General features: G+C 59.3%; 53 protein-coding genes (1 of these 53 cut by a window edge). 3 read left to right on the forward strand and 50 right to left on the reverse strand.

What is annotated here, in order from left to right:
• Nucleotides 1-127: 127 nt before the first annotated feature.
• The 16 genes from ftsY to GXN74_RS03855 all read right to left on the reverse strand — a co-directional run bounded on the left by ftsY (nt 128) and on the right by GXN74_RS03855 (nt 17226).
• Nucleotides 128-1057, reverse strand: coding sequence for a signal recognition particle-docking protein FtsY (gene ftsY, locus GXN74_RS03780; RefSeq protein WP_212505696.1), 930 nt, complete (start codon nt 1055-1057; stop codon nt 128-130).
• 1 nt (nt 1058) lies between these two features.
• A complete protein-coding gene (gene smc / locus GXN74_RS03785) occupies nt 1059-4670 on the reverse strand; it encodes a chromosome segregation protein SMC (RefSeq protein ID WP_162369596.1) in 3612 nt (1203 codons plus the stop codon).
• The gene (gene rnc / locus GXN74_RS03790) at nt 4661-5371 is read right to left on the reverse strand and encodes a ribonuclease III (RefSeq protein ID WP_162369597.1); all 711 of its coding nucleotides are present in this window, start codon (nt 5369-5371) and stop codon (nt 4661-4663) included. The genes smc and rnc overlap by 10 nt, the downstream gene beginning before the upstream one ends.
• Nucleotides 5372-5428: 57 nt before the next feature.
• On the reverse strand, nt 5429-5677 hold the full coding sequence (locus GXN74_RS03795; protein ID WP_162369598.1) for an acyl carrier protein: 249 nt from the start codon (nt 5675-5677) through the stop codon (nt 5429-5431).
• Between the two features lie 4 nt (nt 5678-5681).
• On the reverse strand, nt 5682-6695 hold the full coding sequence (gene plsX, locus GXN74_RS03800) for a phosphate acyltransferase PlsX (RefSeq protein WP_162369599.1): 1014 nt from the start codon (nt 6693-6695) through the stop codon (nt 5682-5684).
• Between the two features lie 133 nt (nt 6696-6828).
• On the reverse strand, nt 6829-7005 hold the full coding sequence (gene rpmF, locus GXN74_RS03805) for a 50S ribosomal protein L32 (protein ID WP_162369600.1): 177 nt from the start codon (nt 7003-7005) through the stop codon (nt 6829-6831).
• A 3-nt stretch (nt 7006-7008) separates the two neighbouring features.
• Nucleotides 7009-7536 (reverse strand): YceD family protein, encoded by a 528-nt coding sequence (locus GXN74_RS03810; RefSeq protein WP_162369601.1) that lies wholly within the window; start codon nt 7534-7536, stop codon nt 7009-7011.
• Between the two features lie 106 nt (nt 7537-7642).
• Nucleotides 7643-8842 carry an acetate/propionate family kinase gene (locus GXN74_RS03815; RefSeq protein ID WP_162369602.1) on the reverse strand — a complete coding sequence of 400 codons (1200 nt, stop codon included), beginning with the start codon at nt 8840-8842 and terminating at the stop codon, nt 7643-7645.
• An 11-nt stretch (nt 8843-8853) separates the two neighbouring features.
• Nucleotides 8854-9852 carry a phosphate acetyltransferase gene (gene pta / locus GXN74_RS03820; protein WP_162369603.1) on the reverse strand — a complete coding sequence of 333 codons (999 nt, stop codon included), beginning with the start codon at nt 9850-9852 and terminating at the stop codon, nt 8854-8856.
• A gap of 244 nt (nt 9853-10096) precedes the next feature.
• Nucleotides 10097-11341 (reverse strand): nucleotidyltransferase, encoded by a 1245-nt coding sequence (locus tag GXN74_RS03825; RefSeq protein WP_162369604.1) that lies wholly within the window; start codon nt 11339-11341, stop codon nt 10097-10099.
• A 49-nt stretch (nt 11342-11390) separates the two neighbouring features.
• Nucleotides 11391-11894 carry an ATP synthase subunit B family protein gene (locus GXN74_RS03830; protein ID WP_162369605.1) on the reverse strand — a complete coding sequence of 168 codons (504 nt, stop codon included), beginning with the start codon at nt 11892-11894 and terminating at the stop codon, nt 11391-11393.
• Entirely contained in the window at nt 11891-12391 is a 501-nt protein-coding gene (gene coaD, locus GXN74_RS03835) for a pantetheine-phosphate adenylyltransferase (RefSeq protein ID WP_162369606.1), read from the reverse strand. Before coaD ends, GXN74_RS03830 begins: the two co-directional genes overlap by 4 nt.
• Entirely contained in the window at nt 12388-12957 is a 570-nt protein-coding gene (gene rsmD, locus GXN74_RS03840; RefSeq protein ID WP_162369607.1) for a 16S rRNA (guanine(966)-N(2))-methyltransferase RsmD, read from the reverse strand. Before rsmD ends, coaD begins: the two co-directional genes overlap by 4 nt.
• Nucleotides 12958-13055: 98 nt before the next feature.
• The gene (recG, locus tag GXN74_RS03845) at nt 13056-15128 is read right to left on the reverse strand and encodes an ATP-dependent DNA helicase RecG (RefSeq protein WP_162369608.1); all 2073 of its coding nucleotides are present in this window, start codon (nt 15126-15128) and stop codon (nt 13056-13058) included.
• A gap of 66 nt (nt 15129-15194) precedes the next feature.
• On the reverse strand, nt 15195-16877 hold the full coding sequence (locus tag GXN74_RS03850; protein WP_246208580.1) for a DAK2 domain-containing protein: 1683 nt from the start codon (nt 16875-16877) through the stop codon (nt 15195-15197).
• Nucleotides 16870-17226 carry an Asp23/Gls24 family envelope stress response protein gene (locus GXN74_RS03855; RefSeq protein ID WP_162369609.1) on the reverse strand — a complete coding sequence of 119 codons (357 nt, stop codon included), beginning with the start codon at nt 17224-17226 and terminating at the stop codon, nt 16870-16872. The genes GXN74_RS03850 and GXN74_RS03855 overlap by 8 nt, the downstream gene beginning before the upstream one ends.
• 145 nt (nt 17227-17371) lie before the next feature.
• Between GXN74_RS03855 and rpmB the strand changes: the two genes are divergently transcribed.
• A complete protein-coding gene (gene rpmB, locus GXN74_RS03860) occupies nt 17372-17557 on the forward strand; it encodes a 50S ribosomal protein L28 (RefSeq protein ID WP_162369610.1) in 186 nt (61 codons plus the stop codon).
• 80 nt (nt 17558-17637) lie between these two features.
• Here the strand turns inward: rpmB and GXN74_RS03865 are convergent, their stop codons facing one another.
• The 27 genes from GXN74_RS03865 to GXN74_RS03995 all read right to left on the reverse strand — a co-directional run bounded on the left by GXN74_RS03865 (nt 17638) and on the right by GXN74_RS03995 (nt 44664).
• On the reverse strand, nt 17638-18279 hold the full coding sequence (locus GXN74_RS03865; RefSeq protein WP_162369611.1) for a thiamine diphosphokinase: 642 nt from the start codon (nt 18277-18279) through the stop codon (nt 17638-17640).
• Nucleotides 18276-18938, reverse strand: coding sequence for a ribulose-phosphate 3-epimerase (gene rpe, locus GXN74_RS03870; RefSeq protein ID WP_162369612.1), 663 nt, complete (start codon nt 18936-18938; stop codon nt 18276-18278). Before rpe ends, GXN74_RS03865 begins: the two co-directional genes overlap by 4 nt.
• Nucleotides 18939-18942: 4 nt before the next feature.
• Nucleotides 18943-19857, reverse strand: coding sequence for a ribosome small subunit-dependent GTPase A (gene rsgA, locus GXN74_RS03875; protein ID WP_343032787.1), 915 nt, complete (start codon nt 19855-19857; stop codon nt 18943-18945).
• On the reverse strand, nt 19854-21773 hold the full coding sequence (gene pknB / locus GXN74_RS03880; protein WP_162369613.1) for a Stk1 family PASTA domain-containing Ser/Thr kinase: 1920 nt from the start codon (nt 21771-21773) through the stop codon (nt 19854-19856). The genes rsgA and pknB overlap by 4 nt, the downstream gene beginning before the upstream one ends.
• 4 nt (nt 21774-21777) lie before the next feature.
• Nucleotides 21778-22518: a Stp1/IreP family PP2C-type Ser/Thr phosphatase gene (locus GXN74_RS03885; RefSeq protein WP_162369614.1), complete on the reverse strand. Its 741-nt coding sequence runs from the start codon at nt 22516-22518 to the stop codon at nt 21778-21780.
• 16 nt (nt 22519-22534) lie between these two features.
• Nucleotides 22535-23578, reverse strand: coding sequence for a dual-specificity RNA methyltransferase RlmN (gene rlmN / locus GXN74_RS03890; protein ID WP_162369615.1), 1044 nt, complete (start codon nt 23576-23578; stop codon nt 22535-22537).
• Complete coding sequence (rsmB, locus tag GXN74_RS03895; protein ID WP_162369616.1) at nt 23571-24935, reverse strand: 16S rRNA (cytosine(967)-C(5))-methyltransferase RsmB; 1365 nt, start codon at nt 24933-24935, stop codon at nt 23571-23573. Before rsmB ends, rlmN begins: the two co-directional genes overlap by 8 nt.
• The gene (locus tag GXN74_RS03900; protein ID WP_162369617.1) at nt 24928-25641 is read right to left on the reverse strand and encodes a zinc metallopeptidase; all 714 of its coding nucleotides are present in this window, start codon (nt 25639-25641) and stop codon (nt 24928-24930) included. Before GXN74_RS03900 ends, rsmB begins: the two co-directional genes overlap by 8 nt.
• Before the next feature lie 10 nt (nt 25642-25651).
• Nucleotides 25652-26596 (reverse strand): methionyl-tRNA formyltransferase, encoded by a 945-nt coding sequence (gene fmt, locus GXN74_RS03905; RefSeq protein WP_162369618.1) that lies wholly within the window; start codon nt 26594-26596, stop codon nt 25652-25654.
• A complete protein-coding gene (gene def / locus GXN74_RS03910) occupies nt 26593-27063 on the reverse strand; it encodes a peptide deformylase (protein WP_162369619.1) in 471 nt (156 codons plus the stop codon). Before def ends, fmt begins: the two co-directional genes overlap by 4 nt.
• Before the next feature lie 28 nt (nt 27064-27091).
• Nucleotides 27092-29371, reverse strand: a complete 2280-nt coding sequence (priA, locus tag GXN74_RS03915; RefSeq protein WP_162369620.1) for a replication restart helicase PriA — start codon at nt 29369-29371, stop codon at nt 27092-27094.
• A 62-nt stretch (nt 29372-29433) separates the two neighbouring features.
• A complete protein-coding gene (gene rpoZ, locus GXN74_RS03920) occupies nt 29434-29652 on the reverse strand; it encodes a DNA-directed RNA polymerase subunit omega (RefSeq protein WP_162369621.1) in 219 nt (72 codons plus the stop codon).
• A gap of 1 nt (nt 29653) precedes the next feature.
• Nucleotides 29654-30286 carry a guanylate kinase gene (gene gmk, locus GXN74_RS03925; RefSeq protein WP_162369622.1) on the reverse strand — a complete coding sequence of 211 codons (633 nt, stop codon included), beginning with the start codon at nt 30284-30286 and terminating at the stop codon, nt 29654-29656.
• Nucleotides 30287-30301: 15 nt separating this feature from the next.
• A complete protein-coding gene (locus tag GXN74_RS03930; RefSeq protein WP_162369623.1) occupies nt 30302-30553 on the reverse strand; it encodes a DUF370 domain-containing protein in 252 nt (83 codons plus the stop codon).
• Between the two features lie 10 nt (nt 30554-30563).
• Nucleotides 30564-31442, reverse strand: a complete 879-nt coding sequence (locus GXN74_RS03935; protein ID WP_162369624.1) for a YicC/YloC family endoribonuclease — start codon at nt 31440-31442, stop codon at nt 30564-30566.
• Between the two features lie 62 nt (nt 31443-31504).
• Nucleotides 31505-33403 (reverse strand): YgiQ family radical SAM protein, encoded by a 1899-nt coding sequence (locus GXN74_RS03940; protein WP_162369625.1) that lies wholly within the window; start codon nt 33401-33403, stop codon nt 31505-31507.
• Between the two features lie 8 nt (nt 33404-33411).
• Complete coding sequence (locus GXN74_RS03945; RefSeq protein ID WP_162369626.1) at nt 33412-34134, reverse strand: pseudouridine synthase; 723 nt, start codon at nt 34132-34134, stop codon at nt 33412-33414.
• Nucleotides 34131-35531, reverse strand: coding sequence for an RsmB/NOP family class I SAM-dependent RNA methyltransferase (locus tag GXN74_RS03950; RefSeq protein WP_162369627.1), 1401 nt, complete (start codon nt 35529-35531; stop codon nt 34131-34133). The genes GXN74_RS03945 and GXN74_RS03950 overlap by 4 nt, the downstream gene beginning before the upstream one ends.
• 14 nt (nt 35532-35545) lie before the next feature.
• Nucleotides 35546-36358 carry a GTP pyrophosphokinase gene (locus GXN74_RS03955; RefSeq protein WP_162369628.1) on the reverse strand — a complete coding sequence of 271 codons (813 nt, stop codon included), beginning with the start codon at nt 36356-36358 and terminating at the stop codon, nt 35546-35548.
• Between the two features lie 158 nt (nt 36359-36516).
• Nucleotides 36517-36786, reverse strand: coding sequence for a 30S ribosomal protein S20 (gene rpsT / locus GXN74_RS03960; RefSeq protein ID WP_162369629.1), 270 nt, complete (start codon nt 36784-36786; stop codon nt 36517-36519).
• 194 nt (nt 36787-36980) lie between these two features.
• A complete protein-coding gene (holA, locus tag GXN74_RS03965) occupies nt 36981-37979 on the reverse strand; it encodes a DNA polymerase III subunit delta (protein ID WP_162369630.1) in 999 nt (332 codons plus the stop codon).
• A gap of 25 nt (nt 37980-38004) precedes the next feature.
• Nucleotides 38005-40389, reverse strand: coding sequence for a DNA internalization-related competence protein ComEC/Rec2 (locus GXN74_RS03970; RefSeq protein WP_162369631.1), 2385 nt, complete (start codon nt 40387-40389; stop codon nt 38005-38007).
• A 21-nt stretch (nt 40390-40410) separates the two neighbouring features.
• Nucleotides 40411-41361, reverse strand: a complete 951-nt coding sequence (locus GXN74_RS03975) for a GerMN domain-containing protein (protein WP_162369632.1) — start codon at nt 41359-41361, stop codon at nt 40411-40413.
• Between the two features lie 100 nt (nt 41362-41461).
• Entirely contained in the window at nt 41462-42835 is a 1374-nt protein-coding gene (locus GXN74_RS03980; RefSeq protein ID WP_162369633.1) for a sensor histidine kinase, read from the reverse strand.
• A 34-nt stretch (nt 42836-42869) separates the two neighbouring features.
• A complete protein-coding gene (locus GXN74_RS03985) occupies nt 42870-43562 on the reverse strand; it encodes a response regulator transcription factor (RefSeq protein WP_162369634.1) in 693 nt (230 codons plus the stop codon).
• A 15-nt stretch (nt 43563-43577) separates the two neighbouring features.
• Complete coding sequence (locus GXN74_RS03990; protein ID WP_162369635.1) at nt 43578-44186, reverse strand: ComEA family DNA-binding protein; 609 nt, start codon at nt 44184-44186, stop codon at nt 43578-43580.
• 19 nt (nt 44187-44205) lie between these two features.
• Nucleotides 44206-44664: a methylglyoxal synthase gene (locus GXN74_RS03995; RefSeq protein ID WP_162369636.1), complete on the reverse strand. Its 459-nt coding sequence runs from the start codon at nt 44662-44664 to the stop codon at nt 44206-44208.
• A 191-nt stretch (nt 44665-44855) separates the two neighbouring features.
• On the opposite strand from GXN74_RS03995, the gene GXN74_RS04000 reads away from it, so the two are divergent.
• Entirely contained in the window at nt 44856-46790 is a 1935-nt protein-coding gene (locus GXN74_RS04000) for an NAD(+) synthase (RefSeq protein ID WP_162369637.1), read from the forward strand.
• A gap of 75 nt (nt 46791-46865) precedes the next feature.
• Here the strand turns inward: GXN74_RS04000 and gltA are convergent, their stop codons facing one another.
• From gltA to argJ, 7 genes are all read right to left on the reverse strand, one after another.
• The gene (gene gltA, locus GXN74_RS04005; RefSeq protein WP_162369638.1) at nt 46866-48263 is read right to left on the reverse strand and encodes an NADPH-dependent glutamate synthase; all 1398 of its coding nucleotides are present in this window, start codon (nt 48261-48263) and stop codon (nt 46866-46868) included.
• A gap of 27 nt (nt 48264-48290) precedes the next feature.
• Complete coding sequence (locus tag GXN74_RS04010) at nt 48291-49121, reverse strand: sulfide/dihydroorotate dehydrogenase-like FAD/NAD-binding protein (RefSeq protein WP_162369639.1); 831 nt, start codon at nt 49119-49121, stop codon at nt 48291-48293.
• Nucleotides 49122-49245: 124 nt separating this feature from the next.
• Nucleotides 49246-52440, reverse strand: coding sequence for a carbamoyl-phosphate synthase large subunit (carB, locus tag GXN74_RS04015; protein WP_162369640.1), 3195 nt, complete (start codon nt 52438-52440; stop codon nt 49246-49248).
• A 27-nt stretch (nt 52441-52467) separates the two neighbouring features.
• The gene (gene carA / locus GXN74_RS04020) at nt 52468-53562 is read right to left on the reverse strand and encodes a glutamine-hydrolyzing carbamoyl-phosphate synthase small subunit (protein WP_162369641.1); all 1095 of its coding nucleotides are present in this window, start codon (nt 53560-53562) and stop codon (nt 52468-52470) included.
• Between the two features lie 10 nt (nt 53563-53572).
• Complete coding sequence (locus GXN74_RS04025) at nt 53573-54775, reverse strand: aspartate aminotransferase family protein (protein WP_162369642.1); 1203 nt, start codon at nt 54773-54775, stop codon at nt 53573-53575.
• Between the two features lie 3 nt (nt 54776-54778).
• A complete protein-coding gene (gene argB, locus GXN74_RS04030; protein ID WP_162369643.1) occupies nt 54779-55669 on the reverse strand; it encodes an acetylglutamate kinase in 891 nt (296 codons plus the stop codon).
• Nucleotides 55670-55701: 32 nt separating this feature from the next.
• Nucleotides 55702-56922 (reverse strand): bifunctional glutamate N-acetyltransferase/amino-acid acetyltransferase ArgJ, encoded by a 1221-nt coding sequence (argJ, locus tag GXN74_RS04035; protein WP_162369644.1) that lies wholly within the window; start codon nt 56920-56922, stop codon nt 55702-55704.
• 171 nt (nt 56923-57093) lie between these two features.
• Between argJ and cls the strand changes: the two genes are divergently transcribed.
• On the forward strand, nt 57094-57412 hold the 5' portion of the coding sequence (gene cls / locus GXN74_RS04040) for a cardiolipin synthase (RefSeq protein ID WP_162369645.1). Its footprint extends 1145 nt past the window's final position; the window shows 319 of its 1464 coding nt (coding positions 1-319); the start codon lies at nt 57094-57096; the stop codon falls past the right edge of the window.

Below are 57412 nucleotides of genomic sequence, written 5' to 3' on the forward strand. Positions count from 1 at the left end.
CGCTGTAAACAGGTCCGTGGAATAAATGCCGCTCCCTTGCATCACGCCCAAGACCAAAAAAGCACCAGCAATAGCTGGTGCCTATGTTATAAGTTTTTCGGGACATTTTCAAAAACGCTTGACAGGGCTATTTTTCAAACAGCGCCTCCACGAAGGAAACGGGGTCGAATTTCTGCAGGTCCTCCAACCCTTCCCCCACGCCGATGAATTTCACGGGGATTTCATGTTCCGCCTGGATGGCGATGGCGATGCCCCCCTTTGCCGTGCCGTCCAGCTTGGTCAGCACAATGCCGGTGATGTCTGCGATTTCCTTGAATTGCTTGGCTTGCTGCAGTGCGTTCTGCCCCGTCGTGCTGTCCAGCACCAGCAGGACCTCCTTATAGGCGTCCGGATATTCCCGCTCGATGATCCTGTTCACCTTGCGCAATTCCTCCATCAGGTTCTTCTTGTTGTGCAGCCGGCCGGCGGTGTCGCAGATCAGGATGTCCGCCTTCCGGGCCTTGGCCGCCTGGACGGCATCGTACACCACGGCTCCGGGATCCGCGTTTTCCCCCTGGGCGATGATTTCCACCGACGCCCTGTTCGCCCATTCCACCAGCTGGTCGATGGCCGCCGCACGGAAGGTGTCCGCCGCGGCAAGGACCACCTTTTTCCCTTGGGACTTGTACTGGTGTGCCAGTTTTCCTATGGTCGTGGTCTTTCCCACCCCGTTCACGCCGATGACCAGCAGGACGGAGCGCTCCCGCTCGAAGATGTAGGGGTCCTGGTCGGTGCGCATGATTTCCACCAGCTCCTCCTGCAGGAGACCCCGCACATCCTGCACATCCCGGAGCTTCCGCTCCTTGATCTTCACGCGCAGGTCCTCCATGATCCGTATGGTGGTTCCGACACCCAGGTCCGCAACGATCAGTGCCTCCTCCAATTCTTCCAGAAAATCCTCATCGATGGCCTTGAAGTTGTGGATGACCTGTTCCACTCCCCCCAGGATGTTGTTTCTTGTTTTCGACAGGCCTTCCACCAGCTTGCCGAAAAAGCCTTTTTTCTTTTCTTCCGTCATTTCAATCCCCTTCCTCTGTTCTGCGGGAGGGTTCTCCCGCATCTTCCATATCCTTCAGGAACTTCACGGACACCTGGGTAGAAATCCCCTTTTCCTGCATGGTGATGCCGTACAGGCTGTCCGCCGCCTCCATGGTGCCTTTTCTGTGTGTGATGATGATGAACTGCGTTTCCCGGGACAGCTTCTGCAGGTAGGCGGCGAAGCGGTCCACGTTGGAGTCGTCCAGCGCCGCTTCGATTTCGTCCAGCACGCAGAAGGGGGAAGGCTTCAGGCTTTGGATGGCGAAAAGCAGGGCGATGGCCGTCAGGGCCCTCTCCCCTCCCGAAAGCAGCAGCATGTTCTGGAGTTTTTTCCCCGGGGGCTGGGCGTGGATCAGAATGCCCGATTCCAGCACATCCTCCTCCCCCGCCAGCTCCAGCAGGGCTTTGCCGCCGCCGAACAGCTCCTGGAAGACCTCCTGGAACTGCCGGTTGATTTGCCGGAAGGTTTCCTTGAAGCGGTCCCGCATCTTCTGGTCCAGGTCCCGGATGATCCCCTGCAGGATTCCCACAGCCTCCACCAGGTCGTTGCGCTGGTTCTGGAGGAAGCCGAACCGTTCCTGGACGTCCTGGAACTCCTGGATGGCGTTCACGTTCACATCCCCCAGCTGTTTGATCCGGGACTTGAACCTGTCGGCCCGCCTCCTGGCCTCCTCCCTGGAAACCGGAGGCCTTCCCCCCCGCTGCTGCTTCACCTGGTGATGGACCAGGCCGTATTCCTCCCAGTAATGGCTGGCGACGTTTTCCTTTTGCATGCGCGTTCGTTCCAGGATGCCTTCCAGGCGCATGCCTTCCTTCGCCAGGTTCCCTTCCCGCTCCCGCAGGGTTTCCATCTCTTCCCGCATTCCCCTGGCTTCCAGTTCCAGCCGGGATTTCTCCTCCCCCTGTTCCAGGGTGGATTTCTGCAGCTCCCGGATGGAAACCTCCAGGCCCGCCTTTTCCTCTTCCAGCGATTTTTCGGACAGCATCCTGGACTCCCGTTGGCGGACGTTGTCCTCCAGCGCCCGGCTTTCGGCCTGGGCCCTGTCCCGGGACCGGGACAGCTCCCCTTCCAGACGTTCCAGTGTCTCTTCCAGATGCACCAGCTCCTGGCTGGCTGCGGAATTTTCCACACGCTGCAGGGTCATGGCTTCCTGGAGGTCCCCCATGTTCCTGCGGAGTTCCTCCAACTCCTGGGCAAGTTGCCGCACGGAGGATTCCGCCATCTCCTGGTCCTGGGTTCCGTCCTGTATTTGGGCCTCCAGGGCCGCGCGGGAAAGCTCGTGGGCTGCGAGCTGCTCCCGGATGGAGACCGCTTCCGCTTCCAGGTCCGCCAGTTGTTCCCTGTTCCTTTCCAGGGCGGACGAAAGCTGCTTCAGCAGCAGGGACTGGGTGTTGGTCGCAAGGTTCAGCTCCTGCTCCTCCCGCTTCAGGGACTCCAGGGCGGCCTTGTCTCCGGCTTCCTTCTCCAGCAGGTATTCTTGCTTTTCTTCCAATCCCCGGATTTCCGCCTGCAACCCCTGCATGGCCGCCGCAAGGTCCGCCAGCTCCCGCTTCCTTCCCAGGAATTGGCTCTGGTTGTTCTTGTAGGCCCCTCCCGTCATGGCACCTCCAGGATTGACGATTTCCCCGTCCAAGGTGATGATCCGCAAGGACTGGGGACAGCCGCGTCCGATCCGGACCGCGTTGTCCAAGGTGTCCACCACAAGGATCCGCCCCAGCAGGAAACGGACCACCGCCCCATAGGCCGGATCGTGGGAAACAAGGGCATCCCCGTATCCGATGAACCCCGGTTCCCTTTCCATTCCTGGGGGCCGGGGGGAATCCTTGGGACGGATGGTGGCCATGGGCAGGAAGGTCGCCCTTCCGTACTGCTGGTGCTTCAGGAATCCGATCCACGCCTTGGCCGTCTCCTCGTTGTCCGTGACGATGTTCTGGATGTTTCCTCCCAGGGCGGTTTCGATGGCCCTTTCGTGACCCGGCCGCACCTGGAGCAGGTCCGCCACAACCCCCCGGATTCCAGGCCCGTGCAACGGATCCCGGTCCTTCTGCTGCATGATCTTCTTGATGCTGAAATGGTAGCCGTCGTAGTGCTCCATCAGGTCGCCCAGGACCTTCGCCTTGGATTCCAGCCCCTGCAGTTCCCGGTTTTTTGCGTTCAGGAGTCCTCCCAGGACCTTGTTCCGGTTCTCCCATTCACTGATGGCCCTGAACAGCTTCAGCTTGCGGTTGGAGCAGTCTTTCTGCCGCTGTTCCACGGACTCCAGCAGGGCCTCCTGCCCCTTTTGCTCCTCCTCTTGGGAATGGAGGGTTTCCGCAAGGATCGTGTGTTTTTGAAGGACCAGGTCAAGATGGTCCCGGAGGTTCCCCTGTTGCATCCCGATCCGTCCGATGGCCCCTTGGACCTCCGTAAGGGCCTTCAGCCCCTCGATCAGGTCCCCCTTGATCCTTTCGGTCTCCCGTTCCTTCTCCTCCAGGGAAACGGCGGCGGCCCCGTAGGCCTGCGCCTTTTCATCCAGCAGCCCTTTTTTCTCCTGGAAATCCTTATGGGACCGGTCCCTTTTCTCCTTGGCGGCCTCCCAAGCCCCCTCCAGCTCTTCCGCTTGCCGGCGGTGTTCGGCCAGATTCCTTTCCAGATGGACCCCCTGCTGTTCCAGGGATTTGATCTGCTCCCGGACGAGCACGATGGCCCCATCCGCCTTTTCCAATCCGATGCGTGCGGCCGTCAGGGCCTCCCTGTCCCCTTCATGGGACAGGCGGACCGACGCCAGCTTTTCCTCCAGCACTTCCAGCCGCAGGGCCAGGGAAGCCTTGTCCCTGCCCACAGCATCCACGTCGGCCTGCAGGATATCCGCCTTCTCCTTGGCCTGGGACAAGGCTTCTTCCATGGCGTCCATCTCCTGAAGGAACAGCTCCGTCTCCTCTTCCTGGAGCTGCTGCCGCAGGGCCAAGAACTCCTTCGCCTTGGCGGCTTGGCCCTCCAGGGAAACCCTCTGCCCCTCCAGCGTCCGGAGGATGTCCTCCACCCGGAGCAGGTCCTGCCTTGCCGTCTCCAGCTTCTTTTCCGCCTCCAGCCTGCGTGTCTTGAACTTCACGATTCCGGCGGCCTCGTCGAAGAGTGCCCGGCGGTCGTCCGGTTTGGTGGAGAGGATCTTGTCGATCTGCCCCTGGCCGATGATGGAGTACCCCTCCTTGCCCACACCCGTATCCATGAAAAGTTCGTGCACATCCCGCAGGCGGCAGCTGCTCCCGTTGATGAAGTACTCGCCTTCCCCGGACCGGTATACACGCCTGGAGACGGTTACTTCCTTGAAATCGATGGCCATTTTCCCGTCCTGGTTGTCCAGTGTCAGGTCCACCTGGCAATAGCCCAAGGGCTTCCGGGTGTCCGTGCCGGCGAAGATCACATCCTCCATCTTGCTTCCCCTAAGTTGCTTGGCGCTCTGTTCCCCCAGCACCCACCGGACCGCATCCGCGACGTTGCTTTTGCCGCTGCCGTTGGGACCTACGATTCCCGTGATCCCCTTGTCGAATTTGAACGCCATCTTGTTGGCGAAGGATTTGAAACCGTATAGGTCGATGTTCTTCAGATACATGGGCCGTCCGCTCCGCTTTCCTGGAATTTTTCCAAGGCGTCGGCCGCCGCCTGCTGCTCCGCGCTTTTCTTGTTGCGCCCCAGGCCTGCGCCGATCACCTTGCCGCCGTGGAGCACCTCCACGGCAAAACTCTTCTCATGGTCCGGCCCCGTTTCCAGGACCACCCGGTATTCCAGGGGAACGTCGCTGCTGGCCTGCAGAAGCTCCTGCAACTGGGTCTTGCTGTCCACCAGCCTGCTCTGGCCCACCTTCTTATCCAGGAGGTGCCGGTGGACGAACCTCCGGGCCTCCTCCAATCCCCCGTCCAGATACACGGCACCGATCAGCGCCTCCATGGCGTCGGACAAGATGGAATTCCTTTCCCTGCCGCCGGATGCGTCCTCCCCCTTCCCCAGCAGAAGTGAACTTCCCAGGCCGATCTCGCGGGCGAAGGCGGCGAGGGTCGGCTCGCATACAATTCCCGCCCTGCGCTTTGTCAACTCCCCTTCAGAGAGTTCAGGATGGCTTGCGTACAGATGGTCGCTGGTCACCAGCTCCAGGACGGCGTCTCCCAGGAACTCCAGGCGTTCGTTGCTTTCCGTCTTCTTCAGCTTCTTCTCGTTGGCATAGGAGCTGTGGATCATCGCGGTGGCCATCAGCGTCCTGTCGTTGAACGCGTATCCTATTTTGTTTTCCAGCTGGGTGTTCCGTCTTTTCGTCAAAAAAACCTTCCTTTCCTATCTAAAAAAAAGGATAAGGTTTCCCTTATCCTGTGTCCGTCAGTCTTCCAGGTCCTCAACCTTTTCCTTCAGCAACGCATAGGCATCGCCCACCGTTTCGATGTTGAAATCCAAGTCCTCCCCAAGGTCCAGGTCGAACTCCGACTCGACGCTTAGGATGATCTGGGCCAAGTCCAGGGAATCGATGCCCAAGTCATCCACAAAATGCATCCGGTCCTCAATGTCCTCTGCCGGATAGGTGGTGAATTCAGCGATGATCGACAAAAACTTCCTCTTACCCTTGTCCATACTCCTACTCCTTTTCAACGATGTCCAGGTTTTCCTTGATTTGGGCGTTCACCTGTTCCTGGCTGAATTTCTTGCACTGGAGGATGGCGTTCTTGAACGCCTTGGCATCCGAACTTCCGTGGGCCTTCACCACAAGCCCTTCCAGGCCCAGCAGGGGGGCCCCGCCATATTCGGTGTAGTCGAACTTCGTCAGCATCTCCTTCATGGAGCCTTTCAGGAGAAGGGCTCCCATTTTGGACTTCATGTTGGAAAGGAAGGTTTCCTTCAGCATCCCGAACAGGGAGGTCGCAAACCCTTCCGTGTATTTGAGGATCACATTGCCCACGAAACCGTCGCATACCACCACATCCGCGGCACCTGCGGGAATCTCCCGGCCTTCGATGTTCCCGATGAAGTTGAGTCCGGTGTCGCCCGCCAACAATTTGTAGGCCTCCTTGCTCAGCTGGTTGCCCTTGCTTTCCTCTTCACCGATGTTGACCAGGCCCACGCTGGGGTTCTCCTTGTTCATGAAGGTCTTGTAATAGATCGATCCCATCTTGGCGAACTGGTACAGGTATTCCGGCTTGCTGTCCACATTGGCGCCGCAGTCCAGAAGAAGGGTGAACCCGACGCTGTTGGGTATGAAGGAACCCAACGCAGGCCTCTCGATCCCTTTGATCCGTCCAAGGATCAGTGTTCCTCCTGCAAGGATGGCTCCCGTGCTGCCGGCGGACACGAAGGCGTCCGTCCTTTTTTCCCGCACCAGGCGAATCCCCTTCACCAGGGAGGAGTCCTTCTTGGTGCGGATGGCGTTTACGGGCGGCTCGTCCACCTCGATGACTTCGGTCGTGTGGAGCACCACCACCTGCTCCTGGGGGTAGGTGTTCCTGTCCAGTGCGGCTTGGATCGATTCGGAATCTCCGCAAAGGACCACGCGGATGTCCGGATCCTCCAGGACCGCCTGCACACAGCCGTCCACTACAGCCTCCGGCGCGTTGTCTCCACCCATGGCATCCACGGATATGCTTACTTTCTTCATGATAGCCCCCCTGACTTCTTCCGTTTTTCCGCAATATATTCCTAATATACTCGATTTCCCTGGGGATTTCAATTGTTTTTTCCCCTGGAACAGGAAAAGGAACTGCTCTGCAACAGTTCCTTCCTTCTTTGGCTTACTTTACTTCTACTACCGCTTTGTTTTTATAAGTGCCACATGCCCTGCACGCTCTGTGTGGCATTGCAGGCTCGCCGCATTTGCTGCAAACGGTAAGATTGGGCGCTGTCAGCTTGTAATTGGCTTTGCGCTTGTCTCTTCTTGCCGCGGAATGTTTTCTCTTTGGTACTGCCATGGTCTACACCTCCTTAAACTTGCTATTCAATAAATCCTTCAGACCAGATAGCCTCGGATCGATGGCCTCTTGCCCGCATTGACAATCCGTCTCGTTCAGGTCTGCACCGCAATGGTTGCATATGCCCTTGCAATCTTCACCACAAAGCACCTTCATGGGAAAATTCATGAAGATTTCATGCAATGCAAAGTTCTCCAAGTTCAAATGGTGTCCCACGATATCTTCCTCGTAGTCATCCTCCACACCTTCCGCCGAAGCTTCCTCCAGATAAAGGGCTTTGGAAAAATCCGATTCCAACCGATAGGCTACCGGCTTCATGCATCTACCGCAAGGGATCTCCAGACTCGTCCGGACCTTCCCCTCGGCCAGCATCTTCTCCGGTCCGACCCGCTTCAATACGGCTTCGATTTCCACAGGCTCCAGGAATGGATAGGTGACCCCATCGACCACAACCGTACCCAGGTCGAGCTTCTCTTTCAGATGGGCTTTTCCTGTGTCCGATGCAAATATTTCTGTCAAATGGATCAACATTTCAATCTCCTTTGAACTGTCCTATGCCAAAAAATATTATACATAGGCCATCCCTGTTTGTCAACTGTTTTATGCCACATCCGGCAGGTTTTCTCGGGGAAGGGTCCTACAGGTTGTCCACCAGGTCCTTCGTGTCCCTTGCGATCATCAGTTCCTCGTTGGTGGGAATCACCAGGGATTTGCAGTGTGCCCACTCCGCGGAGAAGTCCTGTTCGATGCCTCTGCATTTGTTCTTGTCCTTGTCCACCTTGACACCCAGGAAGTTCAGGTATTTGCAGACGTCCTCACGGACCACGCCGCTGTTTTCCCCAAGGCCTGCGGTGAACACCACAGCGTCGATGCCGTTCATGGCCGCAGCGTAGGCGCCCACATACTTGGCCACCCTGTAGGCGAACAGGTCCATGGTCACCATGGCCCTTTCGTTTCCCGCATCGCAGGCGTCTTCCAGGTCGCGGAAGTCGCTGGAGATTTCGGAAACACCCAGGACACCGGACTGTTTGTTCAGCACCTCAATGACCTGCTTCAAGGTAAGGTGCTCCTTGTCCGCGATGAACTGCACGATGGCGGGATCCAGGTCCCCACTCCGGGTTCCCATGGCAAGACCTTCCAAGGGAGTGAGTCCCATGGTCGTGTCGATGGATTTCCCTCCGTCGATGGCGCAGACGGAAGCCCCGTTGCCCAGGTGGCAGATGACCAGCTTCAGGTCTTCCACTTTCTTGCCCAGGAACTCGGCGGTGCGCAGGCTCACATACTTGTGGGAGGTGCCATGGAATCCGTATTTGCGCAGCTTGTATTTTCTGTAGTATTCGTAGGGAACCGCATACAGGTACGCCTTTTCCGGCATGGTCTGGTGGAATGCGGTGTCGAAGACGGCAACCTGGGGAGTTCCCGGCATCAGCGCCTGGCAGGCTTCGATTCCCACGATGTTGGCCGGGTTGTGCAGGGGAGCCAGGTCGATGCAGTCGCGGATGGCATTCATGACGGTCGCGTCGATGATGGTGGAACTGGAGAAGTTCTCCCCCCCATGTACGACCCTGTGGCCCACGGCTGTGATTTCGTCTACGGACTTGATCACACCGGTTTCCGGGGAAACCAGGGCATCGATCACGAATTTGATGGCCGCCTTGTGGTCGGGCATGTATCCGTTGATGATGACCGCGTCCTTGTCGGCGGCGGTGTGCTTGATCCTGGAACCTTCGATTCCAATCCGTTCGCACAGTCCTTTTGCGATGACCCTTTCATCCCGCATGTCGATGAGCTGGTATTTCAAAGAAGAGCTTCCGCAATTGATTACCAATACATTCATTTTCATTCCCCCTATTTCATGTTCTGCGCTTGAACCGCAGTGATTACTGCTACCCCTACGATATCTTCCGCGGTGCATCCCCTGGACAGGTCGTTCACCGGCTTGGCGATCCCCTGGGTGATGGGACCGTAGGCTTCCGCCTTGGCAAGCCTCTGCACCAGCTTGTAGCCGATGTTGCCCGCATCCAGGTCCGGGAAGATCAGCACGTTCACGTTGCCGGCAACCGGACTCCCCGGCGCCTTGGATTGTCCGACGGAAGGAACGATGGCCGCATCCAGCTGGAACTCGCCGTCGATCTTGAACTCGGGGTACTGCTCCTGGGCCAGTTTTGTGGCCTCAACCACCTTGTCCACGTCCGGATGGGTGGCGCTTCCCTTCGTAGAATGGGAGAGCATGCCCACGATGGGCTCGTCCCCCACCAGCGCCTTGAAGGATTTGGCCGAGCTGCCTGCGATGGAGGCCAGCTCTTCCGCGGACGGATTCTGCACCAGACCCGCATCGGAAAAGATGAATGTTCCGTTGGAGCCGTAGGTGCAGTCGGGAACCACCATGACAAAGAAAGAGGACACCAGCTTCGTCCCGGGGGCGGTCTTGAGGATCTGGAGGGATGGGCGGAGCACGTTTGCTGTGGAGTTGACGGCACCGGCCACCATGCCGTCCGCATCCCCTTGTTTTACCATCATGACGCCGAAAAACAGCGGGTCTGTGGAAAGGATCTTTCTAGCGCTCTCCGGGGTCATTCCTTTCTTTTCCCTCAACTTCACAAGCTCTGCCACATACTGGTCCATTCCCTCGAATGTGGCCGGATCCACGATCTTCGCCTTGCCCAAGTCAAGCCCTTCGCCGGCTTTCAGGATCGCCTCCCGCTCGCCGACCAGTACCACATCCACCAGCTCCTCCGACAAGAGGGTGCAGGCGGCGTCCAGTGTCCGTCTTTCCAGGGACTCAGGCAATACGATGGTTTGCTTGTTCTGTTTTGCCCTTTCTTTGATTGCATCGATAAATTTCACGACAATAAGCTCCTTTCAAATACATTTTTTCTCAATCCTTGCTTTTGGTGCGCGCAGACTGCATGTCTCCATTATAAACAAACCGCCCCGTGTATACAATATAATTTATGGTATTTTAAAAAAACATTGCATATTCAATGGGACGGTTTGGTTATTTTCACCTATTATACCATAAGGCCCATCCCTTATCCAAGCCAGAATCTACTCAAAAAGTACAAAAAAACGGTTCAAATCCAGGTACTGGCTAAAGGACGACCAGGGATTGGGTAAAGTCGTTCCGTCCCCGGATCCCCAAGCGGGTGGCCAGCGCCAGATTGTACACCTCCGTGGACGCGGTCTCCTCAAGAAGCTGGGACCGTGCCGGGCCTTTCAAAGCCCCCATGGAATCGGCCACATTGGACACCAGGGGAAGGGAGGCGTTCCTCTTCATCCTGTGCAGAAGGCCTCCCGCCTCTTTCCGGAAGCCCAGGATCCGCAGATACCTGCACCCGCCTCCTTCCATCTGCTCCCGCAGCCGGTCTTCCTTCAGGTCCAGCAGGATGTGCAGCAGCGCCCTGGACAGGGCCGTGGCGGGATACCGCTTCGTCTGGAGGGCCCCCAGGAGCCCCTCCCAGCTGGTGGCTTCCCTGGCCTTCTCCTTGATCCTATGCTCCAGCCCTTCCCGGATGCCTTGGATGCCGGCCATGGTGCCCGGATCCATCTGCAGGATCCGGTATTGGAGGAAGGGGAAGAACATGTCCGGATGGACCCGGGCCCCTTTCCATGCGTCCATATGCGCCAGCATCAGCCGGTAGCTGGTGTCGGGGAGCATGGGCTCCAGGGAGTGGTCCATCCCGTGCTCCCTAAGGTGTTTCCGGATGGCCGTAGCGGACGGGAACGGAAGCCCCGGGTCCTCTGCATGGTACCCGGCTCCCTTTCGCCTGATGGTGACCGCCTCCAGGGGCAGGCGGTATTTCCGCAGGGCTTTCAGGTACTCGATTCCCAGGATGTTGTTCGGGCTATGCAGGAGGGGTTCCAGGGCTTCCCTTTGGGCCTGCAGCACCTCCCTGGCCGCCTCCGCCCTGGCCTTCGGGAAGGCCAGCCCTTCCTGGAGGTGCCGCCCCAGGGCTTCCCGGTAGGCGGGCGGCTCTTCCAGGAACAGGGCCGCCAGGTCATCCAGGGGGCCCAGCTCCCCGCCCTCGCTCCCGAAACACAGGCCGTCCACCACGCCGGTCGCCGCAAGTCCACGGACAGCTCCGGCAGCGAACCCCTCCGCGCTGGAGGTGGCTATGGCCACCGGCAATTCCAGCACAAGGTCTACCCCTGCCGCCAGGGCCATCTCCGTCCGGATCCACTTGTTGAACATGGCCGGTTCCCCCCGCTGCACATAGTTGCCGCTCATGATCGCCACCACATGCTCCGCGCCGGTGGTCTCCCGGACCATCCGGACCTGATGGGCATGGCCCTTGTGGAATGGATTGTATTCCGCTACGATCCCAATGGTCTTCATCGCTTCCCCCATACGTCGAAAAGGCGGCTGAGGGGCCGCCCTTTTCTCGTCACTTCTTGTTCTGCAGTTGTTGGCGGTTCTCTTCCAAGACACCGATCTGGTTCTTCGCATACTCCTCGAACTGCCGATAACGGCTGTTGCAGCTGTTCAGCGTTTCCGCGATGACGTCCTGGAAGTTCGCAAGGACCTCGTCCACATAACCGTAGGTGCCCTTTTGGATCTCATAGGCCGTCTGCTGCGCGTCCTCGATGATGGCGCGGGCCTGTTCCTCCGCCATTTTCTTGATTTCGTTCTCATCGATCAGTTGCCGCACCATGACCTCCGCCTCTTTGGTCATCTTTCTGGCCGCCTCCCTGGCATCTGCGAGGATCTTTTCCTCCTCGTCGAGAAGCTTGGCGGCCCTGCGGACCTCTTCCGGGAGCTTCACGCGGAAATCGGAGAGGAATTCGTAGACGATCTCCATGTTCACCATCGCCTTGCTGGAAAAGGGAATGCTTTTGCACTCTTCCAGATAAGCCTCCATGTCGTCCAAAAGTCCGTTGAGTGTGTTCATCCTTCGTTACCTCCTGCCTGTTCTTTGAACTTGTCCATCAAGATGTCCTGCACCTGCCTCGGCACCATGTTGCCTACATTCCCATGATATCTGGCCACCTCCTTGACGATGGTGGAGCTCAGATAGGAAAATTCGTTTCTGGAAACCAGGAAAATCGTCTCTGTGTTCGGACAGAGGCTGTAATTCGTCTGCGCAAGCTGCAGCTCGTACTCGAAATCGGAAATGGCGCGGAACCCCCGGATGATGATGTTCGCGTTCTTTTTGGACACGAAATCGACCAGCAACCCGGAAAAGGAGTCGACGCTCACATTCCCCAGGTCGGCCGTCAGCTCCCGGAGCAGCCCCACCCGCTCCTCCAAGTCAAGCAACGGATTCTTCTGGCTGTTGTTCAGCACCCCCACGATCAGATGGTCCACCAACTGGGCGGACCGCCGGATGATGTCCATGTGACCGTTGGTGGCCGGATCGAAACTGCCCGGATATACCCCTGTTCTCATCCCTTGTCCCTCTTTCCCTTCACCCACGTGAATTTATTTGTCTTGAACCTCTTCTCCCTCTCCACTTCCCAGGGAGGAAAGGCCTCCAGAAAGGAAAAGCCGGTGTCCTCGGCGCTTTCACAGACCAGCGTCCCCTCCGGTGCCAGCAGGCCGTTGCCCAAGATCCTTCCGATGGCCTGTTCTTCCAGTCCTTTCCCGTAGGGAGGGTCCAGGAACACCAGGTCCGCCTGGACCTGACGCCCTTTCAGAATGTCCAGGGCCCTGGCGAAATCATACGGGAGGATTTCTCCCTGGGCTTCCAGGCCGGTCCGGGAGAGGTTCTCCCGGATGCAGGCCTGGGCCTCCGGATCGTTTTCTATGAAATAGGCCTTCTTCGCCCCTCTGCTCAGGGCTTCGATCCCGATGGCCCCGCTTCCGCTGAAGACATCCAGGACGATGCTGTCCCGGAGGAGGGGAGCCAGGATGTTGAAGAGTGTTTCTTTGGTTCGGTCCGTGGTGGGACGCACCTTGTCTCCCTTTGGCGCCACCAGGGCCAGCCGTCTGGCTTTACCCGCGATTACCCGCATATCGTCAACCCTTGTAAACCTTTCTCGAATGGGATTCTACTCTTACATTGTAACGGATTCCGCCCATTTGTCAATGCTTCTCTTCCCCGTCCCAGACCCTAGAGGACGATTTGGCGCATGTTCCTTTCCATGTAGGCCAGCATTTCCCGCTTCAGTTCCTGGTGTGCGGGTGCCTCCAGAAGGGGGTCCCTCTCCAGAAGGGAACGGACCAGGCGGTTGGTCTCCCGCATCAGGGGGGCATCCGCCCACAGGTCCCCCGCACGGAATTCCAGGATTCCGTGCTGCCTGTTGCCGAACGCCTCTCCTGGCCCCCTCCTTTCCAGGTCGTACTCGGCGATCTTGAAGCCGTCGGCCGTACGGGCCAGCATGTTCAGCTTTTCCCGGACAAGGGGATTCCTCGTGTCGGAAAACAGGATGCAATAGGACTGGTGGGATCCCCGTCCCACCCGACCCCGGAGCTGGTGAAGCTGAGCCAGGCCGAAGCGTTCGGCGTTCTCCACCAGCATCAGGGTCGCGTTGGACACGTCCACACCCACTTCGATGACCGTGGTGGAAACCAGCACCTGGATTTCCCCCTTCTTGAACCGCTCCATCACGGCCTGCTTCTCCTTCGGACGCATCTTCCCGTGGAGGAGTCCCACCTGGATTCCCGGTGCCAACCTCTCCTGGAGCTCCCGGGCCCGGGTCGTGGCGTCCGTGACCTCCGGCGCCTCCCCTTCCTCCTCCCCGTCCCCTTCCACCAGGGGGCAGACCACATAGGCCTGCCGGCCTGTTTCCACTTCCTTCTCCAGGAACGCGAGGACCCGCTCCTCCATGGAGCCGTCCACCAGGAAGCTCTTGATTTCCTGTCTGCCGGGAGGCATCGTTTTGATGGCGGAGATGTCCATGTCCCCGTAGAGGATCCATGCAAGGGTCCGGGGGATGGGTGTGGCGCTCATGACCAGCATGTGGGGGCACTCCCCTTTGCCCCCCAGGACCTCCCGTTGCCGCACACCGAACCGATGCTGTTCGTCCGTCACCACCAGACCCAGGCTTGCGAATTCCACCCCATCCTGGACCAGGGCGTGGGTGCCCACCGCCGCCAGCCACTTCCCTTCTGACAGCCGGGTCCTCGCCTCCTTTTTTTCCTTGGCCGTCATGGACCCCGCAAGCAGGCCCACCTCCAGTCCGAACGGTCCGAACAGGGAGGAGAGGCTTGCATGGTGCTGCCTGGCCAGGACCTCCGTGGGAGCCATGACCACCGCCTGCCGTCCCGCCTCCATCATGGCAAGCATGGCGCAGGCGGCAACCACCGTCTTCCCCGACCCCACATCCCCCTGGACCAGCCGGTTCATGGCATGGGGGCCCTCCATATCCCCCAGGATCTCCTCCAGGACCGTCTTCTGGTCCGGAGTGAGGGGAAAGGGCAGCCCCTCCTGGAAGCGCGTCACCCAGTTTCTGGACTCCAGGGGATGCAGGTTCCTCACCTGCCGGGCCAGTCCCCGCTCGAACTGGGCACCCAGCTGGAAGAAGAAGAACTCCTCGAAGGCCAGCCTTTGCCGGGCGGCTTCCGCGGCTTCCAGGCTGTCCGGGCGGTGGATGGTCCGCAAGGCGTCGCTCCGGGACATCAGCCCCTCCTGGGCCAGCAGTTCCCGGGGGATCGTTTCCCGGGCCAATCCCTCCAGGCCTTCCAGAACCTGGGACAGGAGTCCCCGGAGGAAAGTCTGGGTGATCCCCTTCCCCAAAGGGTAGACCGGTGTCAGCCCGGGATACTCCAGTGGCTCCGAAGCGCCCAGGATCCGTGGGGCCAGAAACACCAGGCCTCCCCCCCCTTCCTCCAGCCTTCCCAGGATACGGATGGTCTGGCCCTTCCGCCACCGCTGTTTCAGGAAGGGCATGTGGAACCAGACTGCGGTGCAGCTGCCCGTGCCGTCCCCCAGACGGGCCCTTGTCCTGGGAACCCTGCCGTTTCCGTCCACCTCCATGTCCCCAAGAAGCCGCAATTCCAGAGCCAACGGTTCCTTGGGCCTCTTCCTGCGAACCTCTTCCAGGGAGAGGCCGCTTCCGATCCGCACATATTCCCTTGGCAGATGGGTAAGCAGGTCCTCCAGGGTCCGGATGCCAATGGCCTCCAGGGTCCGGGCCTTCTTGGGGCCCACTCCTTTCAGGACCTGTATGCTTGTTGCTTTCAACTCGGCCACCTCCTACGGCTTCAAAAGGCCGGCAGCCCTTCCAGTGGCTGCCGGCCTTCCTTGATTCTACTCTACGGAAAAAAGATAATAGTACAGCGGTTGGCCGCCATACTGCACATCCACCTCGCAAGCGGGACGCCTGCTTTCAAGGTAGGCGGCGATGTCCTTGGCCGCCTCCTCCTCCACGTCCTTCCCGTAGTAGATGGTGACCAGCTCGCTGTCATCGTCCACCAGCTTGTCCAGCAGGGTGCGGGCGGTTTCCTCCAGGTCCTTGGATACGGCCAGGATCTTGTCCTCACCGATTCCCAAATAGTCTCCCGCCTGGATTGCATGGTCGTCCACCATGGTGTCCCGTACGGCGAAGGTCAGCTGGCCGGTCTTCACAGCCTCCAGGGATCCGGCCATGTTCGCCGCATTCTCCCGGGCGTCCGCGGAAGGCTCGAAGGCAAGCATGGCGGTGATCCCCTGGGGGATGGAGCGGGTGCCCACCACCCGCACCTCCCTGTCCGTCACCAGTTCCCCGGCCTGCTCGGCGGCCAGTATGATGTTCTTGTTGTTGGGGAGCACGAAAACCGTATCGGCATGGACCTTTTCTATGGCGTGGACCAGGTCCTGGGTGCTGGGGTTCATGGTCTGCCCGCCTTCCACCAAGGTGTCGGCGCCCAGTCCCGTAAAGATGGCCGACAGGCCCTCTCCGATGGACACCACGACGAAGCCCTGTGCCTTCCTGGGCGTTCCCTGCAGGGAATCCTGTGGTCCGTGCAGGATGTTGGAATGCTGCACCCGCATGTTCTCCACCTTGATGTTGGTCAGCGCCCCCAGGGACAAGGCCTTCTGCATGACCTCCCCGGGGTCGTTGGTGTGCACATGGATCTTGATGATCTCCTCGTCCGCCACCGACACGATGGAGTCACCGACGGTCTCCAGATAACGCCGCAGGTCGTCAGCCTTCCCCTGTACGCCTTCCGGTTCGGACAGGTTCACGATGAACTCCGTGCAGTAACCGAAGAGGATTTCCTCGGATGACCCAGCCGCCTTGGCCTGGGGGGACATCCGGTGTCCTTCCGGACCCTCCTCCCGGGCTTCCCCGGTGCCGAAATCCAAAACCTTTCCCTCCCGCAGGGAGAGGAGCGCACCCTCCAGAATGAAAAGCAGCCCTTGTGCCCCCGCGTCCACCACGCCCGCCTGCTTCAAGACCGGCAGCATCTCGGGGGTCCTTGCCAGGACCGCCTCCCCATAGGCCAGGATTTCCTCCAGTGCGGTGACCATATCGTCCGTCTTCACCGCCATCTCCGCGGCTCTGTCCGCCAGAGCCTGCGCCACCGTGAGGATGGTCCCTTCCTTGGGGCGCATGACCGCCTTGTAGGCGGTCTCTGCCCCATGGTTCAGGGCATCCGCCAGAAGCACCACGTCCACTTCCCTTTTGCCGGAAATCTCCTTTGTGAAGCCCCGGAAGATTTGGGACAGGATCACGCCTGAATTCCCCCTGGCGCCCCGGAGGGATCCGGAAGAGATGGCTTTTGCGACCGGATCCATCCCGGCCTCCGGCCCCAGGCCTTCCAGCTCCCGTACGGCGGAAAGGATCGTCAGCGTCATGTTCGTACCCGTATCCCCGTCGGGAACGGGGAACACGTTCATGTCATCCACCAGCTGCTTTTTGGACTCCAGGAATTTTGCTCCGGATATGAACATGTCCTTCAGGATTGCGTCGTCGACCCGTCTCCTGCCTTGCTCCATCGCCCTACTCATCTACCCGCACACCTTCCACGAACACATCGACGGCGGCCACCTTCAACCCCGAAAAGGTCTCCAACTCATATCGAACGGTGCTGATCAGGTTGTCCGTCACCGCCCGGATGTTCACGCCGTATTCGACGATCACATGCAGGTCGATGGAAATCGCGTTTTCCTCCACACGGACCAGGATGCCCTTGGTCAGGCTCTCCCTCTTCAGAAGCTTGGCGATGCCGCCGGTCACGTTCACCATCGCCATGCCTACAATGCCGTAGCACTCCACGGCTTTGAGGCCCGCCACCTTCGCAAGCACCTCGTTCTCTATGGTGATTTCGCCCAATTCGTTTCCCATGATTCCAGTCATACGTCTTCCTCCTCTGCCTTTGCACATGTCCGAATGGAAAAAAGGATTATTTTGAAATAATTATAAACTAACTCTTGCAAAGTGTCCACTTTTTTGTTAAACTTGTTTTGTTGTGTAGATATGTGGATAATAAGGAGGTGTAGCAATGGCTAAATGTGTCGTATGTGAAAAAGGTGTGCACTTTGGAATTCAAGTCAGCCATTCCCATAGAAGATCCAATAAGCAATGGAAGCCCAACATCAGAAATGTGAAGGCGTTGGTCGGCGGGAATGTACAATCCATCCCCGTTTGTTCCAAATGCCTGCGTTCTGGCAAAGTGGAAAGAGCTTAATCTTCTTGGAACACCGAAACATGGGAAAAGCCTCCAGCAAATCCGGCGGAACAGCCGTTGGATTTGCTGGAGGCTTTTTTTTAATCCTTGCTGCGGAACACCAGCACCTTCCCTTCCCCCAGGCGCAGGGTCGCCTTTGTCCCCAGGACTTCGTTGCTGATTCCCAGGGAGTCCGACCTCTCCAGAAGCCGTTCGCCCAAAGGATACCGGACACCGCTGACTTCCAGCACCCTTGCCGTGTCGCTGACCGGCAGGATCGACAGATAGGGGAATTCGGATGCCTCGAATTGGAAGGTGCCGGGACCCTCCAACGGGTGCACCTCGTTCCAGGGATCCCTGAACACACAGGTGAAATCCTTCCGGTACCGAAACCCCAGGAAAAGGTTGGCGAACATATGGTCCAGCCGGTTCCCCGTTGCCCCCAGTACCAGCACCTCCGTGGCTCCCATGTCCCTGCAATGCTCCAGGGCCAGATGGGTGTCCGTGAGGTCCTTCTCCGGAGGGAACCGGAGGAATTCCAGACCCTTTTCTTCCAGCGCGCGGACGGCGGACGGCTCCGCCGAGTCCAGGTCCCCCAGCACCAGGTCCGGCCACAAGCCCAGTTCCGCCAGGAACTGGGCTCCCCGGTCCACACCCAGAATCCTGTCCCACCGGTTTTTCAGGTCCAGGGACAGCAGCAGGTCCCTGTCCAACGCCCCGCCGGTGACCACGCAGACCCTCATCGGCCGGCTTTTACGCCGCGTTCCTTGAACTGGCGGATGGCTTCGGACACATCTGGGGCGTTGAAGATCGCCGAGCCGGCAACCACCACGTCCACCCCGGCGGCAACCACTTCCTCCACATTCCCCAGGGTGATGCCTCCATCCACCTGGATCAGGAAGTCCAGACCCCTTTCCTTCCTCATCTCCGCCAGCATCCGGATCCGCTCCAGGCTGTAGGGGATGAACTTCTGGCCGCCGAAGCCCGGATTCACGGTCATCAGAAGGACCATGTCCACATCCCCCAGGACAGGTTCCACCATGCTCAGGGGCGTGCCGGGATTCAGGGAAACGGCGGGCCTTACGCCCAGGGCCCGGATCTGCTGGAGCGTGCCGTGCAGGTGCTTGGCCGCCTCCACATGAACGGTCAGGATATCCGCTCCCGCATCGGCGAACGCCTCCAGAAACCGGCTGGGTTCCTCAATCATCAGGTGCACGTCGAAAACCTTTTCCGTTTCGTTCCGGATGGCCTTGACGACCACGGGACCCAGGGTGATGTTGGGAACATACATCCCGTCCATCACGTCGATGTGGATGTAGTCGCAGCCTCCCTTGTCGATGGCCCGTATCTCTTCCCCCAATTTTGCGAAATCTGCTGATAAGATCGATGGTGCAATGAGCATGGTTTCATCTCCTGTTCTTGTCGGTTTTTCTTGGGTACTGGTTCTTCTGCAGTTCCTGCATTTCCTCATAGATGGCCTTGTAGTTCTCGTACCGGGACGGATGGATCTTCCCGTCCCTTACGGCCTCCTTCACGCCACAAACCGGTTCCTTCAGGTGCATGCAGCCTTTGAAGCGGCAGGCGTCCAGGAAAGGATGGAAATCGATGAACTGGTCCTTCAGGTCCTGGCTGGAGAAATCGTCCAGCTGGAGGGAACTGAACCCCGGCGTGTCCACCAGGTAGCTGTCCTTGTCCAGCGCGATCAGCTCCACATGCCTGGTCGTATGGCGTCCCCGGCCGATCTTCCGGCTGACGCTTCCCGTTTCAAAGCTTACGGCTTCCTGCAGCAGGTTGAGCAGGGAGCTTTTCCCCACGCCCGAAGGTCCGGCAAAAACGGTGGTCTTGTGGTGGAGCACCTTCTTCAGAGGCTCCAGCCCCCGGTCTTCCAAGGCGCTGGTCACAAGGACATGGTAGCCCACCCTGCGGTACATCTCCTCCAGCGCTTCGCCTTCGCTCCCCTGCTCCGTGTCCGCCTTGTTGAAGCAGAGCACCACATCGATCCCCGCGTTCTCCACCATGGCCAGGAAACGGTCCAGCAGCTGCAGGTTGGGTTCCGGCTGGTGCAGGGCGAACACCAGCAGCGCCTGGTCGATGTTGGCCACGCTGGGGCGCAGGAGCTCGCTCCTCCTCTCCAAGATCTTTTCGATGTTCCCCTTTTTCCTTGCCGGATCCACCACCTGGATCTCCACATCGTCCCCGATCATGGGGGTGAGCGCCTCCTTCCGGAAGATTCCACGGGCCTTGCACTCGAACACCCCGTGTTCCGGCACATGCACATAGTAGAATCCTGCGATTCCCTTGACGATTTTGCCGCGCATCATCGGCCCTCCGTGGAGAAATCGATTTCGACCTGGTATTGGGCCACGTCGTCCAGGTAGACTTCCACCGAGCCTTTTCCTGTGCCTCTTGCCTCGATGCGCAGGGGGAATTCCTCCGCCAGGACCACCCGGTTCAGGAGGATGGTCTCCTGGCCGTCGGCTTCCAGGACCACCTTTACGGTCCCCTGGGTCTGCTCCCCATCAAAAATGTCGTTGATGGTGATGGGGATGCTCAGCACCTTCACTTCCTTCCCCCTGCTTATGGTCAGGTCGATTTCGAAGCCTTCCTCCACTTCCCTCCCGGCGGAGGTGCTCATGCCGATCACCCTGCCCTCCTCCACCGTGTCATGGAAGGCATGGGATACGTTCCCAACCTTCAGGCCGCTGCCGTTTAGTGCGGAGACCGCATCGGCCTCCTTCATTCCCTGCACGTCCGGCACCTTTATCTTCTTCACTTCCCTGCCCTGGCTCACCTTCAGGACCACTTCCGTCTGGAAGGGTATGGACCTGCCGGGTCCGGGATATTGCTCGATGACGATTCCCACCGGCACCGTGTCATGATGGATGTTCTGCAGGGAGGTCCGAAGCCCCAGGTCTTCCAGCTGTTGCCGGGCATCCTGGTAGTTGACCCTCTGCACGTCCGGCACCTGGATCATCTGCTGGCCCTTGCTCAACACCAGCTGCACCTGGACCGGCTCTTCCAGGACGGTCAGCCCCTTGGGCAGCTGTGAAATGACGCTGTTGCTGGGGACCGTTCCGGAATATTCCGTGGAAGTGACCAGATAAGGAAGCCCTTGGGCCTGCAGCAGGCTCTTGGCCTCTTCCAGTTCCAACCCTTCCACCGCGGGTACGGTGATTTCCTTGGCGATCAGGTCCTGGTTCACGTAGCGCAGGACGAAGAACATGATGACCGAAACGATCAGCAGGGCGGCAACCGCACCCGCCGCCATGATGGCGGTCTCCGCTTTTTTGTTCCTGCCTTCCGCATGTTCCATGACCTCGTTCTCATCCCAGATGTGGCGCATCTGCCCTGTGGACAGCATCACCGTCTCATAGGTTTCCCCATCCGCCTTGCTGCGGATGAAGGTGTCGGGAAAATCCTTTGCCCGTTTCAGGTCCTCCAGCAGCGCGATGGCGGTGGGGTACCTGTTCATGGGCTTCTTCTCCATGGATTTTTGGATGATGGATTCCAAAGCGCAGCTGATTTCGGGGTTCAACTCCCTGGGGGACGGGGGCGTCTCGTTCAGATGCTTTATGGCCACCGTCACCGCCGTGTCGGCATCGAAGGGAGGATGGCCGACGGCCATCTCGTACAGCAGGACACCCAGGGAATAGATGTCGCTCTTCTCGTCGCAGTACCCCCCCCGGACCTGTTCGGGCGCCATGTAATGGACGCTGCCGCTGGTCACCTCGCTGACCGCGATGGTTGCGTCGCTGGAGACCCGGGCGATTCCGAAATCCGCCACTTTGGCCTTTCCGTCGTTGGTGATGATGATGTTCTGGGGTTTGATGTCCCTGTGGATGATGTGGTTGGCATGGGCGTGGCTGAGGGCCGAGGCGATGGCCGCCCCGACCCGGAGGATTTCCCCTTCCTCCAGGACCCCCTTCTCCAGGATCTTCTCCTTCAACGTCTTCCCTTCCAGATATTCCATGACGATGAAGTGGAGGCTGCCTTCGTTTCCCACATCGTAGATGTTGACTATGTTTCCGTGGGATAGGCTCGCGGCGGACTGGGCTTCCACCTTGAAGCGCTTCACGAACTCCAGGTCCTGGGCATATTCCTCGCGCAGAACCTTGACGGCCACAAAACGCTGCAGCTTGGTGCATTTTGCCTTATAGACCACCGACATTCCGCCGGATCCTATCTTTTCCATGATTTCATATCGGTTGTTGAGCATTGTGCCCGGTTGTAGCAGCATACGATCACCTCTTTTCCTGATCTGATGTGGCCATGGCAACGATGGTGACATTGTCGCATCCGCCGTTTTCCAATGCTTCCTCCAACAGGTCGCGCACCCTCTGTTCCAGGCTACCGCCGTTCCCTAGGATTTCCTGGATTCTGCCGTCGCCCACCATGTTGGTGAGTCCGTCCGTGCAGAGGAGCACCACGCTGCCCGCTGCCAGCGTCTGCACATAAAGGTCGCAGAGGACGAACGCACCCGTTCCGATGGCCCGGGTGATCTTGTTCCTGTCCGGATGGACCAGACTTTCTTCCCGGGTGATTTCGCCCGCCTGGACCATCTCCTCCACAAGGGAATGGTCCAGGGAAATCTGCCGCAGGGTTCCGTCATAGATGTAGATCCTGCTGTCCCCAACATTCACGGCGTACAGCCGGTTGCCCTCCGTCACGACGCAAGCGGCCAGGGTCGTTCCCATGCCGAACAGATAGCCCCGCTCCTTGGCCAGCCGGAACACCTGCCTGTTGGCCGCCTGGACACCTCCCCGGAGGATGTCGTCGACCCCTTCCTCCTGGCTCTGACCGCAATTTTCCACGAGGACTTCCACCGCCATCCTGGAGGCCACTTCCCCTGCCGAATGTCCGCCCATTCCGTCGGCGATGACCGCCAGATTGGGGAGCCTGCCAACCGGTTTGTCCGAATGGTAGAAATGGTCCTCGTTCATCAGACGGGTCTTTCCTTGGTCGGTTATGCCGTAAATCTCCATAGTGCCTCCATTGGTGTCAGGGCTTGTGTTTGCGCCGCAGTTGTCCGCATGCCGCATCGATGTCCTCTCCCAGGGACCTTCTGACGGTCGCCGTCATTCCAGACTGGTCCAGGACCTTCTTGAATCTTGCCGCCGCTTCGGGCTTCGATTTCCGGTAGGCCCGTTCCTCCACCGCATTCACCGGAATCAGGTTGATATGGCAATGGATGCCTTTCAGAATCCGAACAAGGGCCCGGGCATGGGCTTCCGTATCGTTGACGCCGTCCAGGAGGCTGTATTCGAAGGTGATTCTCCTGTTGGTCTTCTTCACATAATAACGGCATGCATCCAGCAGATTCTTGAGGGGGTACCGCATGTTCACCGGCATGAGCCGGGTGCGCAGTTCGTCCGAAGGGGCATGGAGGGAGACCGCCAGGTTCACCTGCATCTGGAGGTCGGCGAACTCCCGGATCTTGTCCGAGAGGCCGCAGGTGGATACGGTCACATGCCTCTGCCCCAGGTTCCTTCCCTCCGGATGGTTGAGGAGGACCAGGAAGCGGATCAGTTCCTGGAAGTTGTCGAAAGGTTCCCCCGTTCCCATAACCACCACCGAGGAAACCGGTTCTTTGGTCATCCTTTCCACCTGGTATACCTGCTCCAGCATTTCCGCCGCATCCAGGTTCCGCGCCAGGCCTCCGATGGTGGAGGCGCAGAAGGCGCATCCCATCCTGCATCCGGCTTGGGAGGAGATGCACAAGGAGTTCCCGTGCTTGTAGCGCATCCAGACGGTTTCCAGGACTTGGCCGTCTTTGCACCGGAACAGGTGCTTTACCGTTTCCCCGTCCCCGGAGGGATGGGATTCCACCAGCTCCAGGCCCAGGAAGGGATGCCTTTCCTCCAGCGAATTCCTTAGCTCCTTGGGGATGTTCCCCAGGGCGCCGTATCCCGCCGCTTTTTTCTTGTGGAACCATTGGTAGATCTGGAGCGCCCTGAACCTGGGGCTTCCCATGGCCTTCAGCTGGTCCTCCAGCTCCTCCAATGTCATGCTGTTGATCGCTCTTCCGTCCTTGATTTCACCCATTCCGTTGTCCCTTCTCCTTCTCCAGGAGGGCGATGAAGAATCCGTCCGCCCCTCCTTCTTTCGGCATCAATTTCACAAAGCCCTCTTCCAAAAAAGGGTCCAACGCCCCGAAGGGCAAGTGGATCGGACGTTGCTTGAATTCCTTGTGTTCCTCCAGGAACCGCATGACCTGGTCTTCGTTTTCCTCCCGGTTCACCGTGCAGGTGCTGTAGACCAGGAAGCCTCCCGGCTTCACCGCCGCACCGGAGGCCTCCAGGATCTCCTTCTGCAGTCTCCCCAGGCTTTCCAGGGAATCGGGGGTCAGCCGGTACTTGATGTCCGGTTTCCTCCGCAGGATCCCCAGCCCGGAGCAAGGCGCGTCCGCCAGCACCACATCCGCCGACTCCCGGTCTTCCCCGTAGGCCCTGGAGGCGTCTTTCTCCTCCATCCGGATGTTTGGATGACCCAGACGTTCCACGTTCTCACCGATCCGCTCCAGCTTCCATGGGGATATGTCCCTGGCGACCACCCGGCCTCCACTGGGTCCCAGCAGTCCGGCCACATGGGTGCTCTTCCCTCCCGGGGCGGCGCAGACGTCCAGCACCAGGGGGCTTCCACCAAGCTCCAGGGAGCGGACGACCTCCCCCACCAGCTGGGAGCTCTGGTCCTGGACCTGGAACAGGCCCTTCCGGAAGCTTTCCAGCTTGGCCAGGGCCTCCACCTTGTCCAGGAAGAGGGCGTAAGGAAGCAGCCCCCCCGGCCGGTGGGCAACCCCTTCCCTGTCCAAAGCGGCCTCCAGTTCCTTAAGGCCCACCTTGGGCAGATTGGGTCGCACGCACAGGGGGGCGCTGCCCAGGGATTGGAGGCAGAATTCCTTCAGAGGTTCAAACCCCATCTGCCCCTGGAGCTTCTCCAGCAGCCACAAGGGCATGGAAAAGGCCAGGGACAGCTCCTCCAGACTCTCCGTGCCCGGATGGACAAGGGAGTCCTTCTCCCTTGCCACGGTGCGCAGGACCGCGTTCACGTAACCCGCCAGCGCGCCCATCTTCCTTTTTTTGATGATCTTCACCGCCTCGTCGCAGACGGCCGCGTCCCGGATCCCGTCCATGAACAGGATCTGGTAGACGCCCGTGCGCAGGACCCAGCGGACGACCTTCTTCATTTTGGCAGAGGGCACTTTGGAATAACGGTCCAGCACATGGTCCAGATAGAGCATCCGCTCCACGGTTCCGTACACCAGACGGCTGACGAATTTCCGGTCCTCCCTGTCCAGGTCATGGACATGGAGATGGTCGTCCATGGCCCGGTTCACATAGAGGTCTTCCTTTTCCATCCGCTCCAGGATCCTGACCGCCGCCATGCGGCCGTTCTCAGTCATTCCGTCTTCCTCCGGAGAACAGCATCAGGAGCCGGAGCAGGTTCAGGAGCGCCACGGCCGCTGCCGCTATGTAGGTCAGGGCCGCCGCGTTCAGCACCTTGCGGGCGGGCTTGATTTCCTCCTCGTTCAGGAACCGGCTGGTTTCCAGGATGTGGATGGCCCGGTTGGAGGCGTTCAGCTCCACCGGCAGGGTCACCACCTGGAAGGCCACCACGGCCGTGAACAGGAGAATCCCCAACTGGACCATGGACTGTCCGAAGCTTCCGGGATAGGACCCCCCCAGCACCAGGCCCAGCATGACCAATGGCATGGCCATCTTGCTGCTGAAATTCACCACGGGGAACATGGCGTTGCGCAGGGAAAGGAACGCATAGCTTTGGTTGTGCTGGATGGCATGCCCGCACTCATGGGCGGCAACCCCTACGGCGGCGATGCTGCTGCTGCCGTAGACGCTGTCCGAAAGCCGGAGCACCCGGTTTCTGGGATCGTAATGGTCGGAAAGCTTTCCCCGGACATGTTCCACCCGCACGTCGTAGATGCCGGCATCCCGAAGGATCCTCTCGGCGACTTCCCTGCCGGTGTATCCCATCCGGTTCCCCTGCCGGCTGTATTTGGAAAAAGTCGATGAAACCTTAGCCTGCGCGTACAGGCTCAACAGGATTGCGGGAATCAGCAGCACCATGCTGCCGTACCAACTGTTCAACATATGCGGCCTCCTATCCTCGGGGCGGAAGCGTCATGCCTGCCGGCAGGCGCACCCCCCGTAAAAAAACATCGCAGGGCATGCGTTTCTTGCCCTGCAGTTGCACTTCCTTCACCCAAAGGGTTGTGTTGTTTCCGCAGGCGACCTGGAACCCCTTTTTGGGGTCCACCGCCACGACGGTGCCGGGATCTTGGTCAAAGCCTTCCTCCGAAACCTCCACGTCCCAAACCTTCAGGAGCTTGCCTTCCAGCCAGGTGTAGGCTCCGGGCCACGGATCCAGGCCACGCACCAGCCAATCGATCCGCTCCCCTTCCAGGGACCAGTCGATGGCCCCCATGTCTTTGGTCAGCAAGGGGGCGTAGGTGGCATCCGCCGGATTCTGGGGTGTCCCTGCAAGGGTGCCCTCCTCCAGGCGGCGGATGGTTTCCAGCAGCAGGTCTCCTCCAAGTCCGCTCAAGCGGTCGTGGAGGCTCCCTCCCGTTTCCTTCTCCCGGATGGGAACCGACACCTTCAGCAGCATGTCCCCCGTGTCCAGGCCTTCATCCATGCGCATGGTCGTCAGTCCCGTCTCCTTCTCCCCGTTGAGCAGGCACCATTGGATGGGCCCGGCCCCACGGTACTTGGGGAGGAGGGAGGCATGGACGTTGACGCATCCGTAGGGGGGCATCTCCAGGAGCTCCTTGGGCAGGATCTGCCCGAAAGCGACCACCACCACCAGGTCCGGGGCAAGCGCACGGACCTGGTCCAGCGCCTCCCGGTTCCTGATCCGCACCGGCTGGAATACAGGGATTCCGGCTTCCAGCGCGGCGGCCTTCACAGGGGTCGGCTGGAGCTTCTGGCCCCTCCCTTTCTGCTTGTCGGGCTGGGTGAACACACCCACCACCTGGTGTTCCGATCGGACCAGCGCCTCCAGCGTGGGGACGGAAAAGTCCGGTGTTCCCATGAATACGATCCTCATGCCAGCTCCTCGTCCTCGTCGGTGATCATGTCCGTGGCGATGTCCACGTACAGCTTCCCTTCCAGATGGTCCAGCTCATGGCAAAGGGCCCGGGCAAGGAAGCCTTCCCCCTCCACCTGGGTCCTGGTCCCGGTCAGGTCCAAGGATTCCACAACCACATGGTTGGGACGGACAACCGTCCCGGCCTTCCCGGGGACGCTCAGGCATCCCTCCGGACCGACCTGTTCCCCGTCCTGCCGGACGATCACCGGATTCACCAGGACCATGGGCCCGTCGCCGATGTCCACCACCACTACCCTTTTCAGGATCCCCACCTGGGGAGCCGCCAGGCCTACCCCCTGTGCATGGTACATGGTATCCAGCATGTCCTGGGCCAGGTCTTTGACCTTGTCGCTTACGGCGTCCACTTCCTTGGCCCGCTTCCGCAGGATGGGGTCGCCTTCTATCCTTATTTTCCTCAGTGCCATCGGTTCTCCTTTATGCTCCTTAGGCCCCTCATTGGGAAACCATGGGGTTGATGTCAAACGCCACCCGCAGGGGCTTGTATTTTTCGTCTGCCTGCATCCTATTATAAAATTCCTTGATCAGATAAGTCAAGAACTTATATGTCCTCGCCTTCACCATCAGCCTTTGGCGGTACATGTCACGGACCTTCGACAGGTTGGCGGGGGCTGGGCCGATCATCTGGACCTCCTGTTCCCGAAGGAGTTTAGGGTCCAGGGATTCCAGGAGGGCCTCCATCTCTCCAGCCAGGCTGCGGCTCCCCTGGACCAGCGCCTTTTCGTCGGTGGAGGAGAAGAGCAGGACCAGCAGGTTGGAAAACGGCGGGTATCCCATCATCTTCCGGTAGAGGACCTCCTGCCTGTAGAACTTTCCGTAGTCCTGTTCCCGGGCGGCCTGGATGCTGAAATGCCCGGGACTGTAGGTCTGTATGAACGCCCTCCCGCCCTTGGCCCCCCTGCCGGTCCTTCCGGTCACCTGGGTGACCAGCTGGAAGGTCCGCTCGCTGTTCCTAAAGTCGTTCATGAAAAGGGACATGTCTGCGGCCACAACCCCAACAACCGTCACGTTTTCGAAATGATGGCCTTTGGCCACCATTTGGGTGCCCACCAGGATGTCCGCCCTGCCTTGGGAGAACTCCCCCAGGATCCTCGCATGTCCGTCCTTGGTGGAGGTGGTGTCCAGGTCCATCCGGACCACACGGGCCTGGGGGAACATTTTCTGCACCTGTTTTTCCACTTTCTGCGTGCCGATCCCGAACGCCTTGATGTAGACGGAACCGCAGGAAGGGCAGCTTTCCGGGGACTTGACTGAACTTCCGCAATGGTGGCAGAGCAGCCGCCGGCCTTCCGCATGGTAGGTGTAAGGGAGGTCGCAGGACGGGCACTTCATCACATGGCCGCACTGGCGGCAGGAAACCGCTTGGGCATACCCTCTCCTGTTCAGGAAAAGGAGGACCTGTTCCTTCCGTTCCAGAGCGCCGGCCATGGCCTCCTGGAGGGGCTTGCTTAAGATCCCCTTGTTCCCCTCCAGGAGCTCCTGGCGCATGTCCACCACCTCCACCTCCAGGTCCGGTCCCGAGACCGCCTTGTCTTCCAGTGTCAGGAGGGTGTATTGCCCCTCCAGCGCCTTGTGGTAGCTTTCCACCAAGGGGGTGGCAGACCCCAGAACGACCGGGAAGCCGCCCATCAGGGACCGTTTGATGGCAACCTCCCTGGCATGGTATTTGGGGACCTGTTCGGACTTGTAGCTCATCTCGTGCTCCTCGTCCAGCACGATCATCCCCAGATGGGGAAAAGGGGTGAAGACTGCGGAACGGGGGCCCACCATCACCCTGACCTCCCCGCTCCTCGCCTTCTGCCATTGGTCCATCTTCTCCCTGGGGGAAAGGCGGCTGTGCATCACCCCCACCACGTTCCCGAAGCGCTCCACGAACCTCCCGATGGTCTGGGGGGTCAGGGCAATTTCCGGTATGAGCACGATGGCTTCCTTTCCCAGTTCCAGCACACGGCCGATGGCTTGCAGGTAGACCTCCGTCTTCCCGCTGCCGGTGATGCCGTGGAGCAGGAAGGTGTCCGGCCTTCCTGCCTCCACGGCGTCCAGGATCCTGTGCAGCCCCGCTTCCTGGGCGGGATGGAGGGGAAGCGGCCTTTCCACGGGCGCCTCCCTGGGAGGCACCGGCATTTCGCCGGTGTCCACCTGCGAGAGCGCCAGCACCCCCGCCTTCACAAGGCCCTGGAGGACCCCCTGGGTCGTCCGTGCCTGGGCAAGGAACCTGCGGGAGGGCACCCCCTCTGGCGGAATCCGCACCTCCCCTTCCAGCAGCATCTCCAAAACCCCGGCCCTTTTGGCCAGGGTGGCGTTTCCGCGGACGGAAGCCAGGGCTTCTGTAAGGGCCTCCGGATCCAGGAGAAGGCGGACCCGGCTTTCCTTCCTGGCGGAAACGTCCGTCCTGGCGGGAAGGATTGCGTTGAAGGCGGCCTGGAGGGAGCAGACGTACCGCTCCTTCATCCAGTGCCCCAACAGGATCAGCTGGGACTCCAGGTCCACTTTGTCATGGACGTCCTGGATATCCTTGACTTTCTCCAGGGGAATGTCGGCATGCTCCTCCATGGCCACCACGGTCCCGCGGATGGTCCTGTTCCCGGCGCCGAAAGGGATGGCCACCACGCTGCCGGTCCTGACCTTGTGCTCCAAGGCTCCGGGGACCCGGTAGGTGTAGGGCCTCTCCAGGGAGGCTGCTGTAAGCTCCACAATCACTTTGGCGTAGGCCATGGTCCTCCTCCTTCCCCTCCATTAGGAATGACCAGCACCTGCAAGGGGCTGGTCATGACGTTCTACACGATATCGATTTTGCCTTCGTACAGTTCGTTCACTGCGTTGGACAAGGGTTTGGGAGAAACGGTTTTCGTCAGGGTCATCTCTCCGTCGATGAGTTGCCGGGCCCTTTTTGCCGTGGCGATCACTACGGAGTAGCGGCTCCGCACCTTCACCTCGTCCTCCAGGCTTCTGTCGTTGACCACGTTTATCAAATCTGTATAAGAAGGATGCAGCATGTCAATTGTCTCCTTTCAAAATGAGCGCAAACTCGTCGATGAATTTCTGTTGCAGCCGCCGGCTCCTGAATCCCCTTTGCCGTTCCGCCTCCACGATATGGACGATGGCTTCGATGCACGGCTCCAACTGGTCGTTCACCACGATGTAATCGTACTGGTCCATGGACCTGGCCTCTTCCGAGGAACGCTTGAGGCGGCGCATGATCACGTCCATCTCCTCCGTCCCCCGGTGCATCAGCCTCTCTTTCAGGACCGTGACCGTGGGGGGCACGATGAAGATCAAGACGGCCTCGGGAAACATCTTCTTCACCTGGAGCGCGCCCTGCATCTCGATCTCCAGGATCACGTCCCTCCCCTGGGCCATCTGCTTGTCCACATACTCCCTGGGCGTGCCGTAATGGTTTCCGCAGTAGGTGGCATATTCGTACAGGGCCGCCTCCCGGATCATGGTTTCAAACTCCTGGTGGCTGATGAAGAAGTAGTCCCTTCCATCCACCTCCCCTTCCCGGGGACTCCGGGTGGTGGCGGATATGGACAGGGCGAATTGCCCCTGTTTCATCAGGCCTTTGACGACCGTGCCCTTGCCCGCGCCCGAGAATCCGGACAATATGAGCAGCATACCTCTTTTTTCCATGACCTTCTCCTAGCTCTATTCCTTGTTCTTGTCTTCAAAGCGGTTGATGATGGTCTCCACCTGGATGCCCGAGATGACGACGTGTCCGTCGTTCATCACCAGGACGGCCCTGGTCCTCCGGCCGGCGGTGGCGTCCACAAGCATCTGGGTCTCCTTGGCATGCTGCACCATCCTTTTGATGGGCGCAGCCTCCGGTTTTACGATGGATACGATCTTGTCCGTTGCCACGAAGCTTCCGAAGCCGATGTTCACAAATTGGTTCTTCATAGTCACACTCTTATTCTATGTTTTGGATTTGCTCCCTGATCTTTTCGATGAGGGTCTTCAGTTCGATTCCCAGGTTGCTGGTCTGGATGTGGTTGGCCTTGGACAGGATGGTGTTCGCCTCCCTGTGCATTTCCTGGGTCAGGAAGTCCAGCTTCCTGCCAACGGGCCCTTCCTCCTGGAACACGCCCCGCATATGGGAAAGGTGGCTTTCCAGGCGGACGATTTCCTCGTCCACACAGGACTTGTCCGCAAATACGGCCACTTCCATGGCCAACCTGGTTTCGTCCACGGGAACCTGGGCCAGAAGCTCCCGGATCCTGCTCTCCAGCTTGTCCCTGTATTCCCGGACCACCAGGGGAGCATGGGCCCTCACCTGGTCCACCAGGACCTCCATTTGCCCGACCTTCTCCAGGAGGTCTTCCTGGAGCATGGCCCCTTCGGTGCGGCGGGAGGCAAGGAGCCCCTCCACCGCCAGTTCCAGCGCTTCCGCCACCAGGCGGGAAAGAAGCCCTTCGTCTTCTTCCTGCTCCTCCAGGACCAGGACGTCGGGGCACCGGCCAAGATGGGAGACCCCCACGTCTTGCTTCAGACCGAAAAGGGCCCCCATCCGCTGGAAATGCTCCATGTATTCCCTGGCCAGGTCGGTGTTGAACACCAGCCGTTCCCGTTTTTGCCCATGGTCCTCATAGGACACGAAGGCGTCGACCTTCCCCCTGGAGAGGCGCCGCTTCAGTATCGATTTCAGGTCCCCTTCCATGTAGCCGAGGACCTTCGGCAACTTCACCCCCAACTCGCAGTAACGGTGGTTCACCGAACGGACTTCCACGACAATGGTCTTCCCTGCGGATTCGGCCTTCCCTCTGCCGAATCCTGTCATGCTGTTGATCATGGGCACCTCCCTTGATTGCCATGCTTGCTGTTTAAGTATTATACAGGAGCCGGAGCCGTTCGTCAACGATTGCCGGCCTTCTTGTGGATGTTGCGGATGGTCTTCTTCTTCGGCCTGCGCTTCTCCTTCTCCTGCGCCTGGGCGCACTTTTGCTGTCTGGCCCCCTGGCTTCCCTTCAACGGACGGAGCAGGCACTTTTCCCCGAAGCCCACCAGGTCTTCCCTTCCGGCTAGGGCAAGGGCTTCCCGGACCAGCTTTTCGTTCTGGGGATAGCGGTATTGCATCAGCGCCCTCTGCATGGCCTTTTCCTTCTGGGTCTTCGGCACATATACCGGCCGCATGGTCATGGGGTCCAGCCCCGTATGGTACATGCAGGTGGAAAGGGTGGACGGGGTGGGATAGAAATCCTGGACCTGCTGGGGGGTATGCCGGATGTCCCGCAGGTATTCCGCCAGTTCCACCGCTTCCTTCAGCCCGCAGCCGGGATGGCTGGACATCAGATAGGGCACCAGGAATTGCTTCTTGCCCAGCCGCTCGTTGACCTGCTTGTATTTTTCCACGAACCGGTCGTATACGGCATGCCTGGTCTTGCCCATCTTCTCCAGGACCTTGTCCGAAACATGCTCGGGGGCCACCTTCAGCTGCCCGCTGATGTGGTGTTCGCAAAGCTCGTTGAAGAAGCTGTCGTCCTTGTCCAGCATCAGGTAGTCGAACCGGATTCCGGAACGGATGAACACCTTCTTCACCTTGGGAATCTCCCTAAGGGCCCGCAGGATGTCCAGATACTCCTTGTGCTCCACCTGGAGCTGACTGCAAGGTTCCGGTGTCATGCACTGCTTGTCCTTGCAGACCCCGTGCTTGGCCTGCTTCTGGCAGGACATGTTCCTGAAGTTGGCCGTAGGGCCTCCCACATCGTGGATGTATCCCTTGAAGTCCGGATCGTGGGTAAAGGCTTCCGCCTCCGCCACCAGGGATTTCTTGCTTCTCTTCTGCATGATCCTTCCCTGATGGAAGGTCAGGGCGCAGAAGTGGCATCCGCCGAAGCAGCCCCGGTTGGCGATGAGGCTGAATTTCACCTCCTCGATGGCGGGGATCCCCCCTACCTCCGCATACATGGGGTGGGGGGCGCGTTCGTAAGGCAAGGAATATACCCGGTCGAATTCCCCTGTGGTCAGGGGAGGCTGGGGAGCGTTCTGGACCACATGGGAGTTGTCCCCGTAGGTCTCCGCCAGCACCCGGCCCTGGGCGAAGTCGTTGTTACGGTTCTGCAACAGGAAGCTTTCCGCATATTTCCGCTTGTCCGTGATTATCTCACTGTAGCTGGGCAGAAGGATGGGGTCCACCAGGGAATCCAGGGACTTGGCGTGGTAGACCGTGCCCCGCACGAAGGTGATCTCCCGGACCGGGATGCCGGCGTCCAAGGCCTCCGCAATCTCCACGATGCTCCTCTCCGCCATGCCGTAGGCCAGCAGGTCCGCCTGTGCGTCCAGCAGGATGGAGCGGTTCACCTTGTCCCGCCAGTAATCGTAATGGGCCATCCTGCGCAGGCTGGCCTCCACTCCGCCGATGATGATGGGGACATCCTTGTAGGCCCGCTTGACCAGCTGGGAATAGACCACCGTGGCCCGGTCGGGCCGCTTGCCCATGACCCCGCCAGGGGAATAGGCGTCCGTGGTCCGCCTCTTTTTGGCGACGGTGTAATGGTTGACCATGGAATCGATGTTCCCGCCGGTGACCAGGAACCCCAGACGGGGGCGTCCCAGCTTCTGGATGTCCACCGTGTCCTTCCAGTCCGGCTGTGCCAGGACAGCCACACGGAAGCCATGGGACTGCAGCAGCCTCCCGATGATGGCGGTACCGAAGGAAGGGTGGTCCACATAAGCGTCTCCCGAAACCAGGATGAAATCCGCCTCTTCCATCCCTTGTGCTTGCATTTCCTCACGACTTGCAGGTAAAAACATAGAATCTCCTAACTTTGCTGTTGCAATTGGATGACCTCTTCCGGGGTCAGGGGTCTGTAGCTTCCGGGTGGGAGGTTGGGATCCAGCCGCAGTCCTCCCATGGAGACCCGCTGCAGATGGAGGACCTGCATCCCCACGGCCTCGAACATCCGCTTGATCTGGTGGTATTTCCCTTCCACCACAACCACGTGGATTTCGGAGACCGGCCCGCTCGCAAGGACCGTCAATTCGGCCGGCAGGGTCTTGTAGCCGTCTTCCAGCACCACGCCGGCCTTGAATTTCTCCACGGTCTCCTGGGTGGGCTGGCCCTGGATCCTGGCCCTGTAACCCTTGGGCACATGGTGCCGGGGGGACAGGAGCGCATGGCCCAGGGGACCGTCGTTGGTCAGCACCAGCAGGCCTTCCGTATCCTTGTCCAGCCTTCCCACCGGAAAAAGGTCCTTCTTCCGGATTTCCTTGACCAGATCCAGGACCGTCTGTTCCTTGTCGTCCGCGGTGGCGCTGATCACCCCTTGGGGCTTGTTCATCATCAGATAGATGTTTTTCTCATAGGGGATGACCTCCCTTTTGTAGGCCACCTGGTCCGCATGGGGGTTCACCTTGTGCTCCGGTTGGCGGACCACTTTGCCGTTCACGGTGATCCGTCCCCAACCGATGTATTTTTTCACTTCGCTCCGTGTGCCCACACCCATGTTGCTCAAGAATTTGTCCAACCGCATGCTATCGCTCATTGCCATCTCCAACCTTTATTGTATTTGTTCTTCAGGATCCTTCCGTCGCTTTTGGCCCACCCCAGGGGGTACCCTTCCACAGCCACCAGCACATACCCCTTCTCCATCTCACGGGAAAGGGTTTCTCCTTTCAGATAGCGGACCAGGTCCGGATCCCCCCGGTCGAAATCCAAGACCCGTTTCCCCTGGCCGGGCTGCAGATGGGACGCAAGGGACTGGGAAGGCTCGAACCTTCCATAGGCCACGTCCCCCAGAAGAAGCCCTGCCCGCAGCACGCGGATGCCCTTCAGGTCGCCCAGCCGTTCCAGCTTTCCAGGCTCCAGGTAAAGCTTCTCCTGGTGCACATGGAGCCTGTCCTGGGGCAGGAAAAACCCGAGGCTCTTCCTCTCGAACTCCCTGTACGCCTCCAGGATCTTGGGCTCCACACGCCGCGGGCCTTTCGGTTTCAACGGCCCGCGGCTCTCCGGAAGGGCTTCCAGGACATCCTTGGCCAGGAGGGCAACGAAATGCCCCTCTCCCCGAAACCTGTGGGGATAGGCCCGGACCGCCCTGTCCAGCTGGAATTCCCGGGGGAACCCTTCCGTTACCCCTGGTACCAGACCCTCCCTCTTTTCCAGTTCCACCAGGGAGAACTCCGGATGCTCCCCAAGGAACGCCGCCAGGGTGGCTTCGTTCTCCCTGGTGGAAAACGTGCAGGTGGAATAGACCATCCGTCCGCCGGGTTTCAGGAGCCGGGCCGCCTGCCGCAGGATCCGGACCTGCTCCCCATGGTACTCCTCCGGAATCTCTTCCTTCCAATGTTTCGCCATCTCCGGATCCCGCCGGAGCATCCCCTCTCCGGAACAGGGTGCGTCCACCAGGATCTTGTCGAAAGCGGGACCGAAGGCCTTTGCCAGCTTCTCCGGCTTCTCGCTGGTGACCAGCATGTTGTCCACGCCGGCGGCTTCCAGGTTCTTCAGCAGCGCCTTGCAGCGGGACGGACTGATGTCGTTGCATACCAGCAGCCCCGTCCCCCCCAGCTTGGAGGCCAGCTGGGTGCTCTTGCCCCCCGGAGCCGCACACATGTCCAGCACCAGGTCTCCCGTCTCCACCGGCAGCATGGCTGCCGGCAACATGGCGGAAGGCTCCTGGATGTAATACAGCCCTGCGGCGTAGAAGGGATGCTTGGCGGGCCTGTGTCCCGGACGGTAGAAGCGCCCCTCCTCCACAACCGGCGTCCGCTCCAACCCGAAATCCAGGCCGTCCACCATCGCTTCCGCACCCCTCTTGAGGGTGTTCACCCGCAGCCCCCGCAGGGGCTGGAATTCCAGCGATGCCAGGAATTCCCCGAAGGTATCCCCCAGCAGCCTTTCCATGTTCCTAATGAATCCATCCTTCAAGTTGACCGAATTCCCCATAGCCTTCCAACCCCTCAGTTGTCTCCCAGGGATTGCACCCTGTAGTTTTCTGCGATCACATCCAGCTGCCGCCGGAACACGCCCAGTTTTTCCAGATTCCCCTCTTCCCAAAGGCGGTAGAATTCCTCCTGGATCTTCTCCACCTCCCGGTCATTCTCTGAGGCGCTGCGGATGTTCTGGATATTGTTCAGGATGTCCGCAATCACGCCGGACTTGTATTGGAAGGTGTTTTGCGCCTCCATGATCTCGCTGCGGATAGTGGAAAGCTCCTCGTCCAGCACATGGGCTGCTTCCGCCGCCTTCATAAGGCGCTCCCGTATCTCCGCCGGGATGTTGTGCTTGTACTTGTATTGGAGGGAATGCTCTATGGTGGCCCAGAAGTTCATGGCCAAGGTGCGGATCTGTATCTCCGCCTGGATCCTTTTCTTCCCAAGCGCCGTATGCACATCGTAATATATGATGATGTGGTAGCTCTTGTAACCGCTCTGCTTCATGTTGGAAATGTAGTCCTTCTCGTACTTGATTTCCATGTCGCTCCTGGAGCGGATGATTTCCACCACCTTGTCGATGTCTTCCACGAACTGGCAGATGATCCTGAGGCCGGCGATGTCCTCGATCTCCTCCTCCATGCTGTCCAACGGAATCTGCTTCTTCCTGGCCTTGTCCAAAATGCTTGATATCTTCTTTACCCTTCCGTCCACCAGTTCCACGGGGGAATATTTCCCCAACTTGTTGTTTTCCGTCCGGATGGACGTGAACTTGATGACAAGTTCCTGCACCGCCTGCTGGTAGGGGATGAGGATTTCCCTCCACATCTGTATTTCCATGACAACACTCCTGTCCCTTTTCTATCTGCTCTTTTTCCATTGATTCCTTTTAGATTGTAGCACAAGCACTTCGCCTCGTCCACAGGGGGCTCCCTGTCGCACAAGAAAAGCGTATCCTTGCCGGATACGCTTCAAGGCCTTCCTTATATGACGTCAGCCTACTCAGCCGCCATCTTGTTAACTGCTTTTGTCAAGCGCGCCACTCTTCTGGCGGCGGTGTTCTTGTGGAAAATCCCTTTGGATTTAGCCTTATCTATTTCAGAAACCGCAACAAGCAATTGTGCCTGGGCGGCTGCTTGATCGTTGGCTGCGATTGCGCCCAAGACCTTCTTGATCTCAGTCTTTACGCGGGATTTGATCATTTTGTTTCTCATTGTCTTCGTCTGTGTGACGAGGATTCTCTTTTTTGCAGACTTGATGTTTGCCATGTTCTCACCTCCGTTGGTAGAATGCTTGTGCATCCATCTTGTTCCAGCCGTTCCGCAAATAGAGGGTGAGCTTCCAGGATGGGATGGATGTCATTGCCGTTCCAAAGTGGGGTTTGTACCGGCAACAGGCCTTGAAATATCGCACTAAAACATACTGTTACATTCTACCGGAGTCCGGTCTTTTTGTCAATAGCCTATTTCCCGTTTCCGCTGTTTTCTATGAGGATCATCTGGACGCCGATCTCCAGGTCCATCCGTCCCTGCTTGAAGAGCAGTTCCACCTCCAGACACTTGTTCAGCGCCAGCAGCAGGCGCTCCTTGGAAAACCGCCCCGCCTGGCGCAGGTTCTTGTTTGCGACGAAGGGCGGCAGCTTGATTTTGGATGCGATGGCGCCGGGGCTGTGGCCGGCTTCGGCCATCAGCTTCACCTGCAGCAGGATCCGCAACTGTCTGGACAGGAGGAAGAGGATCCGTGTGGGCGGTTCCTTCAGGGCCATCAGGTCCTGGAAGAGGCCCAATGCCTCCTCCCTTTTTTCTGTCCCCAGGCACTCCACCATGGCGAACACCTTGTTCTCCAGATTCTTCGAACAGATCCTGTCGATGTGGTCCCGGGTGACCACCGGTTCCTCCCATGCGTAGTCCACCAGCTTCTCCAGCTCGTTCTCCACCCGCTCCAGTTCGAACCCCACCGTTTCGATGAAATGTCGGGCGGTTCCCCGTTCGATGTTCTTTCCATGGCGGGCCAGCCTCCGGGCCAGATGCTTCACCAGCTCCTCTTCCCCCAGGTGCTTGAACTCCACCACTTCCCCGTGCTTGGAGGCTTGTTTGAACAGGCGGCTGCGCTTGTCCACCTCCTTCTCCAGGAGGAAAAGCGTGGCTGTGTCCGGAATCCTTTCCAGATGGGAGGCCAGCTTTTCCACCTTCTTGGCGTTCTTGGGAAGGAACAGGTCCATGCCGTTCAGGACCACCACCCGCCGTTCCGCAAGGAAAGGCAGTGTTTCCAGCGCATCCAGGATCCGCTCCTCCTGGATGGCCCCGTCGAACTGTTCATAGTTCATGGAGTCCTCTTTGGAACCCACCAGCCTTTTCACCATGGAATCCAGGTAGGAATGGGCAAGATAGGTCTCCGGTCCGTAAAAAAGATATAGTCTTCCGAAGTTTCCGGTCTTCAGTTGGTCTTTCAATGTCTTCATTCCATCTTCTCCTTGTCGGTCCCCTTCACCACAGTCCCCTTTCCTTGATTGCAAGGGACTGTCCCCTGGGATTCTGCACTTCCAGGCGGAAACCGCCCTTTCCGTCGGTCGTCGCCGCAACCGCTCCCTGGAGGGCCGTGTGCAAGCCCAGGGCTCCCGCCTCTTCATACCGGAGCAGCACCTCCGGGGACGGGTGTCCGTAGGGATTGTTCCGGCCATAGGAAAACACCGCCGCCTTGGGGCCGATCCGGTCCAGCCATCCCTGGCCGGAGGAGGTGCCCGCCCCGTGGTGGGGCACCTTCAGCAGGTCCACCCCCGCCAGGGCCCCATCCGCCATCCTGTTTTCGGCCAGGGATTCCACATCCCCTGTGAACCCCAGGGAGAATTCCCCCAGGTCCAGCCGGAGGACCAGGGAGCGGTCGTTGTTCTTCACCACCTCCCCCGCTTCCAGGGGGGGAGAGACGTCGGTGACCGCCAGGGCGCCCACCTGGATTCCATCTCCCGGATGCAGGTGGTGGAGGGCCACCCCCATCTCTTCCGCCTTCACCAGCAGCGGTTCCAGCTGGAGGTCCCTTTGGTCCGCATAGAGCCGGCTGACGGCCAGAAAGCCCACTTCCATGTCCTCCAGAAGCTCCAGGACCCCTTGGCTGTGGTCGTAGTCGCTGTGGGACAGGAACACCCCCGATAGCCTGCCGATCCCCTTGGACTCCAGGGCCTTGGCGACGACCCTGCGGCCCGTATTCGTCTCCTCCAGATGGCGTAAGCCCCCTCCGTCCACCAGGAAGGTCTCCCCTCCATGGGAGAAGAAGGCCGCATCGCCCTGTCCCACGTCCAAGAAGACCACTTCCAGCCTTCCCTCCCTCCAGGTCTGGTGGCAGGAGAGCGCAACCAGGAATCCCAAAAGGACCAGCAGATGGAGCCGCCGGGTGTGCGTCCAGGACCAGCGGGAGAGGAGGAGCAGATGCCCTCCCAGCCACAGCACATAGAACACCATCCCCCATCCCTGGAGCACCCCCGGCACCCAGGTTCCCCCGGGCAGGTTCCCGAAGAAATCCCCCACACCCACAAGGTAGTCCAGCAGGTGCACCAGGGAGGCGCTGAAAAACACGGCAAGCGGCGTCCATGTCCATGCAAGGCACAGGACCAGAACGCAAAGCAGGACCACGCCTCCGAAAACCGGCACGGCCAGGAGGTTGGCCAGGATTCCGTACAGGGGTATCCTGTGGAAGTACAGGACGAGTACGGGAAGCGTGCACAAGGTGGCGGAAAGGGAAACCAGAAGCCCCTGGGCCAGGGGCCTCCTGTCCGGATTGAAGGAATCCTCCAGCACCGGCAGCACCACCAGGATTCCCAGTACCGCAGAAACCGAAAGCAGGAATCCCGCATCCCGCAGGATCCATGGATTGTAGGCCGTCCAAACCAGGCAGACAAGGGAAAGGGCGGACAACCCGTCATACCGCTCCCCCTGGAAGGGCGCCAGAAGGAAGAGGAACAGCATGGCCCCCGCCCTCTGGATGGAGAAGCCCCCGCCTGCCAAAAAGGAGTAGGCGAGGAGGAAGAAAAAGGCAAGGACGGTGCCGAGCACCCTGCTGCCCGTAAGGCGGCGTGCCATCCAGTGGAAGCCCAGGACCAGGATGCCCGTGTGAAGGCCCGAAACGGCCAGGAGATGGGAAAGCCCCCCCACCCGGAAGCTCTCCAGGTCCTCCTCTTCCAGCAGGTCCTTCCGGGCCAGCAGGATCGTCTCCAGCATGCCCAGGTGCCTGGGTTCCAGAACCTTCTCCAGCGCGGCCCGCTCCAAACGGTGGAAGCCATGCCGCCATGCCAGGGGCCCCCTGCCTGTCCCAGGGAGAAGGAAAGCCCCTTCCATATCCCCCTGGATGTACGTGGAGCGGGCGAACCGATAGGTCCTCTGGTTGAAGGCTCCCGGGTTGGAGGGGGCAGGGATGAGCTGGGGACGGCTCCGGAAACGCACCAGGTCCCCCGGCGCCGCCTCCAGGTCCCCTTCCTGGAAGAACCTTCCCCGTACCGCCTGCCAGGACGGATAGCGCCGATTCCCCACATCCAGGATCCGGACGGTCCAGACGCTTCCCCTGTCGGTTTTTCCCACTTCTTCCACGCGCCCGTAGAAGGAACGCTCCCCTTCCCCCAGCAGCTCCATCTCCTCCAGGAAAAGGGCCATGGCGTGGAAGCGGAGGAAACCGAAAAGGCACATGGCCAGAAGGATGGGAATCCATTTCCGGTCATGTGCCTTGCCCAAGCGGAACAGGGCCAGCGCCCCAACCCCCGCCGGTACCGCCACGGACCCGTACGGTCCGTACAGGAGCGTCCCCGCCACAAAAGCGGCGGCCAGCAGAAAAGCCGGCCGTCTTGTTGCGTGGGAAAGAAGGGGCACGGTTCGGCTGGATGTCATGGCGGCCCTTCCTTTCATGCCCTAGTGGGCCAGGATGTCCTCGTCCCTGGAGAACAGGTTGTCGAAGGGCAGTGTCCCCTTGTAGGAGGCGATGATCTCCCCCTCCACCAGGAACTGCACCCGGGTAATCCCCTTCAGGTCCGTCAGCGTATTCACGATTCCATAGATGACGGTCTTTTCCGTCATCGATTTCTCCAGCGGACGGGAGAGGAAATCTTCCGCCAGGTCCACGTAGCAGATGCCCTCATTGACATAGACGTTCTTCAGCTGCGTCTTCGAGGAGACCGGTTTCGTCAGAGGCTCCCCCTTGTCCGTCTTTGCCGCCTCGTCCGCCTGGATGTAGGCTCCCAGTACATTGGCTTCAAGGGTCTTGCTCGTGTCCAGGACGATGGTCTTCTGTAGGGGCACCAGATGCTGCCCATCCTTTGCGGCGTAGTAGAAGGTCACTTCCTTGGAGACGGTCTCTTTCATCTCTGCGTGCAGGTCGATGATCACGTCGCTCTGGGTCATCTTGCCATAAGCGATTCCATCCTGGTTGGTGAGGGGGATGCCTTTCACATAGAACTCCACATCCCTGACGAAATCCAGGGCTGTGACCGACCGTACGACGGAGGAACGGCACAGCAGTTCGTCAATGGGGCTCATGGTGGCATACCATGCAGGCCAGTCCAGAACCAAAGTGTCGCCCTTCAGTTCCACCTTCACCAGGGTAAGCTCCTTCGGTACAGTGGGATATCCCCCCTTTTCCAGCTTTCCGTTCTGCAGCACGGAAAGGGATTCCCGGATGACCTCCTCCACCCCCTCCTCCTCCAGCTCCACGACCACAGGCACCAGATTGGTCCTGTCGGCGTTTGCCAGATAGAAGACCGGGGACTCTTTCGTTCTTGTGATATATTCCTCTTTCTGTCCGGAACCGCAAGCCGCCGCAAGCAAGACAAGCAGCAGACCTCCAGTTATGATCCATTTTCTCAATTCAGGTCCTCCAAATTCAACCGACATCTTACAACATAATAGCAAAAAATCATTTAAATAGCTTTACCAAGTTGTTACAATTATATGAAGTTCGCTGTCGCTACCCCTGGGTGACCTGATTCAGTGGAAGCTTGATGCTGAAAGTGGTTCCTTCATGGAGCTGGCTTTCACATTTGATTGTGCCCTTGTGCATGAGGATGGTCTTCTGGACGATGGAAAGCCCCAAACCCGTCCCTCCCGTATCCCTGGAGCGGGTCTTGTCCACCCGGTAAAAGCGTTGGAACACCTTGTCGATGCTTTCTTCGGGGATTCCTTCCCCCGTATCCTGGACGGTGATGTAGAGGTTCTTGTGGTCCGCATCCAGGGTTACCCTGATTTCCCCGTCCTCGTTGTTGTACTTGATGGCATTTTCCACCACGTTGGTGAGGGCAAGGCTCAGCTTCGTCTCGTCCCCCTGGCAGCGGACCTGCCGGAAGCTTTCGAACACGATCTGGATGGACTTCTGGTCCGCCAAGGGTTTCAGCCGTTTCAGGACGCTCTCCACCAGCTGGTTCATGTCCACTTCCTCGAAGGAGAGCTGCTGCTCCTTCTTGTCCATGGTCACCAGGACCAGCAGGTCGTTGATGATCTTGTTCTCCCGGTCCACTTCGTTCCGGATATCCTCCAGGAATTCCCGGTATAGCTCCACCGGCATCCCCTCCTGGGAAAGCAGGGACTCGGCCAGCACCTTCATGGAACTGAGCGGCGTCTTCAACTCATGGGACACGTTGGCCACAAACTGCTGCCGGTTCTCCTCCTGTTCCGCCAGCCGGTTCACCATGTGGTTGAAGGTTGTGGCGATCTCCTGGACCTCGTAGTTCCCCCGGACGCCGAACTGCTCGTCGATGTGTCCCTCCGTGACCCGGTTCATGTGCTGGATCAGCTCCTGGAAGGGCTTTGTGAATACACCGGAAAAATAATAGCTGAGTCCCAGTATCAGGAATCCCAGCACCACTGCGGTCATGTAGGTGATGTTCTTCATCCGGGCGATGGCGCTGGTGACGCTCTCATAGGAGCTGGTCAGCACGATCACCCCGCTGACCTTGGTCCTGTCCGCATTGTTGACAGGCACCACCACCTGCCCCACGCTCCTCTCCTTGACATGGATATAGCTGCTTTTCCCTCCCAAGCCACCGATGATTTCCCTGGTGGCATAGGTTTTCCCCGTCTCCAAGTCGTTGGTGTCGTACAGGATGGTGCCGGCCTCATCGGCCACCATCACCCTTCCGTCCGTCACCGCCTTGATGTGTTTGAGGAAATCCCCGTAAGCGGCCTCATCGAAGAAGCCGCTGCTGGAAAGGTTGATGGACAGGGTGTTGGCAAGCCGGAAGAGCTCGCTTTTCTTTTCGTTCTCGTAATAGTTCCGCATGGATTGGATCAACGCCACGGACAGGACCAGTGTGGCGACCAGACCTACGGCTGCGAAGGCCAGCAACAGCTTGACCCGGATGCTGTTGACCTTTTTCGACTCAATGCTGATAATAATAACCCACTCCCCACTTGGTATGAATATAGGCCGGTGCGCTGGGATTCGACTCGATCTTCTCCCGCAGCCGCCGCACATGGACATCCACCGTGCGGACATCGCCGGGATACTCGTAGCCCCAGACCATGTTGAGCAGGTTTTCCCTGCTGTAGACCTTTCCCGGATGCTTGATGAACAGTTCCAGCAGGTCGAACTCCTTGGCCGTGAGGTTCACCTCCTTGTCCAGAACGAAAACCCTGCGGCTTTCAAAGTTCATGCGGATCTGGTCGGAGGTCAGCTCCTTCACGGAAACCTGTTCGCTTTCCGGCGCCGGACTGTTGGTCCTGCGGATGATGGCCTTGATCCTCGCCTTCAGCTCCAGGATGTTGAACGGTTTGGTCATGTAGTCGTCTGCCCCGAATTCCAGCCCGAGGATCTTGTCCATGTCCTCCCCTTTTGCGGTCAGCATGATGATCGGGACATTGCTGAATCCCCGAATCTGCTGGCACACTTCCATGCCGTCGTATTTGGGAAGCATCACGTCCAGTATCACCAGGTCGTATTCGTTGGCTTTCGCCAGATTCAAAGCCTCTTCCCCGTCGTAAGCCGTATCGATGTCGTACCCTTCCTGTTCCAGGCTGAAACGGATGCCCTTCACGATCAGCTTCTCATCGTCTACGATCAATATCTTTTTCATAAAACCTCCATGCCTCTATTCCAAAGTAATCATACTCTCGATTTGCTTGAACAGCGTTTCCTTGATTCCACCCACCAGCATCAGGTCCTCCAGCCGGGCGAAGGCGCCGTGCTGTTCCCTGTACGCGATGATGCCCGCAGCCTTGGCTTCCCCGATTCCGGGAAGGGTCATGAGCGCCTTCTTGTCCCCCCGGTTGATGTCCACCAGGCCCCCAGCTGCCGCCCCGGCCTCCTGGACCGTCCGGGCATGCTCCTCCCGGGTGGGGACCCGGATCATTTCCCCGTCTTTCAAAAGGCGGGCCTGGTTGACCCCTTCCATGGCCGCCTCCGGCAGGAGGCCGCCTGCCGCTTCCACTGCTTCAAACACCCGGACTCCCTGGGGAAGGACGTAGACCCCTTCCTTGACCACGGCGCCGCAAACCTGCACATACAAGGATTCCTGGGCCAGCGGCTCCCCGCCTGCATCCGAATGGATTTCCGTCTCCGCGCCCTCCCGCTCCCCAAGTTCCAATTGGAAGCCCGTCCTTCCCTGCAGGTTGCCCTGGTTGTGGAACAGGACCAGACCGCTGGCCAGGACGAAAACCGCAAATGCTCCAGCCAGGGCCATTTTCCTTTTGTCGCACATGGCCTCCCCCTTCTTGTTCCTAAATCTCTATCTTCCTATTGAGGATGGACTGGGCGTCAAAGGTATGCCGCACATAATCCTTGTCCATCAGCAGGGAGGTGAAAAGAAAGTCCGCGGTGGCTTCATTCAGGGCCACGGGGATGTCGTAGAGCGTCGCGATCCTGAGCAGGGCCTTCACATCCGGGTCATGGGGTTGGGCCTCCATGGGATCCCAGAAGAAGATCAGGAAGTTGATTTCATCCTCTATGATCCTTGTTCCGATCTGCTGGTCCCCGCCCAGGGGGCCGCTGTTGTAGGTCCGCACAGGCAGTCCTGTCTTCGCGGACACCAGCCGTCCGGTGGTGCCGGTCCCGTAGAGGAAATGGGTGGAGAGGATTTCTTTGTTCCTGCCCACCCATTCGAGCAATTCCTTCTTTTTATTGTCGTGGGCCACTAGGGCGATTCTCTTTTGCTTTCCAATGGTTTGGTTGACTTCCATGCGTAACCTCCTGTGTCGTTTCCGGTGTTTGGCCGGTCCTCCGTCCATTTTACATAATATTCGCAATAATTACAATGCCCAACCGCTGAAAAGGCTTGCAAATTGTGCGAAACGATTGGGTTGTGCGGACGGCCGCTTCTATGATAAGATGTTGGATATGCTTACAACCCGTTGCAGGAAGGAGAATCCCCATGGGATATGATTTGATCCGGGTGGCCTGCGCGTCACCCAAGCTTTATTTGGCGGATCCCGAAAGGAACGCCCGGGAAGCCGTTGCACTGATGGAGAAGGCCGCCACGGCGGAGGCTTCCGTGCTGGTTTTTCCCGAACTCTCCCTGACCGGCTACACCTGCCAGGACCTTTTTTTCCAACCTTCCCTTCTGGAGAAGGCAAAGGAGGCCTTGGTCCGCATCAAGGAGGCCAGCAGATGGTTCCCTTGCCTGGTGGTGGCCGGCATCCCCCTGGCCGTGGAAGGCGCCCTCTACAACTGCGCCGCCGTAGTCTGCGGCGGGTCGGTCCTGGGGTTCGTCCCCAAGACCTACCTTCCCAACTACCACGAGTTCTACGAGAAGCGCTGGTTTGCCGGGGCGCTCCAGTGCGGCACCCGGGAGGTGCTTTTCGACGGGGAGTCCGTCCCATTGGGCACGGACCTGCTCTTTTCCGACCGCAATTTCCCCGACTTCAAGCTTGCGGTGGAGATCTGCGAGGACCTTTGGGCACCCGTCCCCCCAAGTTCCCTGTCCGCCCTGGCCGGAGCCACCGCCATCGCCAACCTGTCCGCCAGCAACGACCTGGTGGGCAAGCTTCCCTACCGCAAGCAGCTGGTTTCCCAGCAATCCGCCCGGTCCATGACCGCCTATCTGTACGCCTCCTCCGGTTTCGGGGAATCCACCACGGACCTGGTTTTCGGGGGCCACTGCATGGTTTATGAGAACGGGGTCTGCGTCGGTGAAAACGAACGTTTCCAGCTGGATTCCTCCCTCCTGGTGACCGAAGTGGACATGCAGAAGCTGCTTTTCGACCGCAGGCAGCAGCCCGGCATCGCAGAGGGTGCCGTCCTCCACGCCTTCCCTTCCGGCCGTCCCAGGGTGGTCTCCTACGGGGGGCCCGTTTACGACGTCCGCTACACCCGTCCGGTTGACCCCTATCCCTTCGTTCCCGGGAACCTTTCCGAACGGCACGAACGTTGCCAGGAGATTTTCCAGATCCAGATGACCGGCCTGGCCCGCCGCCTGGAACAGGTCCGCAGCAGCCATGTGGTCATCGGCATTTCCGGCGGACTGGACTCCACCTTGGCCTTCCTTGTCTGTGCCAAGACCTTCCAGCAGATGGGCTACGACCTGCAGCATCTCCATGCGGTGACCATGCCTGGTTTCGGGACCACCGACAGGACCTACAACAACGCGGTCGCCCTGATCAAGGCCCTGGGGGCGGACTTCCTGGAGATTCCCATCGGTCCCGCCACACTGCTGCACTTCCAGGACATCGGCCATGACCCCCAGGTCCACGATGTGACCTATGAGAACTCCCAGGCCCGGGAACGGACCCAGGTCCTCATGGATCTGGGCAACAAGCTGGGGGGCATCGTGGTGGGCACGGGTGACCTTTCCGAGCTGGCGCTGGGATGGGCCACCTACAACGGGGACCACATGTCCATGTATGGGGTGAACGCCAGCATCCCCAAGACCTTGGTCCGCTATCTTGTGGATTGGGTGGCCTCCACCCAGGTCCCCCCGGAAGTGGGCCGCATCCTCCTGGACATTCTGGATACCCCGGTGAGTCCGGAGCTGCTTCCCCCCGACGAGAGCGGAAACATCCGCCAAAAGACGGAAGAACTGGTGGGACCCTATGAGCTCCACGACTTCTTCCTCTACCATTTCCTGCGGCATGGATTCCCTCCAGCGAAGATCGCCTATCTTGCGGAAACCGCCTTCAAGGGGACCTATGACGGCCCCTTCATCCATAAATGGCTGAAGGTATTCTACCGCAGGTTTTTCGCACAGCAGTTCAAGCGCTCCTGCCTGCCGGACGGACCCAAAGTGGGTTCCGTCTGCCTCTCCCCCCGTGGGGACTGGCGCATGCCCAGCGACGCATCCGCCGCCGCCTGGCTGGAGGGGCTCTCCTAGCCCGTCCTCCTTCTGCGGGGCGCACCCAAAAAAAGACAGGGATCCAAGAATGGATCCCTGTCTTTTTTACCCTTATTATTCCTGGGTTTGCTGGGTCAACTTCGCATGGATGGCTTCCGCCGCTTTCTTTCCCGCTCCCATGGCCAGGATTACGGTGGCCGCTCCCGTGACCACGTCCCCGCCTGCATACACGTTCTCCAAGCTGGTTTCCATGGATTCCTCGTCCACCACAATGCAGCCTTTGCGGTTCACGGAAAGCCCTACGGTGGTGTTCTTGATCAGGGGATTGGGGGTCTGGCCGATGGCGATCACCACCGTGTCCATGGGCATGGAGAATTCGCTGCCGGGGTCTTCCACCGGGCTTCTCCTGCCGCTCTCGTCGGGTTCCCCCAGCTTCATGCGAATGCAGGTCATCCCCGCCACATGGCCGTTCTCCCCCTGGATGGATACTGGATTCGTCAGCAGGTCGAAGAGGATCCCCTCCTCCTTGGCGTGGTGCACTTCCTCCAGACGGGCCGGCAATTCCTCTTCGCTCCTCCGGTAGACGATATGCACTTCGGATGCGCCCAGGCGCTTCGCCGTCCTGGCGGCGTCCATGGCCACGTTGCCGCCGCCCACCACCGCCACCTTGTCTCCGGCGTTGACCGGTGTGTTGGTGTAGGGGAACTGGTAGGCCTTCATCAGGTTGACCCTTGTCAGGAACTCGTTGGCGGAGTAGACGCCGTTCAGGTTCTCCCCTTCGATGTTCATGAACCGGGGAAGTCCGGCACCGCTGCCGATGAAGATGGACTTGAATCCGTCCTCCACCAGGTCCTCCACCGTGATGGATTTGCCCACGATCACGTTCTTGTGGACCTGCACGCCCAGGTCCAGGACCTTCTGGATTTCCTTCTTCACCAGGTCCTTGGGGAGGCGGAACTCGGGGATTCCGTACACCAGCACGCCACCCAATTCATGCAGCGCTTCGAACATGGTCACCTCATACCCTTTGGCCGCCAGTTCGCCGGCACAGGTGATGCTGGCCGGGCCGCTTCCCACCACCGCCACCTTGATGCCGTTGGTGGTCGCTTTTTCCTGCTTTCCGTTGAAATGCTCCATGTAGTAGTCCGCCACGAAACGCTCCAGACGGCCCACACCTACCGGTTCCCCCTTGATGGCGCGGACGCACCGCTCCTCGCATTGTTTTTCCTGGGGACAGACCCGGCCGCAGATGGCTGGCAATTTGTTTTCGCTGGTAAGCACCTGGTAGGCGGTTTCGATGTCCCCCGCAGCCAGGGCCTCGATGAATTCCGGGATCCGCACGTTCACCGGGCAACCGGACACGCAAGGCTTGTGCTTGCATTGGAGGCATCTTGTCGCCTCCTCCATGGCCTCCTCCAGGGTGTAGCCCATGGCCACTTCCTCAAAGTTCCCGCTTCGGACGACTGGGTCCACTTCCTTCATCTTCACTTTATGAAGACTCATATTTGCCATTTCGATTACTCCTCGCATCTTCTTTTGTTATTCAGGTTTCTGCTGGTCCAGACGGCATGCATGGGCTTCCTTTTCCTTGTAGAAGGTCTGGCGGAGCATGCACTCGTCGAAGTCCACCTGGAAGCCGTCGAAATCCGGACCGTCCACACATGCGAATTTGGTCTCTCCCCCGACGGTCACGCGGCAGCCGCCGCACATGCCCGTCCCGTCGATCATGATGGGGTTCAGGGACACGGCGGTCTTTATGCCCAGAGGTTTCGTGATTTCCACGACGGCCTTCATCATGATCAGGGGACCGATGGCGATCACCTCATCGTATGTGTTACCCTCCACAAGCAGGGTCTTGAGGACATCCGTCACGAATCCCTGGATTCCCTTGGATCCGTCGTTTGTGGCGAAATACACGTTGTCGCTGACTTCCTTGAACATGTCCTCCAGGATCACATACTCGGCGCTGCGTCCCCCCAGAATCATGTCCACGGCCACACCCATCTCATGCAGCTTCTTGATCTGCGGATACAGGGGCGCCGCACCCACGCCCCCGCCGATGCCCAGCACCCGCTTGTGGGGTTTCAGGTCGCTGGCCTTTCCCAAAGGCCCCACGAAATCCAGAAGGCTCTCGCCCGCCTCCATCCCGCTGAGCATTTGGGTCGTCTTCCCCACGACCTGGTAGATGATGCTGACGGTTTCCTTCTCTCTATCATAATCCGCAATCGTCAGGGGAATCCTCTCCCCGGTCTCTGTCACGCGGAGGATGACGAATTGTCCTGGTTCGCACCTTCTGGCTACGAAGGGAGCCTTGATTTCCATCATCTCCACTTGTTCATTGATCTTTTTTTTGCTGACAATTTCGTACATTTCCAATCCTTTCCTCGGCTTGTCGTTCACGGCCACAACAATTGCCTGGTCTGCACCATTGCAAACCAGGCTTGATTTTTTTCTTTACCATTATAACAGCCCTGTCCGGACTGCACAAGAAAATTTACAAATAAGTTGCGATGGGTTCATAATCCATGGGTTCCCGCTTCTGGTGCGTCTCCATGGCCATGCAATAGGCTGCCAAGGTGTCGAAACAGGTGAAGCTGGGCACCTTCAGCTGTTCAGCCAGGTTCCGCAGCTTGAAGCCGAACCTGGTTGGATCCTTGCCTCGGGTGGGGCTGTTCACCAGCAGGACGATTTCCCTTTTCTTCATCATCTCCTGCAGTTGCGTCAGGTTGTCCTTGGGGACGGTCCGGCAGGGGATGCCTTTCAACCCCAGATAGGTGGCGGTTCCGGGCGTGGCCAGGATCTCGAATCCCCGCTCCGCAAGATGGCGGGCGTGTGCCGCCCCTTCCTCCTTGCCCCTGTTGTCCAGGGCGAACAGGACCTTCCCTTCCTCCCGGAAGCTGTAGCCCGCTCCCTGGAAAGCCTTGAGCATGGCCTTTTCATAGCAGCTGTCCACACCCAGGACTTCCCCGGTGGATTTCATCTCCGGTGTGAGGGCGGCGTCCACATCCACCAGCTTGACGAAGGAGAACACCGGAGCCTTCACCGCCACCAGGTTGGTGGAGGGCAGCAGGCCGGTGCCGTATTCCAAGTCCGCAAGCCGGTCTCCCAGGATCACCTGCATGGCGATCTTCACCATGGGCACCCGGGTCACCTTGCTCAGGATGGGGACGGTTCTGGAAGCCCTTGGATTCACCTCGATGATATAGACCTGCTCGTCGCGGACCACGAACTGGATGTTCATCAGTCCGATGACCTGGAGGGCCTTGGCGATTTTTTCCGTGTAGTCCAGTACTGTTTCCACCGTTTTTTCGGAAATGGTCTGGGGCGGATAGACCGTGAAGCTGTCTCCCGAATGGACGCCGGTCCGTTCGATGTGCTCCATGATCCCGGGCACCAGGATGGACTCCCGGTCCGCGATGGCGTCCACTTCCACTTCCGTGCCGTTGATGTACTCGTCCACCAGGATGGGGTACTCGTCCGACAGGGCCGCAGCCTCTTCCACATAGCCCACCAGCTCCTGTTCGCTGTGGACTACCATCATGCCCCTTCCTCCGATGACATAGGAGGGCCGCACAAGCACAGGATATCCGATCTCGTCGGCCGCGTCCACAGCCTCCTGGATGCTGGTCACCGCATAGCCCTTGGGCTGGGGGATGCCCAGCTCCCGCAGGAGCCGCTCGAAACGCTTCCGGTCTTCGGCCACGTCTATGGAATCCACAGAGGTGCCCAGCACCTGCACGCCCCGGCTGACCAACTTGGGCGCCAGGTTGATGGCCGTCTGGCCACCGAATTGGACGATGACCCCCTTGGGCATCTCCTTGCGGATCACGTTGAACACGTCTTCGATGAACAGGGGCTCGAAGTAGAGCTTGTCCGAGATGTCGAAATCCGTGCTGACGGTTTCCGGATTGTTGTTGATGATGATGGACTCGATGCCCAGTTCCTGGATGGCCCAGACCGCATGGACGGAGCAGTAGTCGAACTCGATCCCCTGCCCGATCCGTATGGGACCGCTGCCGATGACGATGATCTTTTCCCGCTTGCTGATGACGTTCTCTTCCTCCGTCTCGAAGGTGGAATAGTAGTAGGGCGTCTGTGATTCGAATTCCGCCGCGCAGGTGTCCACCATCTTGTAGACGGGATACATCCCGTGGGCCCGCCGGATGGTGTCCACGATTTCATTGCTGTTTTCGGACAATGCCTCGATTTCCACGTCCGTAAATCCCATCCGCTCCGCCTTGTTCAGCAGCTCTCCGGAGAGGGGCTCGGCCGCCAGCCTGTGCTCCACCTCCACGATGTTGTTGATCTTTTCCAGGAACCAGGGGTCGATCCTGGTGATTCCATGGATCTCCTCCACGGAAATCCCCTTCCGCAGGGATTCCGCCAGCGTGAAAATCCTTTGGTCGTCCACAATCTGGAGCATGTCCAGCATTTCCTCCCTGGTCTTCTCCTCCAGATTGGCCTTGCGCAGTCCCGTTTCCTTCCCTTCCAGGGAAATGACAGCCTTGAGCAGGGAACTCTCGAAGGTCCGGTCTATGGCCATGACCTCCCCGGTGGCCTTCATCTGGGTTCCCAGAGTCCTGTTGGCGTAGTCGAACTTGTCGAAGGGCCATTTGGGGATTTTGGTGACCACGTAGTCCAAGGCCGGTTCGAAGGAAGCCTTCGTCCTCTTTGTCACCGCGTTGGGGATTTCATGGAGGCACAGGCCTACGGCGATCTTGGCCGCAATCTTGGCGATGGGGTACCCCGCGGCCTTGGAGGCCAGGGCGGAGGAGCGGCTCACCCGGGGGTTTACCTCGATGACGATGTATTCCCTGCTGCTGGGGTTCAGGGCCAGCTGCACATTGCATCCACCTTCGATCTTCAGTGCCTTGATGATCTTCAGGGAGGAGGTCCGGAGCATATGGTACTCCTCGTCGGAAAGGGTCTGGGAAGGGGCCACGACGATGCTGTCCCCCGTATGGACCCCCACGGGGTCCAGGTTCTCCATGTTGCAGATGATGATGGCGGTGTCGTTCTTGTCCCGCATGACCTCGTATTCGATTTCCTTCCAACCGGCCACGGACTGCTCCAACAGGACCTGGTTGATCCTGCTGTGCATCAGGCCGGCGTGGAGGATCTCCTCCAGGCTCTCCCGGTCCTTGGCGATTCCGCCGCCCAGCCCCCCCAGGGTGTAGGCGGGGCGGACGATGATGGGATAGCCTATCCTTTCGGCGGCGGCCATCCCCTCCTGGATGGAGTTGACGATTTCACTTAGGGGGATGGGTTCCCCAATCTCCATCATCAGCTGCCGGAAACTGTCCCTATCCTCCGCCTGTTTGATGGCTTCCAGGGATGTCCCCAGCAGCCGGACATTGAATTCCTCCAGGATGCCGGCTTCATTCAGCTCCACCGCCATATTCAACCCTGTCTGGCCTCCCAGGGTGGGCAGAAGTCCTTCCGGACGCTCCTTGTCTATGATGTAGCGCAGCGCCTCCACGGTCAGTGGCTGGATGTACACCCTGTCTGCGATGTTGTCGTCCGTCATGATGGTGGCCGGATTGCTGTTCACCAGCACGACCTCCAGACCTTCCTCCCGCAGGGATTTGCAGGCCTGGGTCCCGGCATAGTCGAATTCAGCCGCTTGTCCAATGATGATGGGTCCCGAACCGATGACCAGGACCTTCTTGATGCTTGGATCTATGGGCATGTGGATACCTCTCCTTCTTTCACGTTGTCAGCGCCTCCCCAGGGACCCCACCCAGTGGCTGAAAATATGGTGCGCGTCATGGGGGCCTGGCCCCTCTTCCGGATGGAACTGCACGCAGCGCATTCCAAGCGCCGGACAGGACAGGCCTTCCACAGTCTCGTCGTTCACGTTCCAATGGGTGACCCTGAGACCTTCCAAGGGGCCGCCGGTTGCGGCCAAGGCTTCCACGGAAGCCCCATCCACCGCATAGCCGTGGTTCTGGGAGGAGATGAACACATTGCCCGTCTCCATATCGATCACCGGATGGTTGCTTCCCCGGTGTCCGAACTTCAGCTTGTAGGTGTCGGCCCCCAGGGCCAGGGCGATGATCTGGTGCCCCAGGCAGATGCCCCAGACCGGCATCTTGCCCAGGAATGCGCCCGCCAGCGCGATGGCGTTTCGGGCATCCTTGGGGTCCCCCGGTCCGTTGGAAAAGAGCAGGGCATCCAAAGCCGCTTCCTCTATTTCCCTGGCCTGTACGTCATGGGGGAATACGACCACCCTGCAGGAATGGGCCAGGAGCTGCTCCAGGATTCCCCGCTTCAGTCCAAGGTCCACCAGCCCCACCGCCCAGGGGGCATCCGGGGGGCCGTAGGTCCTGGTCTCCCTGGCGGACACCCTGGCCACGATGTCTTTGGGGAAGCTGTACGCCTCCAGCATCTTCCTGTGCCTCTCCTCCAGGGGTTCCGTGGTGAGGATGCAATTCATGGTCCCCTTGTTCCTGATTCTTTTCGTAAGCATCCGGGTATCCACACCGTCCATTCCCAGGATGTTGTTCCTCTTCAGATATTGGTCCAGCGTCTCCGTGCATTCCCAATGGCTGGGCACCCTGGCCAACTCCTTTACCACAAAACCGCTGACCTGCACCCGGTCCGATTCCATGTCCTTCCCATTGATCCCATAGTTCCCCACCAGCGGATAGGTCATGGTCACGACCTGCCCCGCATAGGAGGGGTCGGTCAGGATTTCCTGGTAACCCGTCATGCCGGTATTGAATACGACCTCACCCAGGACCGTTCCTTCTGCTCCAAAAGCCTGGCCCTCCAGCCGGGTTCCATCCTCCAACAACATAGTCGCCTTCATAATGCCTCCTTCAAAGGGGGTCCCCCTGCAGTTCCTTCAGGCTTTCTTCCACGATGGCCAGCGCCTTGTCCAGGTCTTCGCAACCGACCACCAGCGGGGGCACGAAACGGACGACATTGCTGCCGGCGCCCACCAGCAGCAGGCCTTTTTCCATCGCTTTCCCCACCACTTCGCCAGGCGCCCTGTCCAGTACAAGCCCCTGCATCAGTCCGTTGCCCCGGACTCCCTGGATCATGGGGAATTTTTCCGCCAGGGCCCGGAGCCCCTTCTGCAGATGTTCCCCTTTTCTGGACACCTCCTCCAGGAAGCCGTCCTCCAGGAGCACATCCAGGGTCACCTTCGCGGCGGTGGTGGACAGGGGATTCCCGCCGAAGGTGGCCGCATGGTCTCCAGGCTCGAACCCCTTGGCCGCCTCTTCCGTGGCGATGCACGCACCGATGGGGATTCCGGAACCCAGCCCCTTGGCCAAAGCCAGGATGTCCGGTTTGATGCCGTAATGCTGGTGGGCGAACACCTTGCCCGTCCGACCCATGCCCGTCTGGACCTCGTCCAGGATCATCAGGAGGCCTCTCTCGTCACACAGCTGGCGGACGCCTTGGAGGAACTCCCTGCTGGCCGGAATGATGCCGCCTTCCCCTTGGATGGGCTCCAGCAGGATGGCGCAGGTGTTCTCCCCCACCGCCTCCCGCACGCTCTCCAGGTCGTTGTAGACCGCATGGCGGATGCCCGGCAGAAGGGGATCCAGGTCCTTCTGGTACTTCAGCTGCCCTGTGGCGCTGATGGCCCCGTAGGTCCTTCCATGGAAGGATTCCCGCATGGCCACGATTTCGAACCTTTTTCCGTCCATGTGTTTCTTGGCGTACTTCCTTGCCAGCTTCAGGGATGCCTCGATGGCTTCGGTTCCGGAATTGCAGAAGAACACCCTGCCCATGCCGCTCTGGGTCACCAGGATTTCCGCGGCTTGGATGGAGGGGATGTTGTAGTACAGGTTGGAGCAATGGGTGAACTTGTCCAGCTGTTCCTTCAAGGCTTTGTTCAGCCGCTCGTTCCCGTACCCCAGGGCGTTCACCGCGATGCCGGACACGAAATCCAAGTAGGATTTCCCCTGGTCGTCCACCAGCGTGCATCCGTGCCCTGTCTCGAAGATGACAGGAAAGGGTTTGTAGTTGTTCATCAGATAGGTCTTCGCCTTCTGCAGCAGTTCGTCATGCATGGTTCATTCTCCTTCGTATTCCGTAATGTCGAAGCTCTTTCCGAACATGGTCCCCACACCGCTGGTGGTGAACACTTCCAGGAGGAGGCTGTGCTCCACACGGCCGTCCAGGATGTGCACGTTCTTCACGCCCTTGTTGATTCCCTCCACGCAGCAGTCCACCTTGGGAAGCATGCCCCCGGAAATCACTCCCGAAGCGATCAGGCCATCTACCTCGTCCAGGCGGATTTTGGAAATCAGGCTTTCCTTGTCCTTCACATCCCGCAGGACCCCTTCCACATCCGTGAGGAAGATCAGCTTCTCGGAATCCAGGGCCCCCGCTATTGCGGAGGCCGCATAGTCGGCGTTGATGTTGTAGGTCTGCCCCTTCTCGTCCGTCCCGATGGGGGCGATGACGGGGATGAAGTCGTTCTCCAGAAGCGTGTTGATCAGCTTGGTGTCCACATGGGTGATTTCCCCCACGAAACCGATGTCCGCCCCCTCGCTGTAAACCTTCCGCACCTTCAGCGTCTTCCCGTCCTTGCCGGTGATGCCCACCGCATTCAGGTCATGGTTCTGGATCATCTGGACGACGTCCTTGTTCACCTTGCCGGCCAGGACCATCTCCACCACTTCCATGGTCTCTTCGTCCGTCACCCGCAAGCCGTTGACGAACCGGGCCTTCTTGCCGACCTTGTCCAGGAGTGCGTTGATTTCCTTTCCGCCGCCGTGGACGATGACCACCTTGAATCCCACCAGTTTCATCAGGACCAGGTCCTCGATGACCGTTTCCTTGACCTTGTCGTCCACCATGGCGCTTCCGCCGTATTTCACGACCACGATCTTCCCGTTGAACTGCTTGATATAGGGAAGCGCTTCCACCAGCACCTTCGCCTTGTCGATGTATTTCTGCATGTCTCCTCCCTTTCCCGCCTGTCCTGCCGGCATCAGGTCCTGTACTCCCCGTTGATTTTCACATATTCGTAGCTGAGGTCGCATCCCCAGGCGGTGGCCGTCTCCTCGCCGTCCGCAAGTTCCACAAGGACCTGGATGTTCCTCTCGTGGAGCAGTTCCAGCGCCTCCTCCTCGTTGAAGGGGACAGGCATGCCCTCTTCCATCAGCACGATGGTTCCACCCGTGCTCTTGTAGGTCAGCTTCACATGGGAAGGGTCGAAATGGGCGCCGGAATACCCCATGGCGCATAGGATCCGGCCCCAGTTCGCGTCCTCACCGAAAAAAGCGGTTTTCACCAGGTTGGAGGTGATGATGGACTTGCCCATGAGCTTGGCGTCCTTCTTGGTTTTGGCTCCCTGGATGACCACCTCGATGAACTTGGTGACCCCTTCCCCGTCGTTGACGATCATCTTCGCAAGATGGGAATTCAGCTTGTGCAGGGCCTTCCTGAACTCCCAGTAATCCGCATCCTCGTCCTGGATGGGTTTGTTGCCCGCCGCTCCGTTGGCCAGGAGGAGGAGCATGTCGTTGGTGCTTGTGTCCCCGTCCACCGAAATCATGTTGTAGGTGTCCTCCACGTCCTCGGACAGGGCCTTCTGCAGCAGTTCGGGTGCAATTGCCAAATCCGTGGTGATGAAGGCCAGCATGGTGGCCATGTTGGGATGGATCATCCCGGATCCTTTGGCCATGCCTCCCATGGTGACGGTCTTTCCCCCCGCTTCAAAGGAAACCGCGGCGTGTTTGGTGTAGGTGTCGGTGGTCATGATGGCCTCCGCAGCCGCCAGACCGCCCTCGTCCGAGGCTTCCACCTTGGCCGCCACCTTTTCGATCCCGGACAGGACAGTGTCGATGGGCAACGGAACGCCGATGACGCCTGTCGAGGCAACCAGCACGGCGTCCGTCTCCAGTCCGAATTGCTCCGCCGTCTTCCTGGCCATCTGCTCCGTATGCAGGACGCCCGCCTCTCCGGTACAGGCGTTGGCGTTTCCGCTGTTCACCACGATTGCCTGGACGCTTCCGCCCTCCTGCAGCAGCTTGTGGTTCCAGAGGACCGGAGCCGCCTTGACCACGTTCTTCGTGAAGACACCCGCATAGGAGGCCTGCGCTTCGCTGAACACAATGGCCAGGTCCTTGCGCTTCCGCTTGATCCCCACAAACTCTCCATATGCTTTGAACCCCTTTGGCGTAGTGACGCTGCCTTTGATCAATTCCATAGTCTAGCCCCTTTCTTGTCCTGCGCTTCTTGTTTCAATGTTACATAATTATACATTCTATTTTATAAAGATGCAACCTTTTTTCTTTATGGACGAAAGTCCGGCCACCGCCGCAGTTCCATCTTTTAAAGCGGTTGCTTCTATGATAGAATGGTTTCGGAGGTACACCGCATGATCCCATATCCTTACATCCAATTCCTTCCAATAAACTACCTTGCCTTCTTCATGCTCAACCTGCTGTTCTCCACCATCGTCATCCTGCTGGAGAGGAAGGATCCCCTGGCGGCCTTGGCCTGGCTGTTCTTCATGACGCTTTTTCCGGGAGTCGGCTTCTTCTTCTACCTCCTGCTGGCCCAGAACATCTCAAAAAGGAAGATCTTCAAATACACCGCGGAAGAATCCAGGTTGTACGCCTCCGTGCTGGAAAGCCAGCGCAGGGCCCTGGAGGGGGCGAACTACCCCTTCCTGCATCCGGAAACCAGGGATTACG

The sequence above is a fragment of the Anaerotalea alkaliphila genome (assembly GCF_010179735.1).
Classification (GTDB): Bacteria; Bacillota; Clostridia; order Lachnospirales; family Vallitaleaceae; genus Anaerotalea; species Anaerotalea alkaliphila.

Coding starts and splice junctions, on each gene's coding strand:
- rsmB (WP_162369616.1), bottom strand. CDS start 24,935: ATGACTGAGAACGGCCGCATGGCGGCGGTCAGGATCCTGGAGCGGATG.
- GXN74_RS03955 (WP_162369628.1), bottom strand. CDS start 36,358: ATGGAAATACAGATGTGGAGGGAAATCCTCATCCCCTACCAGCAGGCG.
- rpsT (WP_162369629.1), bottom strand. CDS start 36,786: ATGGCAAACATCAAGTCTGCAAAAAAGAGAATCCTCGTCACACAGACG.
- rpe (WP_162369612.1), bottom strand. CDS start 18,938: ATGCTCATTGCACCATCGATCTTATCAGCAGATTTCGCAAAATTGGGG.
- GXN74_RS03930 (WP_162369623.1), bottom strand. CDS start 30,553: ATGAAGAACCAATTTGTGAACATCGGCTTCGGAAGCTTCGTGGCAACG.
- plsX (WP_162369599.1), bottom strand. CDS start 6,695: ATGAAGAAAGTAAGCATATCCGTGGATGCCATGGGTGGAGACAACGCG.
- GXN74_RS03850 (WP_246208580.1), bottom strand. CDS start 16,877: ATGAGTAGGGCGATGGAGCAAGGCAGGAGACGGGTCGACGACGCAATC.
- GXN74_RS03855 (WP_162369609.1), bottom strand. CDS start 17,226: ATGACTGGAATCATGGGAAACGAATTGGGCGAAATCACCATAGAGAAC.
- GXN74_RS03945 (WP_162369626.1), bottom strand. CDS start 34,134: ATGAGCGATAGCATGCGGTTGGACAAATTCTTGAGCAACATGGGTGTG.
- GXN74_RS03825 (WP_162369604.1), bottom strand. CDS start 11,341: ATGAAGACCATTGGGATCGTAGCGGAATACAATCCATTCCACAAGGGC.
- ftsY (WP_212505696.1), bottom strand. CDS start 1,057: ATGACGGAAGAAAAGAAAAAAGGCTTTTTCGGCAAGCTGGTGGAAGGC.
- argJ (WP_162369644.1), bottom strand. CDS start 56,922: ATGGAATTGATCAAAGGCAGCGTCACTACGCCAAAGGGGTTCAAAGCA.
- carB (WP_162369640.1), bottom strand. CDS start 52,440: ATGCCCATAGATCCAAGCATCAAGAAGGTCCTGGTCATCGGTTCGGGA.
- GXN74_RS03900 (WP_162369617.1), bottom strand. CDS start 25,641: ATGTTGAACAGTTGGTACGGCAGCATGGTGCTGCTGATTCCCGCAATC.
- GXN74_RS03985 (WP_162369634.1), bottom strand. CDS start 43,562: ATGAAAAAGATATTGATCGTAGACGATGAGAAGCTGATCGTGAAGGGC.
- def (WP_162369619.1), bottom strand. CDS start 27,063: ATGGCACTGAGGAAAATAAGGATAGAAGGCGACCCCATCCTGCGGAAG.
- GXN74_RS03865 (WP_162369611.1), bottom strand. CDS start 18,279: ATGAGGGTCTGCGTGGTCACCGGCGGGGCGTTGGACAGGGACCTGCTG.
- rpmF (WP_162369600.1), bottom strand. CDS start 7,005: ATGGCAGTACCAAAGAGAAAACATTCCGCGGCAAGAAGAGACAAGCGC.
- GXN74_RS03830 (WP_162369605.1), bottom strand. CDS start 11,894: ATGAACACACTCAACGGACTTTTGGACGACATGGAGGCTTATCTGGAA.
- priA (WP_162369620.1), bottom strand. CDS start 29,371: ATGGCCTACGCCAAAGTGATTGTGGAGCTTACAGCAGCCTCCCTGGAG.
- rpoZ (WP_162369621.1), bottom strand. CDS start 29,652: ATGCTGCATCCTTCTTATACAGATTTGATAAACGTGGTCAACGACAGA.
- GXN74_RS03940 (WP_162369625.1), bottom strand. CDS start 33,403: ATGTTTTTACCTGCAAGTCGTGAGGAAATGCAAGCACAAGGGATGGAA.
- coaD (WP_162369606.1), bottom strand. CDS start 12,391: ATGAGAACAGGGGTATATCCGGGCAGTTTCGATCCGGCCACCAACGGT.
- gmk (WP_162369622.1), bottom strand. CDS start 30,286: ATGGAAAAAAGAGGTATGCTGCTCATATTGTCCGGATTCTCGGGCGCG.
- GXN74_RS03815 (WP_162369602.1), bottom strand. CDS start 8,842: ATGAATGTATTGGTAATCAATTGCGGAAGCTCTTCTTTGAAATACCAG.
- smc (WP_162369596.1), bottom strand. CDS start 4,670: ATGTATCTGAAGAACATCGACCTATACGGTTTCAAATCCTTCGCCAAC.
- GXN74_RS04010 (WP_162369639.1), bottom strand. CDS start 49,121: ATGTACGAAATTGTCAGCAAAAAAAAGATCAATGAACAAGTGGAGATG.
- rlmN (WP_162369615.1), bottom strand. CDS start 23,578: ATGGGTGAAATCAAGGACGGAAGAGCGATCAACAGCATGACATTGGAG.
- GXN74_RS04025 (WP_162369642.1), bottom strand. CDS start 54,775: ATGCATGACGAACTGCTGCAGAAGGCGAAGACCTATCTGATGAACAAC.
- carA (WP_162369641.1), bottom strand. CDS start 53,562: ATGAAGGCGACTATGTTGTTGGAGGATGGAACCCGGCTGGAGGGCCAG.
- pknB (WP_162369613.1), bottom strand. CDS start 21,773: ATGCTGCTACAACCGGGCACAATGCTCAACAACCGATATGAAATCATG.
- GXN74_RS03990 (WP_162369635.1), bottom strand. CDS start 44,186: ATGTGCGACAAAAGGAAAATGGCCCTGGCTGGAGCATTTGCGGTTTTC.
- GXN74_RS03950 (WP_162369627.1), bottom strand. CDS start 35,531: ATGGGGAATTCGGTCAACTTGAAGGATGGATTCATTAGGAACATGGAA.
- GXN74_RS03885 (WP_162369614.1), bottom strand. CDS start 22,518: ATGGAGATTTACGGCATAACCGACCAAGGAAAGACCCGTCTGATGAAC.
- GXN74_RS04000 (WP_162369637.1), top strand. CDS start 44,856: ATGGGATATGATTTGATCCGGGTGGCCTGCGCGTCACCCAAGCTTTAT.
- fmt (WP_162369618.1), bottom strand. CDS start 26,596: ATGAGGATCGTATTCATGGGAACACCGGACTTTTCCGTCCCCACGCTG.
- GXN74_RS03970 (WP_162369631.1), bottom strand. CDS start 40,389: ATGACATCCAGCCGAACCGTGCCCCTTCTTTCCCACGCAACAAGACGG.
- argB (WP_162369643.1), bottom strand. CDS start 55,669: ATGCAGAAATACATCGACAAGGCGAAGGTGCTGGTGGAAGCGCTTCCC.
- GXN74_RS03995 (WP_162369636.1), bottom strand. CDS start 44,664: ATGGAAGTCAACCAAACCATTGGAAAGCAAAAGAGAATCGCCCTAGTG.
- rsgA (WP_343032787.1), bottom strand. CDS start 19,857: ATGATGCGCGGCAAAATCGTCAAGGGAATCGCAGGATTCTACTATGTG.
- GXN74_RS03810 (WP_162369601.1), bottom strand. CDS start 7,536: ATGTTGATCCATTTGACAGAAATATTTGCATCGGACACAGGAAAAGCC.
- gltA (WP_162369638.1), bottom strand. CDS start 48,263: ATGGCAAATATGAGTCTTCATAAAGTGAAGATGAAGGAAGTGGACCCA.
- holA (WP_162369630.1), bottom strand. CDS start 37,979: ATGAAGACATTGAAAGACCAACTGAAGACCGGAAACTTCGGAAGACTA.
- rsmD (WP_162369607.1), bottom strand. CDS start 12,957: ATGCGGGTAATCGCGGGTAAAGCCAGACGGCTGGCCCTGGTGGCGCCA.
- GXN74_RS03935 (WP_162369624.1), bottom strand. CDS start 31,442: ATGATCAACAGCATGACAGGATTCGGCAGAGGGAAGGCCGAATCCGCA.
- GXN74_RS03795 (WP_162369598.1), bottom strand. CDS start 5,677: ATGGACAAGGGTAAGAGGAAGTTTTTGTCGATCATCGCTGAATTCACC.
- rpmB (WP_162369610.1), top strand. CDS start 17,372: ATGGCTAAATGTGTCGTATGTGAAAAAGGTGTGCACTTTGGAATTCAA.